Origin of the sequence: Ancylobacter defluvii (assembly GCF_018390605.1) — a bacterium.
GTDB classification, from domain to species: Bacteria; Pseudomonadota; Alphaproteobacteria; order Rhizobiales; family Xanthobacteraceae; genus Ancylobacter; species Ancylobacter defluvii.
Genome location: NZ_JAHBGD010000005.1, coordinates 446,497 through 501,401, shown reverse-complemented (window position 1 = coordinate 501,401; position 54,905 = coordinate 446,497). Strand labels below are relative to the sequence as shown.

The 54,905-nt window shown below is 68.8% G+C and carries 53 protein-coding genes, 1 tRNA gene and 1 pseudogene (2 of these 55 only partly in view); 30 read left to right on the top strand and 25 right to left on the bottom strand.

What is annotated here, in order from left to right; genetic code table 11:
* Window positions 1–160, bottom strand: partial view of a cysteine--tRNA ligase gene (gene cysS / locus KHC24_RS04980; RefSeq protein ID WP_213359923.1) — the beginning only. The gene continues 1,250 nt to the left of window position 1, outside the view; the window shows 160 of its 1,410 coding nt (coding positions 1–160); the start codon lies at window positions 158–160; its stop codon lies beyond the left edge, outside the window.
* A 253-nt stretch (window positions 161–413) separates the two neighbouring features.
* On the opposite strand from cysS, the gene KHC24_RS04975 reads away from it, so the two are divergent.
* Window positions 414–752 (top strand): hypothetical protein, encoded by a 339-nt coding sequence (locus KHC24_RS04975; RefSeq protein WP_213359920.1) that lies wholly within the window; start codon window positions 414–416, stop codon window positions 750–752.
* Between the two features lie 81 nt (window positions 753–833).
* Here KHC24_RS04975 and KHC24_RS04970 read toward each other — a convergent pair whose 3' ends face one another.
* Entirely contained in the window at window positions 834–1,364 is a 531-nt protein-coding gene (locus tag KHC24_RS04970) for a CreA family protein (protein WP_373878610.1), read from the bottom strand.
* A 293-nt stretch (window positions 1,365–1,657) separates the two neighbouring features.
* Between KHC24_RS04970 and KHC24_RS04965 the strand changes: the two genes are divergently transcribed.
* On the top strand, window positions 1,658–2,686 hold the full coding sequence (locus tag KHC24_RS04965) for a DUF2865 domain-containing protein (RefSeq protein WP_213359915.1): 1,029 nt from the start codon (window positions 1,658–1,660) through the stop codon (window positions 2,684–2,686).
* A 63-nt stretch (window positions 2,687–2,749) separates the two neighbouring features.
* Here KHC24_RS04965 and KHC24_RS04960 read toward each other — a convergent pair whose 3' ends face one another.
* The 7 genes from KHC24_RS04960 to gor all read right to left on the bottom strand — a co-directional run bounded on the left by KHC24_RS04960 (window position 2,750) and on the right by gor (window position 13,252).
* Window positions 2,750–4,111 (bottom strand): glutamate--tRNA ligase, encoded by a 1,362-nt coding sequence (locus KHC24_RS04960; RefSeq protein WP_213359907.1) that lies wholly within the window; start codon window positions 4,109–4,111, stop codon window positions 2,750–2,752.
* 50 nt (window positions 4,112–4,161) lie between these two features.
* A complete protein-coding gene (locus KHC24_RS04955) occupies window positions 4,162–4,887 on the bottom strand; it encodes a pentapeptide repeat-containing protein (RefSeq protein ID WP_213361173.1) in 726 nt (241 codons plus the stop codon).
* 218 nt (window positions 4,888–5,105) lie between these two features.
* Entirely contained in the window at window positions 5,106–6,794 is a 1,689-nt protein-coding gene (locus KHC24_RS04950; RefSeq protein WP_246546143.1) for an NAD+ synthase, read from the bottom strand.
* A gap of 62 nt (window positions 6,795–6,856) precedes the next feature.
* Window positions 6,857–8,188 (bottom strand): glycosyltransferase family 4 protein, encoded by a 1,332-nt coding sequence (locus KHC24_RS04945; RefSeq protein ID WP_213359904.1) that lies wholly within the window; start codon window positions 8,186–8,188, stop codon window positions 6,857–6,859.
* A gap of 227 nt (window positions 8,189–8,415) precedes the next feature.
* The gene (locus KHC24_RS04940) at window positions 8,416–10,029 is read right to left on the bottom strand and encodes an FAD-dependent monooxygenase (protein WP_213359902.1); all 1,614 of its coding nucleotides are present in this window, start codon (window positions 10,027–10,029) and stop codon (window positions 8,416–8,418) included.
* A 148-nt stretch (window positions 10,030–10,177) separates the two neighbouring features.
* The gene (locus tag KHC24_RS04935; protein WP_213359894.1) at window positions 10,178–11,563 is read right to left on the bottom strand and encodes a class II 3-deoxy-7-phosphoheptulonate synthase; all 1,386 of its coding nucleotides are present in this window, start codon (window positions 11,561–11,563) and stop codon (window positions 10,178–10,180) included.
* A gap of 273 nt (window positions 11,564–11,836) precedes the next feature.
* Window positions 11,837–13,252, bottom strand: coding sequence for a glutathione-disulfide reductase (gor, locus tag KHC24_RS04930; protein WP_213359891.1), 1,416 nt, complete (start codon window positions 13,250–13,252; stop codon window positions 11,837–11,839).
* 535 nt (window positions 13,253–13,787) lie between these two features.
* Here gor and KHC24_RS04925 point away from each other — a divergent pair.
* From KHC24_RS04925 to KHC24_RS04915, 3 genes are all read left to right on the top strand, one after another.
* Window positions 13,788–14,756, top strand: coding sequence for a Bug family tripartite tricarboxylate transporter substrate binding protein (locus KHC24_RS04925; protein ID WP_213359888.1), 969 nt, complete (start codon window positions 13,788–13,790; stop codon window positions 14,754–14,756).
* Window positions 14,757–14,932: 176 nt separating this feature from the next.
* On the top strand, window positions 14,933–15,418 hold the full coding sequence (locus KHC24_RS04920; RefSeq protein ID WP_213359885.1) for a tripartite tricarboxylate transporter TctB family protein: 486 nt from the start codon (window positions 14,933–14,935) through the stop codon (window positions 15,416–15,418).
* Window positions 15,419–15,430: 12 nt separating this feature from the next.
* The gene (locus KHC24_RS04915; RefSeq protein ID WP_213359883.1) at window positions 15,431–16,942 is read left to right on the top strand and encodes a tripartite tricarboxylate transporter permease; all 1,512 of its coding nucleotides are present in this window, start codon (window positions 15,431–15,433) and stop codon (window positions 16,940–16,942) included.
* Between the two features lie 73 nt (window positions 16,943–17,015).
* On the opposite strand, the gene KHC24_RS04910 is transcribed toward KHC24_RS04915, so the two are convergent.
* Together KHC24_RS04910 and KHC24_RS04905 are read right to left on the bottom strand one after the other, a co-directional pair.
* Window positions 17,016–17,738 carry an SOS response-associated peptidase gene (locus KHC24_RS04910; RefSeq protein WP_213359881.1) on the bottom strand — a complete coding sequence of 241 codons (723 nt, stop codon included), beginning with the start codon at window positions 17,736–17,738 and terminating at the stop codon, window positions 17,016–17,018.
* Window positions 17,739–17,870: 132 nt separating this feature from the next.
* Window positions 17,871–18,491 carry a LexA family transcriptional regulator gene (locus tag KHC24_RS04905; protein ID WP_213359879.1) on the bottom strand — a complete coding sequence of 207 codons (621 nt, stop codon included), beginning with the start codon at window positions 18,489–18,491 and terminating at the stop codon, window positions 17,871–17,873.
* A 106-nt stretch (window positions 18,492–18,597) separates the two neighbouring features.
* On the opposite strand from KHC24_RS04905, the gene KHC24_RS04900 reads away from it, so the two are divergent.
* The 5 genes from KHC24_RS04900 (at window position 18,598) to KHC24_RS04880 (ending at window position 24,690) form a co-directional block, all read left to right on the top strand.
* Window positions 18,598–19,062: a hypothetical protein gene (locus KHC24_RS04900; RefSeq protein ID WP_213359876.1), complete on the top strand. Its 465-nt coding sequence runs from the start codon at window positions 18,598–18,600 to the stop codon at window positions 19,060–19,062.
* A gap of 292 nt (window positions 19,063–19,354) precedes the next feature.
* Window positions 19,355–20,005, top strand: a complete 651-nt coding sequence (locus KHC24_RS04895; protein ID WP_213359873.1) for a hypothetical protein — start codon at window positions 19,355–19,357, stop codon at window positions 20,003–20,005.
* Window positions 20,006–20,688: 683 nt separating this feature from the next.
* Window positions 20,689–23,334 (top strand): right-handed parallel beta-helix repeat-containing protein, encoded by a 2,646-nt coding sequence (locus tag KHC24_RS04890; protein ID WP_213359867.1) that lies wholly within the window; start codon window positions 20,689–20,691, stop codon window positions 23,332–23,334.
* 267 nt (window positions 23,335–23,601) lie between these two features.
* On the top strand, window positions 23,602–24,297 hold the full coding sequence (locus KHC24_RS04885; RefSeq protein ID WP_213359863.1) for a lysozyme: 696 nt from the start codon (window positions 23,602–23,604) through the stop codon (window positions 24,295–24,297).
* Window positions 24,298–24,315: 18 nt separating this feature from the next.
* A complete protein-coding gene (locus KHC24_RS04880) occupies window positions 24,316–24,690 on the top strand; it encodes a hypothetical protein (RefSeq protein ID WP_213359860.1) in 375 nt (124 codons plus the stop codon).
* A 454-nt stretch (window positions 24,691–25,144) separates the two neighbouring features.
* Here KHC24_RS04880 and KHC24_RS04875 read toward each other — a convergent pair.
* Together KHC24_RS04875 and KHC24_RS04870 are read right to left on the bottom strand one after the other, a co-directional pair.
* A tRNA-Val gene (locus KHC24_RS04875) sits at window positions 25,145–25,219 on the bottom strand.
* A gap of 127 nt (window positions 25,220–25,346) precedes the next feature.
* A complete protein-coding gene (locus KHC24_RS04870; protein ID WP_213359857.1) occupies window positions 25,347–26,033 on the bottom strand; it encodes an HAD-IA family hydrolase in 687 nt (228 codons plus the stop codon).
* 140 nt (window positions 26,034–26,173) lie between these two features.
* Between KHC24_RS04870 and KHC24_RS04865 the strand changes: the two genes are divergently transcribed.
* The 4 genes from KHC24_RS04865 to KHC24_RS04850 all read left to right on the top strand — a co-directional run bounded on the left by KHC24_RS04865 (window position 26,174) and on the right by KHC24_RS04850 (window position 28,926).
* Entirely contained in the window at window positions 26,174–26,701 is a 528-nt protein-coding gene (locus KHC24_RS04865) for a hypothetical protein (protein WP_246546142.1), read from the top strand.
* A gap of 90 nt (window positions 26,702–26,791) precedes the next feature.
* Window positions 26,792–27,481 (top strand): ribose-5-phosphate isomerase RpiA, encoded by a 690-nt coding sequence (gene rpiA / locus KHC24_RS04860; protein WP_213361163.1) that lies wholly within the window; start codon window positions 26,792–26,794, stop codon window positions 27,479–27,481.
* A gap of 17 nt (window positions 27,482–27,498) precedes the next feature.
* Entirely contained in the window at window positions 27,499–28,107 is a 609-nt protein-coding gene (locus KHC24_RS04855; RefSeq protein ID WP_246546141.1) for a DUF2059 domain-containing protein, read from the top strand.
* 210 nt (window positions 28,108–28,317) lie between these two features.
* Window positions 28,318–28,926, top strand: coding sequence for a L,D-transpeptidase (locus KHC24_RS04850; protein WP_213359853.1), 609 nt, complete (start codon window positions 28,318–28,320; stop codon window positions 28,924–28,926).
* A 75-nt stretch (window positions 28,927–29,001) separates the two neighbouring features.
* Here KHC24_RS04850 and KHC24_RS04845 read toward each other — a convergent pair whose 3' ends face one another.
* The gene (locus tag KHC24_RS04845; protein ID WP_271180652.1) at window positions 29,002–29,412 is read right to left on the bottom strand and encodes a gamma-butyrobetaine hydroxylase family protein; all 411 of its coding nucleotides are present in this window, start codon (window positions 29,410–29,412) and stop codon (window positions 29,002–29,004) included.
* A 241-nt stretch (window positions 29,413–29,653) separates the two neighbouring features.
* Here KHC24_RS04845 and moaA point away from each other — a divergent pair, with 241 nt between their 5' ends.
* From moaA to KHC24_RS04830, 3 genes are all read left to right on the top strand, one after another.
* The gene (moaA, locus tag KHC24_RS04840; RefSeq protein ID WP_213361154.1) at window positions 29,654–30,679 is read left to right on the top strand and encodes a GTP 3',8-cyclase MoaA; all 1,026 of its coding nucleotides are present in this window, start codon (window positions 29,654–29,656) and stop codon (window positions 30,677–30,679) included.
* Between the two features lie 151 nt (window positions 30,680–30,830).
* The gene (locus KHC24_RS04835; protein ID WP_213359848.1) at window positions 30,831–32,063 is read left to right on the top strand and encodes an MFS transporter; all 1,233 of its coding nucleotides are present in this window, start codon (window positions 30,831–30,833) and stop codon (window positions 32,061–32,063) included.
* Window positions 32,064–32,146: 83 nt separating this feature from the next.
* Window positions 32,147–33,070 (top strand): DMT family transporter, encoded by a 924-nt coding sequence (locus KHC24_RS04830; RefSeq protein WP_213359844.1) that lies wholly within the window; start codon window positions 32,147–32,149, stop codon window positions 33,068–33,070.
* A gap of 40 nt (window positions 33,071–33,110) precedes the next feature.
* On the opposite strand, the gene KHC24_RS04825 is transcribed toward KHC24_RS04830, so the two are convergent.
* Together KHC24_RS04825 and KHC24_RS04820 are read right to left on the bottom strand one after the other, a co-directional pair.
* Window positions 33,111–34,220: a TRAP transporter substrate-binding protein gene (locus KHC24_RS04825; RefSeq protein WP_373878609.1), complete on the bottom strand. Its 1,110-nt coding sequence runs from the start codon at window positions 34,218–34,220 to the stop codon at window positions 33,111–33,113.
* Window positions 34,221–34,297: 77 nt separating this feature from the next.
* Complete coding sequence (locus KHC24_RS04820) at window positions 34,298–35,419, bottom strand: TRAP transporter substrate-binding protein (RefSeq protein WP_213359842.1); 1,122 nt, start codon at window positions 35,417–35,419, stop codon at window positions 34,298–34,300.
* A gap of 934 nt (window positions 35,420–36,353) precedes the next feature.
* On the opposite strand from KHC24_RS04820, the gene KHC24_RS04815 reads away from it, so the two are divergent.
* Window positions 36,354–36,590, top strand: coding sequence for a hypothetical protein (locus KHC24_RS04815; RefSeq protein WP_213359840.1), 237 nt, complete (start codon window positions 36,354–36,356; stop codon window positions 36,588–36,590).
* 186 nt (window positions 36,591–36,776) lie between these two features.
* On the opposite strand, the gene KHC24_RS04810 is transcribed toward KHC24_RS04815, so the two are convergent.
* Window positions 36,777–37,868, bottom strand: coding sequence for a TRAP transporter substrate-binding protein (locus tag KHC24_RS04810; protein ID WP_213359838.1), 1,092 nt, complete (start codon window positions 37,866–37,868; stop codon window positions 36,777–36,779).
* Window positions 37,869–38,118: 250 nt separating this feature from the next.
* Here KHC24_RS04810 and KHC24_RS04805 point away from each other — a divergent pair, with 250 nt between their 5' ends.
* The gene (locus KHC24_RS04805; RefSeq protein WP_213359836.1) at window positions 38,119–38,943 is read left to right on the top strand and encodes an isocitrate lyase/PEP mutase family protein; all 825 of its coding nucleotides are present in this window, start codon (window positions 38,119–38,121) and stop codon (window positions 38,941–38,943) included.
* A gap of 3 nt (window positions 38,944–38,946) precedes the next feature.
* Here the strand turns inward: KHC24_RS04805 and KHC24_RS04800 are convergent, their stop codons facing one another.
* The gene (locus KHC24_RS04800) at window positions 38,947–40,158 is read right to left on the bottom strand and encodes an Mrp/NBP35 family ATP-binding protein (RefSeq protein ID WP_213359834.1); all 1,212 of its coding nucleotides are present in this window, start codon (window positions 40,156–40,158) and stop codon (window positions 38,947–38,949) included.
* 373 nt (window positions 40,159–40,531) lie between these two features.
* Here KHC24_RS04800 and KHC24_RS04795 point away from each other — a divergent pair, with 373 nt between their 5' ends.
* The 4 genes from KHC24_RS04795 (at window position 40,532) to KHC24_RS04780 (ending at window position 44,135) form a co-directional block, all read left to right on the top strand.
* Complete coding sequence (locus KHC24_RS04795) at window positions 40,532–41,440, top strand: Hint domain-containing protein (RefSeq protein ID WP_213359832.1); 909 nt, start codon at window positions 40,532–40,534, stop codon at window positions 41,438–41,440.
* A gap of 189 nt (window positions 41,441–41,629) precedes the next feature.
* Entirely contained in the window at window positions 41,630–42,406 is a 777-nt protein-coding gene (locus KHC24_RS04790; protein ID WP_213359829.1) for an ABC transporter substrate-binding protein, read from the top strand.
* A gap of 257 nt (window positions 42,407–42,663) precedes the next feature.
* A complete protein-coding gene (locus KHC24_RS04785) occupies window positions 42,664–43,383 on the top strand; it encodes an ABC transporter permease (RefSeq protein WP_213359822.1) in 720 nt (239 codons plus the stop codon).
* Window positions 43,380–44,135, top strand: a complete 756-nt coding sequence (locus KHC24_RS04780; RefSeq protein WP_213359821.1) for an ABC transporter permease — start codon at window positions 43,380–43,382, stop codon at window positions 44,133–44,135. The genes KHC24_RS04785 and KHC24_RS04780 overlap by 4 nt, the downstream gene beginning before the upstream one ends.
* A 6-nt stretch (window positions 44,136–44,141) precedes the next feature.
* Here the strand turns inward: KHC24_RS04780 and KHC24_RS04775 are convergent, their stop codons facing one another.
* From KHC24_RS04775 to KHC24_RS04760, 4 genes are all read right to left on the bottom strand, one after another.
* Entirely contained in the window at window positions 44,142–44,783 is a 642-nt protein-coding gene (locus tag KHC24_RS04775; RefSeq protein WP_213359817.1) for a uracil-DNA glycosylase family protein, read from the bottom strand.
* A gap of 31 nt (window positions 44,784–44,814) precedes the next feature.
* Complete coding sequence (locus KHC24_RS04770; protein WP_246546139.1) at window positions 44,815–45,399, bottom strand: thermonuclease family protein; 585 nt, start codon at window positions 45,397–45,399, stop codon at window positions 44,815–44,817.
* 5 nt (window positions 45,400–45,404) lie between these two features.
* Window positions 45,405–46,427, bottom strand: a complete 1,023-nt coding sequence (cobT, locus tag KHC24_RS04765; RefSeq protein WP_213359813.1) for a nicotinate-nucleotide--dimethylbenzimidazole phosphoribosyltransferase — start codon at window positions 46,425–46,427, stop codon at window positions 45,405–45,407.
* A gap of 477 nt (window positions 46,428–46,904) precedes the next feature.
* A complete protein-coding gene (locus KHC24_RS04760) occupies window positions 46,905–48,155 on the bottom strand; it encodes a 3-phosphoshikimate 1-carboxyvinyltransferase (RefSeq protein WP_213359809.1) in 1,251 nt (416 codons plus the stop codon).
* Window positions 48,156–48,637: 482 nt separating this feature from the next.
* Between KHC24_RS04760 and bluB the strand changes: the two genes are divergently transcribed.
* The 4 genes from bluB to KHC24_RS04740 are packed head-to-tail and all read left to right on the top strand — an operon-like array spanning window position 48,638 to window position 51,014.
* The gene (gene bluB / locus KHC24_RS04755; RefSeq protein ID WP_246546138.1) at window positions 48,638–49,270 is read left to right on the top strand and encodes a 5,6-dimethylbenzimidazole synthase; all 633 of its coding nucleotides are present in this window, start codon (window positions 48,638–48,640) and stop codon (window positions 49,268–49,270) included.
* Window positions 49,271–49,285: 15 nt separating this feature from the next.
* Window positions 49,286–50,080, top strand: coding sequence for an adenosylcobinamide-GDP ribazoletransferase (gene cobS, locus KHC24_RS04750; protein ID WP_213359800.1), 795 nt, complete (start codon window positions 49,286–49,288; stop codon window positions 50,078–50,080).
* On the top strand, window positions 50,077–50,289 hold the full coding sequence (locus tag KHC24_RS04745) for a DUF1289 domain-containing protein (RefSeq protein WP_309299367.1): 213 nt from the start codon (window positions 50,077–50,079) through the stop codon (window positions 50,287–50,289). The genes cobS and KHC24_RS04745 overlap by 4 nt, the downstream gene beginning before the upstream one ends.
* Window positions 50,286–51,014 carry a retropepsin-like aspartic protease family protein gene (locus KHC24_RS04740; protein WP_213359796.1) on the top strand — a complete coding sequence of 243 codons (729 nt, stop codon included), beginning with the start codon at window positions 50,286–50,288 and terminating at the stop codon, window positions 51,012–51,014. The genes KHC24_RS04745 and KHC24_RS04740 overlap by 4 nt, the downstream gene beginning before the upstream one ends.
* 14 nt (window positions 51,015–51,028) lie before the next feature.
* On the opposite strand, the gene KHC24_RS04735 is transcribed toward KHC24_RS04740, so the two are convergent.
* A complete protein-coding gene (locus KHC24_RS04735) occupies window positions 51,029–51,868 on the bottom strand; it encodes a sulfite exporter TauE/SafE family protein (protein WP_246546137.1) in 840 nt (279 codons plus the stop codon).
* Window positions 51,865–52,866 (bottom strand): tRNA dihydrouridine(20/20a) synthase DusA, encoded by a 1,002-nt coding sequence (gene dusA / locus KHC24_RS04730; RefSeq protein ID WP_213359789.1) that lies wholly within the window; start codon window positions 52,864–52,866, stop codon window positions 51,865–51,867. The genes KHC24_RS04735 and dusA overlap by 4 nt, the downstream gene beginning before the upstream one ends.
* Window positions 52,867–52,978: 112 nt before the next feature.
* On the opposite strand from dusA, the gene KHC24_RS24965 reads away from it, so the two are divergent.
* A complete protein-coding gene (locus KHC24_RS24965; RefSeq protein WP_246546133.1) occupies window positions 52,979–53,500 on the top strand; it encodes a hypothetical protein in 522 nt (173 codons plus the stop codon).
* On the top strand, window positions 53,490–54,059 hold the full coding sequence (locus KHC24_RS24960) for a site-specific integrase (RefSeq protein WP_309299369.1): 570 nt from the start codon (window positions 53,490–53,492) through the stop codon (window positions 54,057–54,059). Before KHC24_RS24965 ends, KHC24_RS24960 begins: the two co-directional genes overlap by 11 nt.
* 238 nt (window positions 54,060–54,297) lie before the next feature.
* Here the strand turns inward: KHC24_RS24960 and KHC24_RS04720 are convergent, their stop codons facing one another.
* Window positions 54,298–54,684 carry a hypothetical protein gene (locus KHC24_RS04720; protein ID WP_213361400.1) on the bottom strand — a complete coding sequence of 129 codons (387 nt, stop codon included), beginning with the start codon at window positions 54,682–54,684 and terminating at the stop codon, window positions 54,298–54,300.
* A 145-nt stretch (window positions 54,685–54,829) separates the two neighbouring features.
* Between KHC24_RS04720 and KHC24_RS04715 the strand changes: the two are divergent.
* Window positions 54,830–54,905 (top strand): annotated as a pseudogene (locus KHC24_RS04715) (type IV secretory system conjugative DNA transfer family protein); its annotated part runs 1,039 nt beyond the window's last position; the annotation flags it as partial.

Here is a 54,905-nt window from a genome sequence, read left to right as displayed (position 1 = left end):
CGATATGGGCGAGGTCATAGACGGTCGGGCCGCACACATACATCCGCACCAGCTTCGAATCGAGCGGCGCGAAGTTCTCCCGCTGACGCGTGAGCGTGTTGTAGAGCTTGAGCTCGGGCAGCACCGTGCCCGAATTGTCCGCTCCCGAAACTGCCGACATATGTTCGCCTTCCTTCAGCGCCGCCGTCCACTGTTGCACGGAGGCCGCGCCTCTTGTTCCGTTTGCACGGCCACGTCAAGGCCGTACCGTTGATCGGGCGAACCCGGTTGACGCGCCCGAGACCGGGGGGCTATCCACCGCCGCCGAGGCCGGCGTGCGGTTCGCTCCCGAACTTTAGCGTGGGCTTAAACTTTTTGTCGTCAGCTGCGTTGTCTGCTCGCTGCCGACGAGCTCCCCGCAAAAGTATCCCGCCATGTCCCCCGCATCGATGTTCCGTCCCGCCCTTTTCGCCGCCGCGCTTTTCGCCACCGGCCCGGCCCTCGTGCCCGCTGCCGCCCTGGCCGAGAGCGTGGACAATATCTTTGTCGTCGACATGTCCGATGGTTATGGCGTCGACACCTGCGTCGCCACCGGCGGCGCCTGCGGCCAGGCCATTGCCGATGCTTGGTGCCGGGTGCACGATTTCGAGCGCGCGGTGAGCTTCGGCAAGGTGACCAGCGATGCGCTGCGCATCTCGGTCGCCGCCAAGACGGCGCAGACCACCTGCACCGGCGGCTCCTGCCGCGACACCGTCGCCATCACCTGCCGCTGACCGCTCGCGCGGCGTTCTGTGGGAAAGGGCCGGCTCGACCGGCCCTTTTGCGTTTTCCGCGCCACTATTGCTTTTGCGCCACTATCGCACGAAGTCGCCGCAGCGCGGCGCCTCGGCCTGCGTACCCCAGGGCATGACGGGGACGCTGGTGGTGGAGTTCTTCGGGCTGCCGTCGATCAGCTTGTCGGAATAGACCAGATAGACCAGCACGTTGCGCTTGGCGTCGCAGCCGCGCACGATCTGCATCTTCTTGAAGATCAGCGAGCGGCTCTCGCGATACACCACGTCGCCCTGCTCGAACTTGCCCTTGAAGGCGATCGGCCCGACCTGGCGGCAGGCGATGGAGATGTCCGACACCTCCTCCGCCACGCCGAGCATGCCGGAAACCCCGCCCTTCTCCGGCACCGTGTAATAGCAGGCGACGCCCTCGACCATCGGATCGTCGATGGCGTAGGTGGCGAGCTTGTCGTCCGGGGTGAGGAATTTCCACACCGTCGATTTCCTGAAGATCAGATCCGGCCCATCGGCCCGTGCCGTGCCGTCGAGGCCCGGCGCCACGACGGCCACGAGGCCAAGCGCAACGGCGAGGATGAGGGCAGGAAGGCGGCGCATGTTCATGGACTTGTGTCTCCAAAGCCGGGGCCAGCGTGATATGGGGTGTAGGGCGGCGCACGCAACGCGCCGTCCGCCCCAGCGGCGAAGCGACGCCGGCGCAGGCCGGTTCGACAGGCCCGATCCAATGGGCCCGATTTGACGGGTCTGATTTTCGGTCTTGCCTTGCCTCTTGCCTTGCCGGCCGGATGCGGGTTCAAACTTTGGCCAATCTCGCCGTGCTTCTTGCGCGGAACCATGGATTGGCGCGCCTGAATCGCGCGCCGCCCGAAAGCGCAGGACAGTACCCACCGATGACGACCGCCAGTGCCCGCCGCTCACGCGCTTCCGCCCTGCGTTCATCCTTCGCCGCGCTCGCCGTGCTCGCGCTCGGCGCGGACATCGCCGCGGCGCAATCCGATCCCGGCGCCTGCGTCCGGCTGGAAGGACAGCTCGCCCAGCTCGACCGCGGCGGCGGAGGCCAGCGCGATCTCGGCCCGGTCATCGCCCAGCAGCAGCAGGACATCGCCAACCTGTCCGGCCAGGTCCGCCAGCTCGGCTGCGACAAGCGCGGCTTCCTCATCTTCCAGCCGCAGCTGCCGCCGCAATGCGAGGGGCTGAACCGCCGGCTCTCCCAGGCCCGCTCGGCGCTCGACCGCACCATGATCGAAGCCCGCGGCCAGCGCAGCGGCAATGACGAGCAGCGCCGCCAGCTGATCTACGCCCTGGCGCAGAACAATTGCGGCCCGCAATATCAGGCCGCGCTCGGTCAGTCGCGCGGCGGCGCCGCCACGGAACGCCGGCCCCGCAACTTCTTCGAGCAGCTGTTCGGCGTGCCGCGGCAGTCGGAGGAAGACGAGGCCCCGTCGATGGACGCCCAGCCGCTGGAGATGGAGCTGCCGAAGTCCTCCAACTACCGCACCGTCTGCGTGCGCACCTGCGACGGCTTCTTCTTCCCGATTTCCTATGCCGCCTCCGCCGCGAAATTCGCCTCCGACGAGGCGATGTGCCAGCGCCAGTGCCCCGGCACCGAGGCGCGGCTGTTCGTCTATCGCAACCCCGGCGAGGATATCGAGAACGCGGTCAGCGTCAGCGGCCAGACCTACATGTCGCTGCCCAACGCCCTGCTCTACAAGAAGCAGTATACCGCCGCCTGCTCCTGCCGGCCGGCCGGCAAGAGCTGGGCGCAGGCGCTGACCAGCGACACCGATCCGACGCTGCGCAAGGGCGATATCGTGGTGACCGAGGACACCTCGCGCGAGATGTCGCAGCCGCGCCCGGCCACCCAGCCCGGCGCCGCGCCGGCGACGCCGCGCCCCGCCGTCCAGCCGCCGGCGCAGTAGCGCCGGTCCGGCGCCCCCAGCTTGCTGCCGGCGCGCAGGCGCTCGCGCCGGCGGGAGGCCTGTTCAGGCCGCCGCGCCGTTGAGGCGGGCATGCGCCCGCTCCCGCCCGATCAGCGGCAGCAGCGCCTTGAGCTCCGGCCCGCTTTCGGCGCCGGTCAACGCCGCGCGCAGCGGGTGGAACAGCGCCCGGCCCTTGCGGCCGGACACCGGCTTCAGCGCCGCCAGCCAATCGGCATAGACCTCGCCGGTCCAGGGTAGCGGCGGCAGCAGCGCAGCCGCCTGGGCGAGGAAGTCCGCATCTTCGGGCGCGATCACCGGCGCCACCGGCCCCTCGACCACGCGCCACCACAACGCCGCGTCCTTCAGCGTCGCCAGATTGCCGCGCACCGCCAGCCAGAACGCCTCGCCGCCGCCGATGCCGAGTGCGGCGAGCCGCGCCTCCACGGCCGGGTAAGGCAGCAGATGCAGCGTGCCGGCGGTGAGGGCGGCAAGATCGGCCGGATCGAAGCGCGCCGGCGCACGGGAAATCGCCGCGAGATCGATGCGCGCGGCCAGCGCGTCGAGGTCGGCCGCCGGCTCCACCGCCAGCGAGGTGCCGGTGAACAGGGCGAGCGCCGCCACGGCGAGCGCCTCCTGCCCTTCCTCGCGCAGCGCCCGCAGCGACAAATGGCCGAGCCGCTTCGACAGCCCCTCGCCGCTCGGCAGGGTCAGCAGATTGTGGTGGCCGAAAACCGGCACCGCGCCGCCAAGGGCCTCGATGATCTCGATCTGCACCGCGGTGTTGGTGACATGGTCCTCGCCGCGGATGACATGGCTGACGCCCATGTCGATATCGTCGACCACCGAGGTAAAGGTGTAGAGATAGGAGCCGTCGGCGCGCACCAGCACCGGATCCGACAGGCCGGCGGTATCGATGCTCTGGCGCCCGCGCACCAGATCGTCCCACGCCACCGGGCGCCCCTCCAGCCGGAAGCGCCAGTGCGGCCGCCGGCCCTCGGCCTCCAGGCGCGCACGGTCCTCGGCGGTCAGCTTCAGCGCCGCGCGATCATAGACCGGCGGCAGGCCGCGCCGGCGCCGCGACAGGCGGCGGGTCTCCAGCTCCTCCTCGGTCTCATAGGCGGGATAGAGGCGGCCGAGCGCCTTCAGCCGCGCGGCGGCAGCATCGTAGAGCGCCAGGCGCTCCGACTGCCGCTCGACACGGTCCGGCGTGATGCCCAGCCACGCCAGGTCCTGCGCGATCGCCTCGGCGAATGCGCGCGTCGAGCGGGCGGTGTCGGTGTCGTCGTAGCGCAGGATGAAGGTGCCGCCCTCGCGCCGGGCGAGCAGCGCGTTGTAGAGCGCGGTGCGGGCGTTGCCGACATGCAGCAGGCCGGTCGGCGACGGGGCGAAGCGGAGAACGGGGCGGTGGACGGGCGCGGTGCTCATGGTGCCGCCTTATCGCCGAGGCGCGGCCGGCTTACAACCACGCCGGTGCATCACTGCCGTATCGAAAGGCCGAGATTCTTGGCCGCGTCCAGGTTCTTCGCCGCCGCGACACCGACAAGGCCGATCAGCCGTGCCGAATCGACATCGGCGCCCTTGAAGTCGGCACCCGCCACATTGGCGCCGGTAAGATCGGCACCGGCGGCCTCCATGCCGACGAGCGAAGCGCCGGCCAGATTGGCTCCCCGCAGATTGGCATAGCGAAGCTGGGCGCGGGATAGATTGGCACCGGCGAGATCGGCGCCCGCGAGATTGGCCGAGTTCAGCACGCCGCGCATCAGGCCCATCGACTGGTTGCGCATGTCGGCGCTGAAATCGGCGCCTGCGAGATTGGCCTTGCCCAGATCGGCGCGGGAGAAATCGCCGGCGATGCGGGCGCCGGAGAGATCGGCGCCGACCAGCCGGCCGTCCTGCATCTGCGTGCCGAACAGGCTGGCCTTCTTGAGGCTGGCGCCGGAAAGCTCGGCCTTCAGCATCCAGGCCTGATCGAGCACCGCTCCGTCGAGCCGGGCGCCGGAGAGATTGACGCGGTTGAGCAGCGCGGTACGGAAGTTCGCCCCGGTCAGATCGAGACCGGACAGATCGAGGCCGTTGAGCCGACGCCCCGCCAGATCGACCGGCTGGCCCGGCTTTGCCGTGGCGATCAGCGCCTCGACATCGGCGCGGCTCAGCTCCGCCATCGTCATCTGCGGCGAGGTCAAATCGAGATGGCGCAGCATGTCCTGCGCGGCGACCGGCGCAATGGCGAGGCACCCGGCCAGCAACGTCGCAAACCCGGTCGTCGTCGCGATCCTCACGGCACGCCTCGCTCAACCCCAAGGTCAGGTCCCTGACGAACCACAGGGCAGGACGGTGATATCACCGGGATGCCGCCCCCGCGCATCACGACTGCGGGACTGAAGGCGGGGCCGCGCAGCCCTTCGAGAAGGCCGCGCGTCTACGCCGTCTCGCGGAACCGGTTGGTGATCGGGTAGCGACGGTCGCGGCCGAAATTGCGGGTGGTGATCTTCACCCCCGGCGCCGCCTGCCGGCGCTTGTACTCGGCGATATTCAGCATCCGCTCCACCCGCGCCACCAGTGCCGGCTCGAAGCCGAGCGCGGCGATGTCGGCGACCGGCATCTCCTTCTCGACCAGACATTCGAGAATGGCGTCCAGCACCTCGTAGGGCGGCAGGCTGTCCTGGTCCTTCTGGTTCTCGCGCAGCTCAGCGGTCGGCGGCTTGACGATGACGTTGTCCGGCATCACCCGGCCGGAGGGTCCCAGCGCTTCCGCCGGCTTCCAGCGGTTGCGCAGGTGGCACAGGCGGAACACCTCGGTCTTGTAGAGGTCCTTCAGCGGGTTGTAGCCGCCATTCATGTCGCCATAGAGCGTGGCGTAGCCGGTCGACATTTCCGATTTGTTGCCGGTGGTCACCACCATCGAGCCGAACTTGTTGGAGATCGACATCAGGATGGTGCCGCGCGCCCGCGACTGCAGGTTCTCCTCGGTCACGCCGCGCTCGGTACCGGCGAACAGCGGCGCCAGGCTGGCTTCCAGCCCCTCCACCGCCTCGGAGATCGGCACGATGTCATAGCGGCAGCCCAGCGCCTCGGCGACGCCTGCGGCATCCGACAGCGATTCGTTCGAGGTGTAGCGATAGGGCAGCATCACGCAATGCACCCGGTCCGGTCCCAGCGCATCCACCGCCATCGCCGCCACCAGCGCCGAATCGACGCCGCCGGACAGGCCGAGCACCACGCCGGGGAAACGGTTCTTCTCGACATAGTCGCGCAAGCCGGTGACGCAGGCGGCGTAATTCGCCTCCTCGCCGGTGAGCAGCGGCGCGCGCGCCCCCTCCTCGCAGCGCCAGCCATCGGCCCAGCGCTCCCAGCGGGTGAGGCGCACCCGTTCCTGAAAGTTCGGGAACTGCACGGCGAGCGAGCGGTCGGCATTGAGCACGAAGGAGCCGCCGTCGAACACCAGCTCGTCCTGCCCGCCCACCTGGTTGATATAGGCGAGCGGCAGGCCGCTCTCGACCACGCGGGCCACCGCGACATTGGTGCGCTCGTCATAGACGGTGCGGCGATAGGGCGAGCCGTTCGGCACCAGCAGGATCTCCGAGCCGGTCTCCGACAGGCATTCGACCACGTCCGGCGTCCAGATATCCTCGCAGATCGGCACGCCGAGCCGCACGCCCTTGAACGGGATCGGCCCCGGCATCGGGCCGGGCGCGAAGACGCGCCGCTCGTCGAAAGTGCCGTAATTGGGCAGGTCGACCTTGAAGCGCAGGGTGGAGACCCGCCCGTCTTCCAGCAGCGCCACCGCGTTGTGCAGCCTGCCGCCCTCGAGCCAGGGCGTGCCGATCAGCACCGCCGGGCCGCCATCGGCGGTCTCGGCCGCCAGCGTCTGCACCGCGGTGCGGCAGGCGGCCTGGAAGGCGGGCTTCAGCACCAGATCCTCCGGCGGGTAGCCGGAGATGAACAGTTCGCTGAACAGGATCAGGTCGGCGCCCTGCTCGGCGGCAAGGGCGCGGGCGACGCGCGCCTTCTCCAGATTGCCGGCGACGTCGCCGACGATCGGATTGAGCTGGGCGAAGGCGATGAGAAGCTGGTCGCGGGGTTCGTTGGGCATCTGGGCGCTGGACATGAAACTGATTTAATGGCTCGCCGGGGGCTCGGCAATCGGTGTTGCGCAATGCGGCATGCGGTTCATTGCGCCAGCCGGGCGACGAGGGTGCGGGCGACGTCGGCCCAGCTGCGCAGCTGCATCGCCGCGATCTCCGCCTCGCGCGCCTTGAGGTAGGCGCGGTCGCGGATCGGCTGCTCCAGCGCGTTCGCCATCGCCTCCGCGTCGGCGGGATCGAAGTAGTCCGCCACCGGCCCCATCACCTCCGGGATCGAGGTGACGTTCGAGCACACGGAGAGCTTGCCGAACCACGCCGCCTCGCCCACCGGCAGGCCCCAGCCCTCGTAGCGGCTGGGATAGACGGTGAAGAGGCAGGCCGCATAGAGCGCCGCCAGCTTGGCATCGTTCGGCCTGTCGACCAGCACCACCTTGTCCCTTAGTCCGGGGTGGCGGGCGATCGCCGCCTCGCGCCGCGCCGCCTGCCGGCCATGGGCGCCGGCGATCACCAGGGCCGGCAGCGCCTGCGGGCCGAGCCGCTCCGCCAGCCGGCCCCACACCTCCAGCAGCAGGTCGAGATTCTTGCGCTTGTGGCCGAGCGAGCCGACGGTGACGACGAACTCGCCGGCCGGCACCACCGAGCGGTCCGGCGTGCCGTCGAAGGCGAATTCATGCGCGAGCGGCACCACGTCGATGCGCGCGACATGCCCGCCCATCGCCGCCACCTCCCGCGTGACCTCATCCGCGGTGTAGCGGGAGACGGCGAGGAAACGCGTGGTCTGCCGCACCAGATGGCGGAACCAGTGTACGAAGGCCGGGTTCGGCAGTTCCTCGTTGCCGGCGGTGAGCGGGATGAGATCGTGGATCAGCGTGACGATCTCGACATCAGCGCCCAGCGCCCGCAGGCGCTCGATGTGCTTCGGCACCATCCAGGCCATGCCGAGCACCGCCGCGCGCAGCTTTTCGCCCGGTGCCAGATCGAGCGGCCGCAGCGCCCAGCCGGAGGCAGGCCCGCCGGCTGGGGCGCGCTCGGCGCGGGCGGCCCGCCAGTTCTTCAGCCGGCGGCGGGCGATGTGCCAGAAGCGGCGAACCGGCTCGCCGAAATGCCGGGTGCCGATGAAAGGCACCGGCACCCCGATCAGCCCCAGCGCCACCCGCAGATCGGCCGGCCGTGTCCAGCTGTCGTCGGCGAACAGCTTCGGATCGATGGCGACATAGGTTTTGCGGACCGGGTGATAGAAGGCGAGCGTCACCGGGATTTGCGCATCCGGCGCCGTCGCGTGGCGGGCGAGGCGAACCACCACCCGGATGATGCCGCCGATCCCGCCGCCGGCGGAAATCAGGATCACCACATCGGTGAGGTCAAGGAGGATCCGGGCAGGCGCGGCGGCCGCACCCTGAGAGCTGTCGTGAGGCATCGCATGTCCGCGTCCCACCCCGCGCGGAACGATTCAACTGTAGTTCTAGAATCTTTTGCGGCGGAAGGGAAACAGACGGCACAACAGATGAATATTATTTAACATCAATATGATAAGAAGATTTTCTTACAGGAAGAATCAATCGCTTCTCCCCGGACGCTTCATTCCGCCGCCATAGCGGGCGCCGGCAGCCCGCACCGCCACCATTCGCGTAAAGGGGCACCAGCTTACCTCGCCGGCAGCCCGACCACCCGCGTCAAGTAGTCCAGCATGCCCTCGGCGTCGCCCGCCGCGCCCATCCAGCCGACATATTTGTCCGGCCGCACGAGCAGCGCGCCCGGCGCGTCGCCGAAGGCAGCGGCGAACCGGCCGGCGGCATCGTGCACCAAGGTCACGCCCGCCGGCGGCTCCAGCGGAGCGTCGGCAGGCGCCACCGCCACCACCCGTAGCGGTAACCGCACGCCGGCGCGCAGCCGCTCCGCCAGCGTCTCCAGCGCCGAGACCTCGCCGCGCCGCACCGGGGCGAGCAGCACGAAATCCGGCCCGCGCACCACCTCGGCCAGCCGCAGCGGAAAGCCGAGCCCGTGCCGGCGCAGCCCCTGCACGTCCGGCAGCCGGTCGCCGGGCCTCACCAGGTCCGGCGAGGAGCCGGGGGCCGCACCGGCGCTGAGCGGTCCGCCGCGATAATTCACCAGCATCTGGGTATCGGCCAGCCGGTCTTCCGGCGCCCTCGGCTTGCCGAAGCTCATCGACTGTTCGACGGTGCGGGCGATCACCGCTTCCGCCACCGGCCGGCGCTCGGCTTCGTAGCTGGCGAGCAGGCCGGGCGCCGCCTCGCCGCGCAGCACCGCCGCCAGCTTCCAGCCGAGATTATAGGCGTCCTGGATGCCGGTATTCATGCCCTGCCCGCCGGTCGGCGGATGGATGTGGCAGGCGTCGCCGGCGATGAACACCCGCCCCTCGCCATAGCGCTCGGCGAGCCGCATGGAGATGCGGAACAGCGACGACCAGCGCAGGTCCGACAGCCGCGTCGGATCCGGCAGCAGCCGGTTGGCCACCTCCTGCAAATCGGCGAGCGTCGCTCCCGGCCGGTCCGCGAGAATCCCGTGCTCGATGCCGCCACCGGCGCCCTGCCCCGGCGACCACAGCCGCTCCGGCGCGATCATCGACACGCGGTAGCGCCCGCGCTCGGGCAGCGGGATGGCGACGAAAAGGTCAGGCGGCGCCTCGGGGATCGGCCTGACGGCGAACAGCGCCCGTCCGCGCGGCAGGTCCCAGTCGATCCGCACGTCGCCGAGCATGAACTCCATCGGCCATGCCTCGCCCTCGAAGGCGATGCCGAGCCCCCGGCGCACCGCGCTATGGGCACCGTCGCAGCCGACGACATAAGCGAAGCGCGCCGACGAGCCGTCGGCAAACGCCACCTCGACGCCCTCGGCGTCCTGCGCCAGGCCGGCGAGTTCCACCCCGCGCTCGACGACGACGCCACCCGCGGCGAGATGGTCGGCGAGGAGGCGCTCGGTGGTATATTGCGGCACGCCCAGCTGGGCATAGGGCAGATCGGACAGATCGTTCTCGGTGTCGCGCACCGGATAGCCGTGCACGAGGGTGCGCAGCCCGTCGAGCCACACCCCGGCATCGATCAGATCGGCTGCGAGGCCGAGATCGTCCATCACCTCCAGCGTGCGCGGGGTGACGCCGATGGCGCGGCAATAGGGCGAAGGCTCGGCGCGCTTGTCGATCAGCCGCACCCGCACGCCCCGGCGCATCAGCACGATCGCGAGCGTCAGCCCGACCGGGCCGGCACCGGCGATGAGCACGTCCTGGCGCATGTGCGGCATCGGGCTTCCTCCGCGCTTTTACTCTGGTTACGGCAGAGCGCGGCGGAAGGCGAGAGGCGACGGCGCCGAACGGGGCGCCGTCGCGAAGTTGTCAGGATTTCGGCTCGTCAGTCCGGGCAGCCGAAAACCGTCCGGCGACGACCGCGCGTCATTCCGCCGCGACGAAGGCCGGGCGCTCGCGACCGGAGCGTTCCTGCTTCAGCAACTCGGCGACGAGGAAGGCCATCTCGATGGCCTGCTCGGCGTTGAGCCGCGGGTCGCAATAGGTATGGTAGCGGTCCTTCAGGTCGGCGTCCGAGATCGCCCGCGCGCCACCGGTGCATTCGGTGACGTTCTTGCCGGTCATCTCCAGATGCACGCCGCCGGCATAGGTGCCCTCGGCCGCATGGACGGCGAAGAAGTCCTTCACCTCAGAGAGGATCTGGTCGAACGGCCGGGTCTTGTAGCCGGACGCCGCCTTGATGGTGTTGCCGTGCATCGGATCGCACGACCACACCACGGTGCGGCCCTCGCGCTGCACCGCGCGCACCAGTGCCGGCAGGTGGTCGCCCACCTTGTCGGCGCCGAAGCGGGCGATCAGCGTCAGCCGGCCGGCCTCGTTGTCGGGGTTCAGCTGGTCGATGAGGCGGATCAGCTCATCCGGCTTCAGCGACGGGCCGCATTTCAGGCCGAGCGGGTTCTTCACGCCGCGGGCATATTCCAGATGCGCGTGGTCCGGCTGGCGGGTGCGGTCGCCGACCCAGATCATGTGGCCGGACGTCGCGTACCAGTCGCCGGAGGTTGAATCCACCCGCGTCATCGCCTGCTCGTAGCCGAGCAGCAAAGCTTCGTGGCTGGTGAAGAAATCGGTCGAACGCATGTCCGGGTTGGTTTCCGGATCGATGCCGATGGCGCGCATGAAGTCGAGCGCCTCGGTGATGCGGTCGGCCAGCGCCTGGTAGCGGCCCGACTGCGGCGAATCCTTGATGAAGCCGAGCATCCACTGATGCGCATTGGCGAGGTTGGCGTAGCCGCCGGTCGCGAAGGCGCGCAACAGGTTCAGCGTCGCCGCCGACTGGCGATAGGCCTCGAGCTGCCGGCGCGGATCGGGGATGCGCGCTTCCGGCGTGAACTCGATGTCGTTGACGATGTCGCCGCGATAGGACGGCAGCTCCACGCCGCCGATGATCTCGGTCGGCGCCGAGCGCGGCTTGGCGAACTGGCCGGCGATGCGCCCCACCTTCACCACCGGCGAGGCGCCGGCATAGGTCAGCACCACCGCCATCTGCAGGAAGACGCGGAAGAAATCGCGGATATTGTCGGCCGAATGCTCGGCGAAGCTCTCGGCGCAGTCGCCGCCCTGAAGCAGGAACGCCTCGCCCTTGGCAACCTTGGCAAGTTCGCGCTTTAGCCTGCGGGCCTCACCTGCAAAAACCAGCGGAGGAAACGAGGCAAGCTGACGCTCCACCGAGGCCAGGGCCTCGGCGTTCGGATAGTCCGGCACCTGCTGAATGGGCTTGGCCCTCCAGCTTTCCGGCGTCCAGCGTTCAGACATGTCTGCCTCCTCATCGGCAACGTCGCGCGGCTTGTTGTCTCCTTCCCGCGCGGAAAAGGCCGGCCTTATACACCCAAGGCCGAGTAAAGCGCCAGAGCGGGCGTGCCGGGGCGGGATTGCGGGGATGCCCGCCGGGCACCTTGCTCCCTCTCCCCGACGGGGAGAGGGTTGGGGTGGGGGGTCTTCGACGCTTCCCAATGGCGTACACCCCTCACCGACCCGCTTCGCGGACAACCTCTCCCCAATGGGGAGTAGGGAGGGACAGCAGCGCCTTCAGATCGCCGGCGTCGATTCCGCCGACTGCTCGGGCAAGCTCTCCGGCCCGTCACTCGACGGGTCCTTGCTGCGCATCGTCACCAGTTCCTCGGCCGCGCTGGGATGCAGGGCGATGGTGCGGTCGAAATCCGCCTTGGTGCCGCCCATGGCCAGCACGATGCCGACAATCTGGATCATCTCCGCCGACGCCTCGCCGATCAGGTGCACGCCGAGCACCCGGTCGGTCTGCTGATCGACCACCAGCTTCATGAAGGTGCGGGTGGCGCGGCCGGACAGCGTCGCCTTCATCGGCCGGAAATCGGCCTTGTAGATATCCAGCCGGTAGCCCTGCGCCCGCGCCTGCGCCTCGGTGAGGCCCACCGTGCCGATCTCCGGCTCGGTGAACACCGCGGTGGCCACCAGCGAATGATCGACCGTCCACGGCTTGGCGCCGAACACGGTATCGGCGAAGGCATGGCCCTCGCGAATGGCGACCGGGGTCAATTGCAGCCGGTCGGTGACGTCGCCCACCGCATAGATCGACGGCACATTGGTGCGCGAGCCGGCATCGACCTTGATCGCGCCATTGGCGGCAAGCGCGACGCCGGCCGTCTCCAGCCCCAGCCCGGCGATATTGGGCAGGCGGCCGATGGCGAGCATCACCTCGTCGGCGACGATCTCGCGTCCGTCAGAGAGACGCACCCGCCGGCCTTCCGCATCGGGCTCGATGGCGGCGATGGTGACGCCGAGCTCGATGGCGATGCCGCTGGCCCGCATCTCCGCCGCGAGGTGCTCGGAAACCTCGTCGTCGAAATCGCGCAGCAGTTGGGCGCCGCGATGCACCACCGTCACCTTCGCGCCGAGGCCGGCGAACAGGCAGGCGAATTCCAGCGCGATGTAGCCGGCGCCCTGGATGACGATGCTCCGCGGCAGGCGCGGCAGATGGAACGCCTCGTTGGAGGTGATGGCGAGTTCGCGGCCGGGGATCTCCGGGCCGAGATTGGGATGGCCGCCGGTGGCGATGAGAATGTACTTCGCGCTCACGCGGGTGCCGTCGGCGAGACGCACCGCGTTCGGCCCTTCGACGGTGGCGCGCTGCGGCAGGATCTCGACGTCGGCGCGCCCGAGATTGGCGCGATAGGCGCCCTCCAGCCGCGCGATCTCCTTGTCCTTGTTGGCGACCAGCGTCGGCCAGTCGAAGCTGGCGCCTTGCAGGCTCCAGCCGAAACCGGCCGAATCCTCGAACTCATGCGCGAAGCGGGCGGCATAGACGAAGAGCTTCTTCGGCACGCAGCCGCGGATGACGCAGGTGCCACCGACGCGGTATTCCTCGGCGACCTTCACCCGGGCGCCGAAGCCGGCAGCGATGCGCGCGGCCCGCGTGCCCCCGGAACCCGCCCCGATCACGAACAGATCGACATCGTAGCTGGTCATGGCGGGGCTCCCGACGAATGGCGCTGGCGCCGCACCGTGCCGCACCATGGCTGCCATGTCGCCCCGCGCCCGCGCCGCGTCAAGTCGTCCGGCGACGGACGCAGCGCAGCCATTCGCATACGGCCGGGCGGCGCGGGCGGATTGGACGCGCCGCGCTCCCGCCCTACACCGCCCGCACGACGCGACGTCGCCATCCCATCCGCCGGCTCGGGCCTCGCCGAGGCGCGTCGGATCGCGGCGGCCCGTGATGTTGCCGTGCAGGCCGACCACGCCGCGCCCCAGACCATCGCGCTTCACGGCAGCCCGGTGTCCGCGAGGACGTCCAGCATTTCGATATCCAGCCGCAGCGGATCGCCGAGGCAGCAGCGGCGCCGGGGTTGCCTGCCGCAACGCAGTTGCCGATTTTGCAATGCAACATCAAAAGCTTGTTCGTCCTTTCGTGGAACTCGACAGCTTTCAAGCCGCGCTCTAGCTTGCACGCGATACGCAACGGCGCCATCCCGTCCAACAAAGCCGTCGTCCACTGGAGGAAACCATGACCAAGATGCTCCGCGGGGCCGTCGTCGCCGCCGCGCTCGCCAGCTGTATCCCGTTCGTCAGCGCGCATGCCGAGGTGACGGAACTCAAGATCATGGCGCCGGCGGCGCCGGGCGGCGGCTGGGACCAGACCGCGCGCTCGATGCAGCACGTGCTGCAGACCGACAAGCTGGTCTCCAATGTGCAGGTGCTGAACGTGCCCGGCGCCGGCGGCACCATCGGCCTGGCGCAGTTCGTCAATGCCAGCAAGGCCGATCCCCATGCGCTGATCGTCGGCGGCTATGTGATGGTCGGCGCCATCATCACCAACAAGTCGCCGGTGACGCTGTCGCAGGTCACACCGATCGCCCGGCTCACCGGCGAATTCGAGGCGATCGCGGTGCCGGCGAATTCGCCGCTGAAGTCGATGGCCGATCTGGTCGCGGCGCTGAAGGCCGATCCGGCCAAGGTGTCGTGGGCGGGCGGCTCGGCGGGCGGCACCGACCACATCGCCGCCGGCCTGATCCTCAAGGCGATCGGCGGCGACCCGAAGAAGCTCAACTACATCGCCTTCTCCGGCGGCGGCGAATCGCTCGCCTCCATCCTCGGCGGCAAGGTGACGGTCGGCATCTCCAGCCTGTCCGAGTTCGATGCCCAGGCCAAGGCCGGCAAGCTGCGCATCCTCGGCGTGTCGGGTGCCCAGCGCCTGCCGGAGGCGCCGGATGTGCCGACCTTCAAGGAATCCGGCGTCGACGTCGAGATCCAGAACTGGCGCATGGTCGCCGCTGCCCCCGGCATCACGCCGGAGCAGAAAAAGGAGCTGTCCGGCCTCGTCGAGAAGATGGCGAAGTCCAAGGCCTGGACCGACATGCTGAAGCAGAAGGGCTGGGCCGACACCTATCTCGCCGGCGAGGCGTTCGACAAGCAGCTGGCCATCGACATCGCCAACACCACCACGGTGCTGAAGGAGATCGGCCTCGCGCAGTGAGGCCGGCGGCCCGCGCCGCGCTTCTCCTCAGATGTTCCCGCCCGGGCGCTCCAGCGTCCGGGCGTTTCCTTAAAGGGCGACGCCACCGTCCGTAACGTCAAGGGCTCCCGGCCGGCCGTGCCGGCCCCACGCCCGATCCGGCCGCGTTCCATCCGAGGCATCCTCAGAGGCACCCCATGTCCGACCCGAACCCGCTTACTACCGGCTCGAAGCCGGACAAGGCCCGCTTCGTCATCGCGCTGGCACTCGCCGTGCTCGCCGCCGTCATCGGCTGGGAGGCCTGGCGGCTGGCGCAGATCCCCTCCTATTCGTCGGTCGGGCCGGCCGCCTTCCCCACCCTGATCGCCATCGGCCTCGGCCTGCTCGCCATCGCCAATGCGGTCGAGGCGATGAAGGGCATGGACGAAGAGCGCCCGCGCGACGAGCCGAAGCCGATTTTCTGGGTGCTGGCCGGGCTGGTCGGGCAAATCGTGCTGCTGCCCTTCCTAGGCTTCTCCATCGCCACCGGTTGGTTGTTCGCCGCCACCGCCAAGGGCTTCGGCCGCGGCCCAATCTGGGCGCATTTCCTCGCCGGCACCGCGATCTGCTTCATCATCTATCTCGTCTTCGCCAAGGGCCTGCAGCTGTCGCTGCCCGCCGGCCCGCTCGAGCGGCTGATCTGAGGATCGCATCCCATGGATACATTCGCCGCTCTCAGCCAGGGGCTCATGGTTGCGCTGCAACCGATGAACCTCGTCTTCGCCTTCTTCGGCGTCATGCTCGGCACCGCGGTCGGGGTGCTGCCGGGCATCGGGCCGGCGCTCACCGTGGCGCTGTTGCTGCCGATCACCTTCAAGCTCGACCCGGCCGGCTCGCTGATCATGTTCGCCGGCATCTATTATGGCGGCATGTATGGCGGCTCCACCGCCTCGATCCTGCTCAACACGCCGGGCGAGAGCTCGTCCATCGTCACGGCGCTGGAGGGCAACAAGATGGCCCGCGCCGGGCGCGGCGGGCCGGCGCTCGCCACCGCCGCCATCGGCTCCTTCGTCGCCGGCACCATCGCCACCGTGGGGCTGGCGCTGATCGCCCCGACCATCGTCGACATCGCCATCTCCTTCGGTCCGGAGGACTATTTCGCGCTGATGATCCTCGCCTTCACCACGGTGTCGGCGGCGTTCGGCTCCTCGGTGACGCGCGGGCTCACCAGCCTGTTCATCGGCCTGTCGCTCGGCCTCGTCGGCATCGATCTGCAGAGCGGGCAGGCGCGCATCTCCTTCGGCGTGCCGGATCTGCTCGACGGCGTCGAGGTGACGACGCTGGCGGTGGCGCTGTTCGCCATCGGCGAGACGCTGTCGGTGGCGGCGGCGGGATCGCGGGCGGAAGAGGTGATCGAGCCGGTGAAGGGCTCGGTGTTCATGAACAAGGAGGACTGGAAGCGCTCCTGGTGGCCATGGATCCGCGGCACCTTCCTCGGCTTCCCGATCGGCGCCATGCCGGCCGGCGGCGCCGAGATTCCGACCTTCCTGTCCTATGCGCTGGAGAAGCGGCTCTGCAAGAAGCCGGACGAGTTCGGCAACGGCGCCATCGAGGGCGTCGCCGGGCCGGAGGCGGCCAATAACGCGGCGGCGGCCGGCGTGCTGGTGCCGCTGCTCACCCTCGGCCTGCCGACCTCGGCGACGGCGGCGATCATGCTGGCCGGCTTCCAGCAATATGGGCTGAACCCCGGCCCGCTGCTGTTCGCCACCAATCCGGACCTGGTCTGGGGCCTGATCGCCTCGCTGTTCATCGCCAACATCATGCTGCTGATCCTCAACCTGCCGCTGGTCGGCATGTGGGTGCGGCTGCTGGCGATCCCGCGGCCCTGGCTCTATGGCGGCATCCTGGTCTTCGCGACGCTGGGCACGCTGGGCGCCAACCCGTCGCTGGTCGAACTCGGCATGCTCGTGATCTTCGGCCTGCTCGGCTATGTGCTGCGCCGCTATGACTACCCGATCGCCCCGGTGGTGGTCGGCCTCATCCTCGGCCCGCTGGCCGAGCAGCAGCTGCGCCGAGCGCTGGCCATCAGCGTCGGCGACCCGATGGTGCTGTTCCAGACCCCGATCGCGCTGACGCTCTATGCGCTTGCCGCCCTCGCCTTGTTCGGGCCGCTGCTGTTCTACCTGATCACCGGCCGCAAGGCGCCGGTCGGCGGCGACGAGGACTGACGACACAATCCAACGAAAGCAAATGCCCGGCCGCCGCGCCGGGCATTTTTGTCTCGGCGCACCGGCCGGCCGTTCAGAACAGCGACATCTGCTGCGCCACCGGCCGCGGCGGCGGTTCGGTCTCCGGCGGGTCTTGCTCCGGCGGGTCTTGCTTCGCCGCGCCGCGCGCGACGATCAGCAGCCGGTCGTCCGCCAAGGGCCGTTGCAGCGCCCTCGCTTCCTCCCACGGCGCCCGCAGCCAGACGTCGCGCTCCTCGGCGGTGGCGAGGATCACCGGCATCGCCTTGGGATGGATCGGCGCCACCACCGCATTGGGGGCGCAGGTGAGGAAGCCGAACAGTTCGTGCGGCCCCGCCACCTGCTCGGCCCGAGTGCCGCGCATGCCGTGCCACGGCGTCCACAGCCCGGCGAAGAAGCCAAGCGGCCGCTGCTCGCCGAGGGCGAACCACACGATGTCGCGCCGCCGGGTCGCCGGATTCGGCTCCGGCGCATATTCCGAGAACGAGGTAAACGGCACCAGGCAGCGATGCGCCGGGGCAAGCCAGCCGCGCCAGTGCGGCGACGACAGGTTGCGGATATTGGTCACCGGCGGCCCGCCATAGTGCGGCGGCGGCGGCATGCCCCAGCGGGCGCGGACCAATTCGCGTGCCCCGCCCGCCGCCTGGCGGACCACCGGCGCCGGCTGGTCCGGGAAGATCGCCGGCTGCGGCGGCATGTTGCCGGCGCGCTCATCCAGCGTGCCGACGAGGTCGGCAATCGCCTGGGCGTTGGTCTTCAGGCTGTAGAGATTGCACATGGCCCCAGACTAGCGCAGCGCCGGCGCCGATCAATCCGACCGGCCACCGCACCGGCCCCGGCGATCCGACCGGAGCCACCGGCCCAGCGGCAATTCATTTTGTACAAATCAACCAACTCGACACTAATCGTATCAGCGTGCCTTCCGCCAGGCATAGGACGGGATATGGAAGGTGTAGCGCGCCGCCCATTCCACCGGCACATCCTCGATATCCGGGGCATTGGCGCTCGTCAGCGTGAACAGGCCGGGGTCGGCGCCCTTGCGCAGGCGCTTCAGGAAGGTCCGGCCGTCGAGCAGGCGAACGATGCACATGCGGCCGACGAGGAAGGTCGGGTCCTCGCTGCGCTCATGGTAGCCGATCAGGTCGCCATCCTCGAAAATCGGGTATTGGCTGTCGCCGCGCACCACCAGCGCGATGCTGCCATAGGGCACCGGGAAATCGAGCTCGACCTCCTCCAAACCATCGCCCTTGCTGTGATCGTCGATGGTGAACACCTCGGCGCCGGCGCCGACATAGCCGAGCACCAGTACGGTGTTGCGCTTGTCCGGCGCCCCCTCGCCCGACCATAGCCACACCGGCGAGACGTGCAACGCGCGGGCATATTTGTCGACCGCCTCGCGCTTCAGCCCGCGCAGGCCGTTCTCATGCGCGCGATAGGTGACCTCGTTCCAGCCGAAGGCCCGCGCCGCCTCCGCCGCGCTCTTGTAGCCCGCCGCCTCGCGCGCCAGGCGCAGCCTCTCCGCCATGTCCATCACCGGCCTCCCGACTCTCGATGCAAATCGTATCACATAGGTTGATACAAATCGCATCACCTGTTACGATACGTTTTGCATTGTTCCCAGCGAAATGGCAAGCGACATGGCGCGTTTCACCCCCTTCATCGACACATGGCTGGCCGGACACGACTTCTGGCTCGACTCCGAGGCGCAACTCCTCGAGGCGCCGCTCCCCGAGGATGCCGACTGGGCGCAGCCCCCGGAGGACAGCGATTCCGTCCGCCGGCGCTGCGAGCCCGGCCATCGCAAGCCCCGGCCGGCGCGAGCCGCTGCGCCCGCACCGCACACGACGGCACCGCTGGTGCCGGTCAGGCCGGGCGAGACCGGCAGCCCGCCAGCCCATACGCCGGTATCCCTGCTCGCCCGCACCGATTTCCAGTGCGCCTGGATCGAGGGCGAGGCGGAGGATGGCTTTGCCCTGTGCTGCGGCGCCCCGGTGATGCGCCACGGGCTGTCCTGGTGCGAGCCGCATGCCCGCCGGGTGATCCGGCCCGCCGCATGGGACGCCTATGCCCGCACCGGATCGCCGGCGGATAGCGACATCTGACGCCCCTTGCCGTCCTGCGCCGGAGGCGCGCCGCGCCGCCATGCCGGCGTCGGACCGGAACCCAGCGCTGTGCGGGATTGATCCGCGCCGCCGACAGGCAGCCGGCCGCCCGCGACGTCGCGCTTTGCATGCCGGGCCACCCCCACCTGCGCCCCCGCAACTCGCCCGCCACGTCCACGCGCAACGCGCAACGCGCAGGACCGTGCCCGGCAACAGCCCGCAACACCGAAGTCCTTGATCACGCTCCCGCATCGCCGCTCCGGCGCGCCGGGACATTATCGGAGAACGCCCGATGGCACGCCGCAAGCAGAGCAATCGCCCGCGCACGGCCTCCGGCCGGCTGTCGCGCTCCAAGGCCGCCCAGAACGCCGCCGAGCAGGAAGCCATGGCGGTGGCGATCGCCCAGCCGCACCGCGCCTGCCTGCCCAAGGGCCTGCGCCGCAGCCAACTCGCCGAGAGCGAGCTCGGCCGCCTACGGCTTTCCCATGCCATTACCCCGTCCGAATTCGCCGCCGGGCAGAACTATCGACAGTTGGTCGCCGCCTATCGCCGGGCGATCTCCGCCCCACGCGGGGTGGAATCGGCCCTTGGCCGGCTCGGCAGCGACAGCTTCGCGGATTGCCGGGTCGCCACGGAGAGCGAGGAAGCCCGCCGGAGCCGTCTGGACCGCCAATATGCCGCGACAAGAGCGGCGCTGCACGCGCTGCCGGACGGGCAACGGATCGCCTCGGTCCTTGGCCGTGTCGTGGTTCACGACGTCGAGGCCGGCGCCGAGATCGCGGCGCTGCGGGCCGGCCTGTCGGCGCTGGCGACGCTGTGGAAGCTGGCGGGGCCGGAAAACGTCGCGAGCCGGGCGGGAACGCGCCCTGCCCAGCTGCGCGGCTGGCGGGCGGCCACCGACGCGGATTCAGATAGCCGGCTTTTCGACGACGATGGCAGTTGACATCACAGGCCCGCCGACATATCCTAAGGATGAAATGAGAGAGTGAGAATTCCTGTCCCGGCGCGCTTTTGGCTTGCCGGGTTTTTTGTTTTGGGACCCTCGCTTGACACGGCGGTGATGCCTCGGAAACCGCGCCGCCTCCGGCGACATCGCGCTTTGTCAGGGGCAATCGTGAACAGGGGCGACCGCGGGAGAGCCCATCCGCTTCCTGCCCATTCATCTTCGACACCCCGCCCGGCTCACCCCTCAGCAACCGGCGCGCAGATCCGCTCCTCGACCGGATGTCCTCGGCGGGCATGATCGACCACACCAGCCTTGTGGCGCATCGCAGGCTGTCCACGACCCGATGCCCGCGCAGCAACACCGCCGCCACCTTGCGACGCAATCCGTAAGGCGTACCCCATGATATTTGCCGGCGAATAAATCCGGTAACCCGCAACCGAAAGCATTCCCTCCGAGCGGGCACGCCGCCCGATCGGGTGGACGCTGCCCGTCGCTCGCGACCGGAGCGGCGTCCCGCCTGGTCAAGCACCCGAGGCCCCGCCTCCCTGCCGGCCGAACGCCCCCATCCCATCCCTGAAGGCGGTTCAGCCGCGATGCCGACCGGCCCGCCGCCAGTTTCCTCCCCAACCGATCAACGCAACAGGCCGCCGCAGGGCGGCCTTTTTGTTTGGAGACCTGAAATGGACGTCTCTTTCCCCACGCTTGCCGATGCCCGCGCCGCCGCGCCCACCAGCCCGCTGCCCAACCGGGTGCGCATCGGCGGACGCTTCGCATTCGGCGATGGCGGCGAAACGCTGTTCGAGCTTCAGGGCACGTCGATGCCGATCGACGGCCCCGAAATCCTCGTCAATGGCTATTTCACCACCGATCCCTCGGTCGACTGGTATCTCTCCGTCTGGACCTGGCAGGCCACCCCGCCCAGCGTCACGCCCGATCACCTCGGCCCGAATTCCGGTGTGAAGACGCTGTCCTCCAAGGCGCTGGTGCTCGACGCCTTCACACCCTATCGCCTGCGCTTCGACACTTCCGGGCGCACCAGCGGCGGCTGGACCGCCTATGTGGTGAGCAATGGCAACATCGCCGGCTCGCCGCATGGCGGCGAAGCCCGCATCATCGGTGGCAGCGGCAGCGGCGACGGCAACATCGTCTTCACCGCCCAGCCGGGCGAAAACCAGATCCGCATCGTCGGCTCCTCCAATTTCGACGGCCGTCTCGACGATGTCTCGCTCAAGGAGTTCCTGGAGCAGGGTCAGCAGCCGATCATGGGCGCGACCTATCTTCCCGTCCCGCTGGACGGCGTGCTGCGCCCCGACATGTTCCGCGGCCGTTACGACACCGGCGGCACCGAGGCGAACGACGACAACGCCATGGCGCGGCTGGTGGCGCGCATCAACGCGCTGATGGATCCCGTCACCCCGCTGGTCACCAAGCTGCGGGTGGAGATGCCCGGCCGCTACACCTGCGTGCTGCCCGGCCACAGGATCAGCGTGCTGCAAAATGCCGATCTCACCATCGACGGACTGGGGATCGGTGTCGTCGACCTCTCCGGCTCCAGCTACGAGACCACGCTTCCATGGCTGGTGGTGAGCGGGCCCGGCTATGACGGCGTCACCAAGACCACCCTCAAGGCCGACGCCCCCCAGAACGGCTCGTCGCTCAGCGTCGTCAACAATGACGGCTTCAGCGTCGGCGACTGGGTCGCGGTGACCTCGACCTGGGACTATTTCAACGGCATCACCGGCGCGTCGGGTTTCGGCGTGCAGTACAAGGGCGAGCTGGTGCAGATCCGCAACCCCAACAGCTCGGCCGACGTGATGGCGACCGGCACGCCGCTGTCGCATGGCTATCCGATTTCCGGCGGCACGGTGAATATCCGCAAGATCGCCATGGCCGGGCACTTCGTGCTCGCCGGCCTGCGCGGCGTCGGTCCGGGGCATGGCGAGCTCGACGCCAGCCAGGGCACCAGCTTCTTCGCCATTCGCTTCTTTGCCCATGTCCGGGATGAGCATACCGGCGTCGAGAATTTCCCCGGCGCCTCGATCGGCTATACGCTCTGCGCCTCGCTCTCCCTCGACACGCCGAAGACCGTCGGCCGCAAGCTCAGCGACCCGACCAACACCAACCCGACGAGCAAGTGGTTCTACGGCCGCAGCATCGGCGGCTGCAGCCGCGCCTCGATCGTCTCGCCGATCGGCGAATATTGCCGGCGGGCGATCGATCTCGGCGCTTCATCGGTGGCCGGCTGGGCGAATGATGCCTCCTCGCTCAGCGAGGGCGTCATCTCCCAGAACGTGGTGATCACCGGCGGCTATTCGATCGACTGCAGCACCCAGCCCGGCGGGCACCAGTCCTACAATGTCGAGCTGATCGGCCATATCGGCCGGGCGATCTCCGGTGGCCAGATCCGCGGCAAGAATGTCCGCTGGGTGGCGGTCGATCTCGACAGCGGCGTCGGCACCGGCATCGCCGACTATGACGATCCCTCGGTCTATAGCGAGGATCCTTCGGCCGGCACCGTCGAGCTGGTCAATTGCAGCTTCCGCGCGAAGAGCGATACGGCCCCCGGCCTCATCGCCCACCAGTCCTTCGACAAGCTGATCGTGCGCGGCTGCACCATCGTCGGCGGCCAGCCGGTGACGTTCTTCGGCCGGCACCAGAGCAATGTCGAAATCTCCGGCTGCGACATCACCGGCCTGACCACCACCAATCCGATCATCGCGGGCAACATCCCGGCGAAGACCGACGGCTCCAATTGGGTGATCCGCGGCAACCGGCTCAAGAACGGCACCGTCGCCGTGCTGCACACCGGCGCGGCCGGCGAGCAGGTCAAGAACATCCGCGTGCTCGACAATGAGTTCGAGAACATCGGCACGGCCCATCTGAGCCTGAACGCCACCGCCACCGGCGGCTGGTCGACGGCCGGCGACCTCGAGCTGGTCGACAACCGCGAGCGCGGCACGGTGCCGACCGCCAAGACCGATGCCGGCACCCTCAAGCTGGTGGTGTTCGGCAATAATTTCGGCGACCAGTCCTTCCCGGTCACCGTGTCCGGCAGCAGCGTCGCGGTGTCCACCAGCCGGGCCGCCGTGGCGCGCGCCGCGGTCACCCTCGCCGCCAACGCCAACGTCACCACCGTCAGCGGCCTGCGCGACGGGCAGCTGCTGGTGCTTTCCAAGGACACCAGCGCGTTCACGCTGACGCTGACCGAGAACACCGGCAATCTGCGCATGACCGGCAACCTGACCCTCGACAGCGCCGAGGACCGGGCGACCTTCATCATGAGCGGAGGCCTGCTGTACCTGATCTCCTTCACCAGCAACGCCTGACCGACGCCCCTCTGCCCGCCCCGTCCGCCGCCCGCTGGGCGGCTTTGTTGTTTCTGCGGCCCCGACATGACCCATCGCGGCCGCAGGCACCGCCCAGGGGTCCCGGCGATGTGCCGGGATCGGCCGAAGGCGGACGGGGCCACCGCCCGCGCCAGCCGCTCTCCGCGCCGCCACCGGCGCGGAGAGCGCCGCGCATGAACTGGCGGATGACGCCTGACCTCCGGGCCATCTGCGGGCGGCCCTCCTTCCGACATATGGAGCACCGACATGAACCGCATCGACACCGATGTCGCGCTTGAGCTCGCCTCGCATGAGGGGCTGGTGCGCCAAGCCTACAGGGACAGCCAGGGCGTCTGGACATGGTCGATCGGCGTCACCAGCGTCTCCGGCCACGATGTCACCCGCTATATCGGCAGGCCGCAGCCGCTGGAGCACTGCCTGGCGGTCTATGCCTGGCTGCTGGAACGCCGATACGCCCCCGCCCTGCGCGACGCCTTTCGCGGCCGGGTGCTGACCCAGGCGCAGTTCGCGGCCGCGCTGTCCTTCCACTACAATACCGGCGCCATCGCGCGCGCCGCGTGGGTGCGCCTGTGGCGGGCCGGCGATACCGCCGGCGCCCGCCGGGCGTTCATGGAGTGGAACCGGCCGGCGGCGCTCCTCCCTCGCCGCCGACAGGAATGCGCGCTGTTCTTCGACGCCGCATGGTCGCATGACGGCGGCGTGACCGAGTTCACCCGCCTGACCGCCGGCGCCATGCCGGAGCCGTCGAGCGCCCGGCGCCTCGACATCCGCGCCGAGATGGCGGAGGCACTGCGCGCGGGGATGGGCGCACCCGTCACCCCGCCTTCGGCAACGCATGCTCGGCCCGATCCGCCGGCCGGCACCACCCTTGCCGCCACCCCGCCACGCCCGGCGACCATGCCGGCCGCAGCCTTGGCCGGCGGCCTGTTCCCGATCCGTTGATTCCGTAGGGAGTTCCTCATGATCACTCCGGAAGACACCCTTACCCATGCCGTGCGCGACGCCGTCCTCACCGTCATCCGCTCGCCGCACAATTCGGCGCCGCCCGATGCGGCGGAGGAGATCGCGACACAGGTATTGGCCGAACTGCGCCGGCAGCCGGTGATGCGGGACGCCGTCGCCCGGCTGGATCACGCCGGCAACGCCCGGCCCTGGTACCAGTCGCGCGTGACGCTCGGCGCTCTCGTCGCGCTGATCGGCGGCATCTACTCGCTGGGGCTCGACATCGCCGACGGCACCCCGCCGAGCGTCGATTCGCTGTCCTCCCAGCTCACCGCCATTCTCGGCGCCGCCGCCGTGCTCACCGGTGGTGGCCGGACGAAAAGGCGTCCTTGAACGTAAGGCGTCCTTGAACGTGATGAATGCCGCCGCCACTCCCGGCCCCCCAATCGGCCAGCCCCGCCAGCCATGGCGAGGCGGCAGCGCAGAGCCGGAACATGGCCGCCGGCCTGTTCCGCCGCCGTTCCCTTCTTGCTTGCCGAAATCGGGGCTCAAGCACCCGAAGCGACCGGCGCCGCCGGATAGGGGGCACAGGGTGCGAAGCCCTGGAGTAAAGCAGGCTGGAGAGACAGAAGCCGCCGCCGTCCTGTGGCGGGATCGTGCTGTTCCGGTCTGCCTGCAAGCCGATCAGCTCTTCCGATCGATCGCGTGCCGCAAACCCACGGCACAGAGGCGAACGTTTCAGCCCCCGCGCCGAACGACAGCGCTGCCCCGATCGCTTCGCGACCGCGCGTCATGCTTCGGCGTGCATGCGCCGCCGGCGGCTTCGAAACATAAAGGCGAGGCTCGATGGTGGGCGATACAGGGATTGAACCTGTGACCCCTCCCGTGTGAAGGGAGTGCTCTCCCGCTGAGCTAATCGCCCGCCGCCATCGAGGTGGCGGGATTTACTGGGTCCACCCGATGGGTGTCAAGCGGGCATGCGCGTCATCCACGCCTCATCTGCCCGCGACGGTGCGCCTCCCGGTGGCTCGGGGACGCCGGGCACCGCCTCAGACGCGGACGAGGAGCCGCGCCACCGTGGCCGGCAGCAGGTCGAAATGCTCGATCAGCACGTCGCCGCCAAGCTCGGCGGCCGGGGTCTCGGTATAGCCGAACGGCACCACGATCGAGGGCACGCGGGCATTCTTGGCGGTTGTGACGTCGGTGAGGCTGTCGCCGACCATCACCGCCCATCCCCGATCGCCGCCCGCCGCCTCGATGGTGCCGATGAGGTGCCCGGCATCCGGCTTGTGGACGCCGAACGTGTCGGAGCCGGCGATCACCGCGAAGCGGTCGGCCATCTCCAGCCGCTCCAGCAGCCGGCGCGACAGCCATTCCAGCTTGTTGGTGCACACCGCCAGCACATGCCCCTCCTCCGCCAGCCGGTCGAGCGCCGCGAGAAGGCCGGGAAACGGGCGCGATTCGTCGGCGATGTGGTCGGCATAGTGGTCGAGGAAGCGCAGATAGAGCTGCTCGACACGCTCCTCCGGCAGCACCAGCCCGGCGGCGTCGAGCCCGCGCAGCACCAGCGCCTTCGCCCCGGCGCCGATCATCTTGCGCGTCTCCTCATGCGGCAGCACCGGCGCGCCGGCCTCGCGCAGGATGACGTCGAGCGTGTTCAGCAGGTCCGGCGCGGTGTCGACGAGCGTGCCGTCGAGATCGAAGGCGATGACGGGCGGGCGGGCAGCGGTCGACATGGCAGCGTCCTGAATGTTGCGGAGAAGCGCGGGGCAGGATGCCATCTGCCTACAATCCCGCCGCTTTCCCTGTCCAGCTTGCACCCGGTGCGCGCCGCATGGCGGAGTGCTAATGAGGCGATGCATTCGGGAGAACACATATGACGTGCTTGCGCTTTTCCGTCCTGTCGCGCCGGGCCACCGACGTGCGGCATATCGCGCTCGCGGCCTTGCTCGGCCTGCCGCTGGCGGCGCTGACGGGCGGGCTCGCCCTGGCTCAGACCTCCGCCAATCCGCCGGCCGCCGCCGCGCCGGCCGGCACCTCCTCGACCCCGGCGCCGAGCCAGCCCGCCGCCGGCGGCGATGGCTATGTGTTCGGCTCTCCGCCCTCGGTGCAGGCCAACCGGCTGTATTCGATCAATGCCCGCACCGGCGAGGTTTCCGCCTGCCAGTTCGAGCGGCCGGAGGGCAGCGTCGTCGGCGTCACCCGCTGCTTCCCGCGCGATGCCAGCGCCGGCCCCGGCGAGCCCGGCACCTATGACATCATCGCCACCCGCTATTCCGGCGAAACCGGCGTGTTCCGCGTCAATGTGAAGACCGGCGACATGAGCGTCTGCTATGTGCGCGACATGCCCAAGGACGGCGGCGGAGTGGAAGCCTCGGTGGTGTGCACCGCCCCGGCACGCTAAACGCCCGGCGCGGGCTTGTCCGGGCTGCGTTTCGGGGGTAGGCAGCGTCTCCAGTCTTCCGGGAGCGTCCTCGTGTCCGATGTCGAAACCATGAAGCGTCAGGCTGCCGCGCTGGCGCTGGATTCCGTGCGCGGCGGCATGAAGCTCGGCCTCGGCACCGGCTCGACCGCCAAGCATTTCGTCGAGCTGCTCGCCGAGCGGGTGGCGGAGGGCCTCGAGGTGGTCGGCGTGCCGACCTCCGAGCAGACCCGCGCCCTCGCCGAGAAGCTGGGCGTTCCGCTCGGCACGCTGGACGAATATCCCGCCCTCGACATCACCGTCGACGGCGCCGACGAGATCGGCCCCGGCCTCGCGCTCGTCAAGGGCGGCGGCGGGGCGCTGCTGCGCGAGAAGATCGTCGCCAGCGCTTCGCGGGAGATGATCGTCATCGCCGACGCCTCCAAGAAGGTGGAGACGCTCGGCGCCTTCCCGCTACCGATCGAGGTGGTGGATTTCGGCCTTGCCGCCATCCGCCGCGGCATCGCCGCCGCCGCCAAGGCGGCCGGCTGCCACGGGGTGCTGACGCTGCGCCGCAAGGCCGATGGTCATGTTTTCGTCACCGATCAGGGCAATCTCATCCTCGATGCCGCCTTCGGCGCGATCCCGGATCCGGCGGCGCTGGCGGCATTGCTGTCGAACGTGCCGGGCGTCGTCGAGCACGGCCTCTTCATAAATCTGGCGAGCCGCGTCATCCTCGCGGGGCCCGCCGGCGCGACCACGATAAGCCGCGCCGAAGCATGAACGTCAGGGAGTTTCGAATGAACGTTCCGTTTTCCGGGCGTGAGGCGGCCGGCAGCAAGACAGGCCTTGCAGGGCGGACCGGCGCGTTCGCCGCGCCGCGCGCCATGATCGCCGCCGCGACGCTGGCGCTCGGCGTCCCGGCCCTCGGCGTGCTGACCGCCGCTCCGGCGCACACCCAGACCGCCGCCCCTGCCGCCGCAGCGCAGCCGAGCCCCGAGCGGATGAAGCTCGCCAACGAACTCTTGGTCGCCAATGGCGAGGCGTCGAGCTTCGATTCCATCATCCCGACCATCATCGAGCAGGCGGCCGGCAGCTTCGTGCAGGCCAATCCCGACCTGATCCGCGACCTGCGCGACGTGGCGAAGACGCTGGTACCGGAATTCGAGACCCGCAAGAGCGAGATCACCGCCATCCTCGCCCGCACCTATGCGGCGCAGTTCAGCGAGGCCGAGCTCGGCGAGTTGCTGGCCTTCTACCGCTCGCCCACCGGCCGCAAGCTGGTGGAGCAGCGCCAGGAGCTGCTGGACGAGGGGCTGAAGGGCATCCAGGCCTGGAGCGCCAAGTTCGCGCAGGAGGTCGAGGGCCGGGTCCGCGCCGAGATGAAGAAGCGCGGCTTCACCATCTGAAGCCTGCCGGGCGGATATTGGCCGGCCGGTCGCCAACCATCTCGAAGATATTGCCGTGGCGCCGTCCGGGTCGGCGCCACGTCACATGAACGTCAACCTCGTGTTTGCGATTTGCCCGGCATAATCCGGTCGATATTCCGGCAATGCGCGTCGCACACGCGGTGAAGCCGGGAGAACGGACGCTCGGCACCCGTTTGGGTGGAGCATTGCATGGGGCAGACGATGGGACTGAAGAAACTTGCCGTCGCGGCGATACTGGCCGGCTCGGCCCTGCTGGCGGCGGCGCCGGCCATGGCCTTGGACAATCCGTTCCTCCGCGCGTTCCCGCGGCCTTTCGATTTCGGTGTCGGTCCCAAGAGCGGCTATCGCGGCGCCTCGTCGATTCCCCGCCAGACCGTCGCCTATGCCGGCTCCTATGCGCCGGGCACCATCGTCATCAACACCGCCGAGCGCCGGCTCTATCTGGTGCAACCGAACGGCACGGCGCTGAAATATGGCATCGGCGTCGGCCGTGACGGCTTCCGCTGGTCGGGCAACAAGACCATCACCCGCAAGGCCGAATGGCCGGGGTGGACGCCGCCGCCGCAGATGCGCAAGCGCGTTCCCGGCCTGCCGAGCTACATGCCGGGCGGCATCGACAACCCGCTCGGCGCCCGTGCCATGTATCTCGGCTCCAGCCTGTACCGCATCCATGGCTCCAACGAGCCGGAGACCATCGGCCATGCGGTGTCGTCGGGCTGCTTCCGCATGACCAATGACGACGTGACCGATCTCTATGAGCGGGTCAATGTCGGCACCCGGGTCGTGGTGCAGAACTGATCGCGGCGGGAGCCGCCACCTGCAAGAGCAGCTCCCTAAAGGACTGCTCTACCGGCGGCGTTGGCGGCGCCCGCCTCAATGCCGGCGTAGCGAACCCGGCGCGTCGCGCGACAGATTCTTCGCCGCCAGCTGCTGTAGATAGCTCTTCCAGCGCTCCGCCTGCTCGCGGCCGAGCGTGTGCAGCGTCTCCCAGCTGTAGATGCCGGTCGAATGGCCGTCGTCGAACAGGATGCGCACGGCATAGTGACCGACGGGGAGCACTTCCTGGATGCGCACCTCGCGCTTGCCGTCGACCAGCCTGCGGTCGGCCGGCGAATGGCCCTGCACCTCGGCCGAGGGGCTCTCGACGCGCAGATATTCCGCCGGCAACGCGAAGCTGGCGCCGTCCTCGAAGCTCACGGTCAGGGTGCCGTGATCCTTATGGACCCTCAGCTCGGTGGGCCAGGGGACGTTTATCGGGGGGTTCGGCGCGGTGGCATCGGTCACGGGCATGTCCTCTTCGCGGTAGCTCTCACATAAGCGAAGCCGTGGGCGCCGCCAACCCCGGCCGCCGCCGGCGTCGAAACCGTGCGACGCAGCAAAATCGAGTGATATCAGCGATCAAGCGATAGAGCCGAACGTCTTGGCATGGCAGGATGCAGACCCTAGATAGGGTGGCGAGCCGTTCCGCTGGAATGGTCTCGGCAGCATGGGAGTAGACGCCTTGGCCCTAGAGAGCGAAAAGCGCATCGACCTCGCCTTGCGGGAGCCCACGCGGGCACCGCTGGTCGACACGTTCGGCCGCGCCGTCTCCTATCTGCGCGTCTCGGTCACGGACCGCTGCGATTTTCGCTGCGTCTACTGCATGGCCGAGCATATGACCTTCCTGCCCAAGCCGGAGCTGCTGACGCTGGAAGAGCTCGACAGGCTGTGCTCCGCCTTCGTGGTGCGCGGGGTGAAGAAGCTGCGTCTCACCGGCGGCGAGCCTTTGGTGCGCCGGGACGTGATGACGCTGTTCCGCTCGCTCTCCCGACATCTCGACTCCGGCGCGCTGGAGGAACTCACCCTCACCACCAATGGCTCGCAGCTCGCCCGCTTCGCTTCCGAGCTCGCCGAGTGCGGCGTCAAGCGCATCAACGTCTCGCTCGACACGCTCGATCCGGCGAAGTTCCGCGCCCTGACCCGCTGGGGCGACCTCGGCAAGGTGCTGGCCGGCATCGATGCGGCGCAGGCCGCCGGCATCAAGGTGAAGCTCAACGCCGTCGCCCTGCGCGGCGACAATGAGGACGAGATTCCCGGCCTGATCGAATGGGCGCATGGCCGCGGCATGGACGTCTCGCTGATCGAGGTGATGCCGCTGGGCGAGACCGGCGCCGAGCGCCTCGACCAGTATCTGCCGCTCTCCACCGTGCGGGCGCGGCTGGAGCAGCGCTGGTCGCTGTCCGACATCGACTATCGCACCGGCGGCCCGGCCCGCTATGTCTCCATCGCCGAGACCGGCGGCCGCCTCGGCTTCATCACGCCGCTGACGCATAATTTCTGCGAGGGCTGCAACCGGGTGCGCGTCACCTGCACCGGCACACTGTATATGTGCCTCGGCCAGGAGGACGCCGCCGATCTGCGCGCGCCGCTGCGGGCCTCGGAAAGCGACGAGGCGTTGCACGCGGTGCTCGACGACGCCATCTTCCGCAAGCCCAAGGGACACGATTTCGTCATCGACCGTCCCGGCCGCCCGCCGGCGCTGCGTCGTCACATGAGCGTGACCGGCGGCTGATTCACCCTCGATTAACCGCCCGCGCGCATGCCGCATGGCAGCCGCGCGTGAGCGTACCTTGCTGCGTTGCAACAGCATGTGCATTTCTGGGAGCGATCCGGGCTGTTAGTAAGCAGCCGGGAATCACCTCATTGCATCGCGCGAGTCACCCATGCAGCTGCCGCTGTTGGCCTTGGCCATGGCCTCCTTCGGGATCGGCACCACCGAGTTCGTCATCATGGGGCTGCTGCCCGAGGTGGCGGCCGATCTCGGCGTGACCATCCCGGCCGCCGGCCTCCTCGTCACCGGCTATGCGCTGGGCGTCGTCATCGGCGCGCCGATCGTCGCCATCATCACCAATTCGCTGCCGCGCAAGGCGACGCTGATCGGCCTCGCCAGCATGTTCGTGGTCGGCAATTTCCTCTGCGCCGTCGCGCCGGATTACTGGATGCTGATGGCGGCGCGCGTGGTCACCGCCTTCTGCCACGGCGCCTTTTTCGGCATCGGCGCGGTGGTCGCCGCCAGCCTGGTGCCGCCGAACCAGCGCGCCAGCGCCATCGCGCTGATGTTCGCCGGGCTGACGCTGGCCAATGTGCTCGGCGTGCCGCTCGGTACCGCGCTCGGCCAGTTCGCCGGCTGGCGCTCCACCTTCTGGGCGGTGGTGATCATCGGCCTGCTGGCGGTCGCGGCGATTGCCGTCTGGGTGCCCTCCGCCATCCCGCACACCAGCGGCAACATCCTCCGCGAATTCCGGGTGTTGAAGCGCCCGCAGGTGCTGCTCGCCATGAGCATGAGCGTGCTGGCCTCGGCGAGCCTGTTCACCGTCTTCACCTATATCGCGCCGCTGCTGCGCGAGGTCACCGGCCTCACCCCGCACGCCGTCACCATCGTGCTGCTGCTGTTCGGCGTCGGCATCACCATCGGCAACATCCTCGGCGGCAAGCTCGCCGACTGGAAGCTGATGCCCTCGCTGATGGGCATCTTCGTCGGCCTCGCCGTGGTGCTGGTGGCGATGGTGTTCACCAGCGCCCATGAGCTGCCGGCGGTGGTCAACGTGTTCATCTGGGGCGTGCTGGTGTTCGCCGTGGTGGCGCCGATCCAGGTGCGGGTGGTGGATGCCGCCATCGGCGCGCCCAACCTCGCCTCGACGCTGAACCAGGGCGCCTTCAACCTCGGCAATGCCGCCGGCGCCTGGATCGGCGGCGCGGCGCTGACGCTCGGCATCGACTACGCGTCGCTGCCCTGGGTCGGGGCGGCGCTGGCGCTCGGCGCGCTCGGCCTGTGCGTGTATTCGCGCGATCTCGAACGGCGCGGCGAGCCGGTTTCCCATATGGGTGCCGTTCCGGCGAGCGCCGGCCACGGCGCGGCCGCCATGCCCGAATCCGTCGCTTGCGAGGAGCGCTGAGCAACCGATTGTTGCGAAGTTCCCGCTAGGTTGCCCTCTTCTCCGCCCGCCTTTCCGCCGCTCTCGCTCCCCCGCCCGTTCCCATGCACGATCACAAACCCAACCGCCGCGGCATCCTGCTGATGATCGGCGGCTCCGCCTTCTTCGCCGGCAACGACGCCTTCTCCAAGCTGGTGCTGACCGGCCACGGCCTGCCGCCGTCGCAGATGATGGCGGTGCGCGGGCTCATCGCCGCGCTGATCCTGATCACGCTGATGGCGTGGCGTGGCGAGCTGCGCCAGCTGCGCCACGTGGTGGACGGGCGCACCATGCTGCGCTCCTGGTCGGAAGCCACCGGCACCTACATCTTCATGACCGCCCTCGCGGTGATGTCGATCGCCGATGCCGCGGCCGTGGTGCAGATCACGCCGCTGCTCACCGTGGCGGCGGCGGTGATGCTACTCGGCTCGCCCTTCGGCTGGCAGCGCTGGCTGGCGCTGGCGATCGGCATGCTCGGCGTCGGGCTGATCATCAAGCCGGGTGCGTCGAGCTTCGATCCCGTCGCCATCCTGCCGGTGATCACCGCGCTCCTGATGACCCTGCGCGACTTCATCACCGGGCGGATCGGCCGGCATGTGCCCAGCCTCGTCATCACCTTCGGCACCGCGCTGTGCGGCATGGCGCTCGGCTTTGCCGGCGCCTTCTTCGAGGAGTGGAAGCCGCTCGACCTTCCGACGCTGCTGCTGATCCTCGGCGGCAGCTTCACGCTGATCCTCGGCAACGCGCTGACCATCGCCGCTTTCCGCGGCACCGATCCGGCGGTGATCGCGCCGTTCCGCTACACGGCGGTGGTCTGCGCGGTGTTCCTCAGCGCCATCCTGTTCGGCATGGTGCCGGACCTGGTCTCGGTGGCCGGCATGGCGCTGATCGTCGCCGCCGGCATCTACACGGTGCGCGACAATGATCGCCCGCGCCTCGATCCGCCGCGTCGGGCCGGCGCCGCCGAAGTGGAAAGCGGCGCCGCCTGACCAGGGGACGCCGCTCGCCGCTTCCGATGATGGACCATGCTCACCCGCGCTGGCGGGCGCGGATCATGTAGCCGTCATAGGGATATTCGCCGACCTGCCACCACAGGTAGCCTTCATTGCGGAAGGCGAGCATCGAGCCGTAGATCTCCTTGAACGCCTCGTTCTTGGCGGAGATCTCGGCCATCAGCTCGGTGTTGATCTTGTAGGCGGCGTCCATCACCTCGATGGGGAAGGCGCGCAGCTGCGCGCCCTGCGCCACCAGCCGGCGCAGCGCCGCCGGGTTGCCGGCGTCGTATTTCGCCAGCATGTCGGCATTGGCATAGGCGCTGGCCGCCTTGAACACCGCCTGGTAGCTCGCGGGCAGCTTCTGCCACGCCTTGTCGTTGGCGATGAAATGGATGGTCGGGCCGCCTTCCCACCAGCCGGGATAATAGTAATAGGGCGCCACCCGCACGAAGCCGAGCTTCTCGTCGTCATAGGGGCCGACGAACTCGGCGGCGTCGATGGTGCCCTTCTCCAGCGCCGGGTAGATGTCGCCGGAGGCGATGTTCTGCGGCACCAGACCGAGCTTGGCCATCACCTGGCCGGCAAGACCCGGCAGCCGCATCTTCAGGCCGCGAATATCGTCGAGCGACTTGATCTCCTTACGGAACCAGCCGCCCATCTGCGCGCCGGTATTGCCGCCGACGAAGCCGACCACGCCATATTTGGCGAGGAACTTGTCCTGCAGCTCGAGCCCGCCGCCATGATACATCCAGGCGGTCTGCATGCGGGCGTTCAGCCCGAACGGCATGGTGGTGAACGGCGCGAAGGACGGGTCCTTGCCGATGTAATAATACAGCGCCGTCTGGGCCAGCTCGACGGTGCCGTTCTGCACCGCGTCGAAGGCCTGCAGGCCGGGCACGATCTCGCCGGGGGCGAAGACGTCGATCTGGAAGGCGCCGTCGGTGGCCTCCTTCACATATTTCGCCAGCAGTTCGCTGGCGCCGAACAGCGTCGGCAGCGCCTTGGAATAGCTGGTGGTCAGGCGCCAGCGCACGCGCGGCGCGGTCTGGGCGAGAGCGGGGGCGGCGAGCACCGGAGCCCCCAGCGTGGCGGCAGCGGTCGCGGTGGCGATGCCGGCCCCCTTCAGCAGGGCGCGGCGCTCGATCGGGCGGGTCATGGCAGTTTCCTCGGTTCTTGGCCGTGCCGTCCCGAAAGCCCTCGGGGCCGCGGGACGGCGCCGCATCAGCCGCGCGAGCGGGCGCGGATCATGTAGCTGTCATAGGGATATTCGCCGACCTGCCACCACAGATATTCGTCGTTGCGGAAGGCGATCAGCGACTCCAGCACCTTCTTGAAGCTGGCATTCTTCGCCGATATCTCGGCATAGAGTTCGTTGGTCGCCTTGTAGGAGGCGTCGAGGAACTCGGGCGGGAACGGGCGCAGCTGCGCGCCCTGCGCCACCAGCCGGCGCAGCGCCGCCGGATTGAAGGCGTCGTATTTCGCCAGCATGTCGGCATTGGCGTAGGCGGTCGCCGCCTCGAAGATCGCCTGGTAGGCCTTGGGCAGCTCGTCCCACTTCGCCTTGTTGACCACGACATTCATGGTCGGCCCGCCATCCCACCAGCCGGGATAGTAATAGAACGGCGCCACCTTCACGAAGCCGAGCTTCTCGTCGTCATAAGGGCCGACCCATTCGCAGGCGTCGATGGTGCCCTTCTCCAGCGAGGGATAGATATCGGCCGGGGCGATCTGCTGCGGCACCACACCGAGCTTGGCCACCACCTGCCCGGCAATGCCGCCGATGCGAAACTTCAGCCCCTTGAAGTCCTCCAGCGTCTTCACTTCCTTGCGGAACCAGCCCCCCATCTGGGTGCCGGTATTGCCGCCGAGGAAGCCGACGAGGTTGTATTTCGCCAGGAACTCGTTCTGCAGCTGGCGCCCGCCGCCATGGTAGAACCAGGCGTTCTGCTGGCGGGCATTGAGCCCGAACGGCATGGTGGTGAAGCAGGCGAAGGTGGCGTCCTTGCCGGTGTAGTAATAGAGCGGCGTCTGCGCCGCCTCGACGGTGCCGTTCTGCACCGCGTCCAGCGCCTGCAGCCCGGGCACGATCTCGCCGGCGGCGAAGGGCTGGATGGTGAAGCGGCCGTCGGTGGCCTCGCTGACATATTTCGCCACCAGCTCATTGGCACCGAAGATGGCGTCGAGCACCTTCGGCACGCTGGCGGTCAGCCGCCAGCGCACGGTCGGGGTGGTCTGGGCGATGGCGGGAGTGGCAAGCGTGGGAGTGGCAAGCGTGGCGGCGGCGAGGCCGGCAGGCGCCAGCGCGCCAAGGCCGGCAGCGGTGAGCAGATCGCGGCGTTTCATCGAGAGGCCTTTCCTTCATCCCGCCTTGCCCGTCGTGACCGGCGCGGGACATTGAGCGGAATGTCTTTGCTACAGCCATCCGCCGAGAGCAATCGCCGATGTGACGCTTCGACGAATTGCACCGCGCCATCCGGGAGGCGGCCGCCGCGCTCCCGGTCGAACGAAGTGCGAACTCCCTTTTGAAAACAGAGCGGCCTTTTTCTCTGAAAATGGCGCTCCCGCGCGGCATCGAACCCGGCCGGCGACCGCGGCGGCGCGGCGATGCGCGGAGGCGGCGCGGCCGGAATTTCGCGACCGGTCCGGTCATCCGGGCGGCACCGGCCGGAAGCCCCCGCCGCTGGCCTCGCGCGCCACCGGCGGTTCCTGCCAAAGGCGGGCCGGACGGTGCTGAAGCACCGGCCACCGGCAGCGCGGGCGGCACGTCCGCCGATGCAGGCCCGGTCCCGCCGCGACCAGCCACGCTGTGCGGTTCCCCCGGCAGAGCCTCGCCGGATGCTGGTCGACGGCAGACCGTGGGTGTCGCCATTCGGAACTGACCGCGTGCCACGATGTTACCGCCCGATACCGCCGCCGAGATACCGGCCGCGATGCTGACGCCTCCCCTCGCCGCGCCGCTGGCTCCGGCTCCGGCAAGGATGCTCCCCTCATCAATTCGCCGGCGCACCGTTCCGGCGCCTTGTCCCCCACGAGGATGTGACGGCGTTGAAAGGAAACGGATGTCCATTGGTGCCCCTAGCGACACGATGACGGTGCCATGCCCGGCCTCACCGACCCTCGAGCCCGACGAGCTTCCGCCCGTTGCGGACATCGCCGCTCTCCTCGATCGGCAGCATGCCCATGCGCCCGCCAGATCCGCCCATCTCGTCGATCGCGGCAAATTGCGGCGATGCGGCAATCCGGGGACGATGAAGCGGTGTATAGGATGACGACGTCGATGGCCGCCGGACAGGAGAACGCCGTGGCCCGCATTCTCGCCACGCTGCTCGCCACCCTCGCGCTCGGCTTAGGCGCGCATGCCCTGCGCGCCGCGATGCACGGCCGGCACGCGTCAACCGGAACCCCGTTCCAGCAATGCATGGCGCGGGCGAAGAAGACCTATGGACCCCGCACGCTGCCGGAGGTGATCAAGAACCAGTTCACCGTGGAGTGCGAGGCGACCGTCGGGCGGTAAGGTCCGGCCCTTCTTCGCGGAGCCCGACAAACCCGGCAGGTCACGCTCCAACAAGAAAATGCCCGGACAATGCCCGGGCATTTCGCTTGCTGGATGAGCCGGCGTGGGACCAGGCCCGGCGTCACTCGCGGAACGACACGTCCGGGACCGGGCCCGGACCTGTCGCGACGGGCGCGCCGCGGTCGATCAGCCGCGCGGGCGGGTGCGGATCTGGAAGCTGTCGAAGGTGTATTCAGCTACCTGCCACCACAGATATTCCTCGTTGCGGAACGCCTGCATGGCATCGATCGCCTTCTTGAAGTCGGCGTTCTTGGCGGAGATTTCGCCCCACAATTCGTTGGTGGCCTTGAGCGAGGCTTCCATCACTTCCATCGGATAGGGCCGCAGCTGGGTGCCGTTCGCCACCAGCCGCTTGATCGCCGGCGGGTTCTGCACGTCATAGCGGGCGTTCATGATGGTGTTGGCATAGGTGCAGGCCGCGGTCAGCGCCGCCTGGTAGGTCTTGGGCAGTTCGTTGTACTTGGCGAGATTGGCGAAGGCGTGGATGGTCGGGCCACCTTCCCACCAGCCGGGATAATAGTAGAACTTGGCCACCTTGTAGAAGCCGAGCTTCTCGTCGTCATAGGGGCCGATCCACTCGGCGCCGTCGATGGTGCCCTTCTCCAGCGCCGGATAGATATCGCCGCCGGCGATCTGCTGCGGCACCACGCCGAGCTTGGCCATCACCTGCCCGGCAATGCCGCCGATGCGCATCTTGAGGCCGTTCATGTCGGCAACCGACTTGATCTCCTTGGCGAACCAGCCGCCCATCTGGGCGCCGGTATTGCCGCAAGGAAGACCGTAGACGTTGTACTTCTTGTAGAATTCGTTGAAGAGCTCGTTGCCGCCGTTCTGGAACAGCCAGGCGTTCTGCATGCGGGCGTTAAGCCCGAACGGCACCGAGGCGGCAACGGCGAAGGTCGGATCTTTGCCGACGAAATAATACGAGACGGTGTGGCACATCTCGACGGTGTTGTTCTGTACCGCGTCAAGCACCTGCAGGCCGGGCACCAGCTCGCCGGCGGCGAATACCTGGATCTGGAACTTGCCGTCGGTCAGCTCGGAAACCATCTTCGACATCACTTCCGCGCCGCCATAGATGGTGTCGAGCGACTTCGGGAAGCTGGATGCCAGGCGCCACTTCACTTCGGGCGCCGACTGGGCGATGGCGGGGGCGGCAAGGGCAGCGGTTGCCGCGACGCCGGAACCGGCGGCGGCCAAAAACTGACGGCGCTTCATACAGTGTCTCCTACTGGGGCTTCCTCACGGCGCGGTAGGCGCATTTGCGCGGCTCCGCACTCGAATTGCTTATTTTCACTACTGGTACGCCACGGCTTGCCCCAGCGCAACGGCGTCGCGCTTTCGCCTTTTGTCGAGGGTGAGCCCGCGCATCGCCTGCTTTCATGGGAAAAGACCGGCAACCATATGTTCTTGATATGTTCCTTTGCAGGGGCTAGGGTGCCTTTCGTCCTTGCTCCGGAGAACCCCGATGCCCGGCAAAGCCGCGCGATTCCGTGCCCTGCATGAAGGTGCGGGTGCGTTCATCCTGCCCAATCCGTGGGATGCCGGCACGGCGCGCATCCTCGCGGCGCTGGGCTTTCCGGCGCTCGCCACCACCAGCGCCGGCATGGATTTCTCGCACGGCGTGATGGAAGGCCGGACCTCGCGGGAGGGCCTTCTGGCCCATTGTGCCGGCATCGTCGCGGCAACCGAGCTTCCGGTGTCCGCCGATCTCGAGAACGGTCTGGGCGACAGCCCGGAGAGCGCGGCGGAAACGATCCGCGCCGCCGCCGCCATCGGCCTGGCTGGCGGGTCGCTCGAGGATCACACCGGCCGGCGCGACGCCCCGATCTATGAGTTCACGCTGGCCGTGGAGCGCATCGCCGCCGCCGTCGAGGCCAGGCGCGCGCTGGCGGAGGATTTCGTGCTGACCGCGCGAGCCGAGAACTTCCTCTGGGCGCGACCGGATCTCGACGACACCATCGCCCGCCTGCAGGCCTTCGAGGCCGCCGGCGCCGACGTGCTCTACGCGCCCGGCCTGCCGGACATCGCGGCGGTGCGGACGGTCTGCGCGGCGGTGTCCAAGCCGGTCAATGTCGTCATCGGCATCGGTGCGACCCGCTTCACCTTGGCCGAGCTGGCGGAAGCCGGCGTGAAGCGGGTCAGCATCGGCTCCACCCTCGCCCGGCTCGCCTATGGCAGCTTCGCGCGGGCGGCCCGTGAGATGCAGGCCACCGGCCGCTTCGATTTCGCGGCCGATGCCATGGGCTTTGCCGAACTGGAGAGCTTCTTCACCCCGCCGCCGGCCGACTGAGCCTCAGCTCTCGATCACGATGCGCGGCGCCGGGCGGGCAGTGGCGCGGCCGCCGGCCAGCGTCGCCCGCACCGCGGCGGCGATGTCGCGATAGATCTGCGCTTCCGGGCTCTCCGGCTGGGTCGCCACGATCGGGCGGCCGGCGTCGGAGGTCTCGCGAATCGCCATCTGCAGCGGCACCTCGCCGAGGAACGGCACGCCGAGCCGCTGCGCCTCGTGCCGCGCCCCGCCATGGCCGAAAATATCCGAGCGGGTGCCGCAATGCGGGCACAGGAAGTAGCTCATGTTCTCGACCACGCCGAGCACCGGCACGTTCACCTTCTGGAACATGGCGATGCCGCGCCGCGCGTCGATCAGGGCGAGGTCCTGCGGGGTGGAGACGATCACCGCGCCGGCCAGCGGCACCTGCTGCGCCATGGTCAGCTGCGCGTCGCCGGTGCCGGGCGGCATGTCGACGACGAGAATGTCGAGCGGCGCCCAGGCCACTTCCTTCAGCATCTGGCTGATGGCGGACATCACCATCGGCCCGCGCCAGATCATCGGCGTCTCTTCCTCGACCAGGAAGCCGATCGACATCACCTTCAGGCCCCAGGACGACATCGGCTGCAACATGCGGCCCTCGACATCCGGCTTGCCCTTCAGCCCCATCAGCCGCGGCACCGAGGGGCCGTAAATGTCGGCGTCGAGCAGGCCGACCTTCAGCCCCAGCGCCGACAGCCCCAGCGCCAGATTGGCGGCGAGCGTCGATTTGCCCACCCCGCCCTTGCCGGAGGCCACCGCGATGATGGCGCCCACGCCCGGCAGGCCGCGACCTTCCTTCTGCGGATCGGCCGGCGGCTGCGGCGCATGGGTATGGCCGGCATGCGCGTGCCCGGCATGCGAATGGTCGGCATGCGAATGCCCCGCCTGCCCCGAGACGCGCACCGGCGTCGTCGACGAACCGCCGGTCGGCGCGGGGGCCGCGCCGGCCTTGCGTTCGGCGGTCAGCGCCACCAGCGCCGAGGTCACGCCGGGCGTCGCCCGCACGGTGCGCTCCACCGCCGCGCGCACCGGCTCCCAGGCCTGCGCCTCGCGCGCGTCCACGGTGATCGAGAGATACACCTTGCCGTCGGAGACGAGGATGTCCGAAAGCACCCCCGACTCGGTTATCGGGCGCCCGTCCGGCGCGGAAACCTGCGCCAGCCGTGCCTTGACCTCGTCCGCGCTCACCGCCATGTCGCAACTCCCGACCAGATGCTGGAACAACTCGAAACGGTGAGACACCACGGCGCCGCCAGCGTCAACCCGTCGGGAATTATAGGGTGATCGCGAGGGCTTATGGCCCGCTTCATCGGCGACAGCCGCGACGCATGGCGGCGGGCGAGCCTCGGCCGGCGCGCCGGTCGAAACCGGGGCATGCGACGCAACGGTCCCGGCGGAGCCGCTCAAGTCCCGCGGATCAATTCCTCTTCGCTATCGACAACAACACCATACAGTGAACCTTATCGGTCATTTCAAATTGCCATTTGTTCCGAACTTGGCAATATTGATCACATCCATCCCAATCAATCGTATGAATTTCGAAGTAAACCGGCTATGGGGGCAGAAAATGGTCGATTTCACAACCGCTTATCTTTACTTGGTCACGCCCGGTGGGACCAATCAGTATACTATTACCTCGCAGGTTGCGGACGCCGCCGCCACGGGCGACGCCACTGACGATACGATCTCCGTGGGGGAGGATGTACCCTTCACCTTCAGCGACCCCGCGACCGCCGCAGAATATGACGGGGCCTACGAATATGTAGGCGAGGAACAGAGCCTTGGAGGCTATGTCGCGCTGGGGCCGGACGGGAATTATTACGTCTTCTCGAATCAGGAATATCTTCCCAACCAGAACTTCAACGTTCAACCGGTGTCGGTCGTTGTGTGCTTCCTGGCCGGCACGATGATCGCCACCCCCTCGGGCGAGGCGGCCATCGAGACGCTGAAGTCCGGCGACCTCGTGCTCACCGCCGACGGCTCCGCCCGGCCGGTGCGGTGGCTGGCACGGCAGATGATCTCCACCGTCTTCGCCGATCCGCTGAAGGTGATGCCGATCCTGGTCCGCGCCGGCGCGCTCGGCGACAACCTGCCGGTGCGCGACCTCTTCGTCTCGTCCGATCATGCACTGGAGATCGACGGCATGCTGGTCCAGGCCGGGGCATTGGTGAATGGCACGACCATCATCCGCCACAGCGACATGCCGAAGACCTTCGCCTATTTCCACATCGAGCTGGAAGACCACGCGCTGATCCTTGCCGAAGGCGTGCCGGCGGAGACCTATGTCGATAATGTCGCGCGTCGCCGCTTCGACAACTATGCCGAATATGTCGCGCTTTATGGCGACGCCGGGCCGGCGATCCCCGAGATTGACCTGCCGCGCGTGAAGTCCGCACGCCAATTGGCACCCGCCACCCGCGCCCGCCTCGCCGCCCGCGCGGAGTCCCTCGGCCTCGCCGCTTCCGTCGCAGCCTGAGCCACCTACAGCCGCCAAGGGGGATGGCGCCACCCGCCATCCCCTTTTTTATGCCCGCTTTACGGTCAATCTCGACTATTGACCAACAATGCATCAGCCCCGTTGCGCAAGCCCCCGGAAAAATGCCAGCATCGGCCGGGCCGGAACAAAAAAATACCGGCCCAGGGCAATCTTCCAAAGGGGAACAGAATGAGCCTCGTCACCCGTTTCGCGGCGGCCGCCATCATGGTCGTGGCCGCCGTCGGCGGCGCCTCCGCCAAGGAATGGAAAACCGTCCGCATCGGCACCGAGGGTGCCTATCCGCCCTTCAACTATGTCGAGAACAACGAGCTAAAGGGCTTCGATATCGACATCGCCAAGGCGCTGTGCGCGAAGATGAAGGTGGAATGCACCTTCGTCGCCCAGGACTGGGACGGCATCATCCCGGCGCTGCTCGCCGGCAAATACGACGCCATCGCCGCCTCGATGTCGATCACCGAAGAGCGCCAGAAGCAGATCGACTTCTCGAAGAAGTACTACAAGACCCCCGCCACCTTCGCGGTGCGCAAGGATTCCAAGATCACCGAGACCTCGCCGGCGGCGCTCAAGGGCAAGGTGCTCGGCGCCCAGGGATCGACCATCCACTCCAACTATCTCGAGGACGTCTACGCCAAGGCCGGCGCCGAGGTGAAGCTGTACGGCAAGCAGGACGAGGCCAATCTCGACCTCGCCAATGGCCGCCTCGACGCCATCCTCGCCGATAAGGTGGTGCTGCTGGAATGGCTGAATTCCAAGGATGGCGCCTGCTGCAAGTTCACCGGCGCCGAATACACCGATGCGAAGTATTTCGGCGAGGGCGTCGGCGTCGGCATCCGCAAGGATGACGCGGATCTGGTGGCGATGTTCAACAAGGCGATCGACGAGATCCTCGCCGACGGCACCTATAAGGCCATCAACGACAAGTATTTCCCCTTCAGCGTCTACTGACCGCACCGCCTACTGACCACAACGTCTACTGACCACCGGCGGGCGCCGTTCCGGGCCGAGGCTCCCCGGCATGGCGCCCGCCATTCGCCGCCCGTCCGGGCATGGTCGGCCGAGGTTGAACCACCTGCGCGGCCGTACCATGTTCCCGTCTGCCGAATCTGGCGCGCGTCCCGGACAGGTGCCGTCGCCTGGCGAGGCAGCGGCCGGGCAGCGGCCAGGCGACCCCACCGGCCCGCTAGCGGAGCGCTGATCCCGGGATGGAATTCCTGACCCTGCTTTCCTTCGGTCCCGGCGGCTGGGGCGACGAGATCGCCCGCGGCGCGCTGCTCACCGTCGAGCTGGCGCTGTCCACCCTGCCCTTCGGCCTCGCGCTCGGGCTGCTCGTCGCCCTCGGCAAGGATGCGCCCTCGCCGATCGCGCGGGCGGCGGCCAACCTGTTCACCACCGTGTTCCGCGGCCTGCCGGAGCTGCTGACGCTGTTCATCGTCTATTATGGCGGGCAGATGCTGCTCACCCGCCTCGCCGGCTATGTCTCGCCCGGCGCCACGGTGGAGGTGAACCAGTTCCTCGCCGGGGTGCTGGCGCTCGGCCTGGTGCTCGCCGCCTTCTCCTCGGAGGTGTTCTATGCGGCGCTGAAGGCGGTGCCGCGCGGGCAGAAGGAAGCCGCCTTCGCCCTCGGCCTGCCGAAATGGCAGGCGTTCCGTTTCGTGGTGTTCCCGCAGCTGTGGCGCGTCGCGCTGCCCGGCCTGTCCAACAACTGGATGGTGCTGATGAAGGATACCTCGCTGGTCTCGGTGATCGCCATCAACGACCTGATGCGGCAGACCGCGATCGCGGTCGGCGTCACCAAGCAGCCGTTCTTCTTCTATCTGGTGGCCTGCCTCATCTATCTCGCCTTCTCCATCCTCTCCAGTCTGGTGCTGACCCGCGCCGAAGCCCGCGCCAGCCGCGGCCTCAAGCGGGCGGGAGCGAAATGATGCTGGATGCGCTGCTCACGCCGATCGGCCAGGGTTTTCTGGCGCTGATGGGCTTCGTCGGCCTCAATGCCGATCTGATGGACCGCTACGGCCTGCGCTTCCTGCAGGGCGTGGGGGTGACGCTCGAACTGGTCGGGCTGTCGATGCTGTTCGGCGCGCTGCTGGCGCTGCCGCTCGCCATCGCCCGCGTCAGCGGCGGCAAGATCACCTCCCGCCTCGCCTTCGGCTATTCGTATTTCTTCCGCGGCACGCCGCTGCTGGCCCAGACCTTCCTGGTCTATTACGGCGCCGGCCAGTTTCGCGAGTTCTTCACCGATATCGGCCTGTGGTGGTTCTTCCGCGACGCCTTCAATTGCGCGGTGTTCACCTTCACCCTCAACACCGCCGCCTATCAGGCCGAGATCCTGCGCGGCGGCATTGAAAGCCTGCCGGTCGGCCAGAGCGAGGGCGGCAAGTCGCTCGGCCTGTCGCCCTACCAGGTCTACCGCACCGTCATCCTGCCACAGGCCTACGCCATCGGGCTACGGCCGCTCGGCAACGAGGTGGTGCTGATGATCAAGTCGAGCGCCATCGCCTCGGTGGTGACGGTCTACGACCTGATGGGCGTCACCCGCCTCGCCTTCTCGCGCTCCTACGACATGGAGGTCTATCTGTGGGCGGCGGTGCTGTACCTGCTGATGGTCGAGATCGTGCGCCGGGTGTGGGACGTGCTGGAGCGCCGGCTCAACCGCCACGTCGCCCTGTCGCACTGAGGCGCCTCACCGCACCAGAAGCGCCACCTCGGCGCGCAGCACCGGAACCAGCTCGGCCTCGAACCACGGGTGGCGCTTCAACCAGCCGGTGTTGCGCCAGGAGGGGTGCGGCAGCGGCAGCAGGCGCGGCCCCTCCCGCGCCTCCCAGATCTCCCGCCAGCGCGACACCCGCTCGGTGAGGCTCAGCGCCGCGAAGGACGCCAGCCCCAGCCGCTTCAGGTGATAGGCCTGCGAAGCGCTGCCCACCGCCACCACGAGATCGAAGGGCGGCCGCGCCGCAAACAGCTTGTCGTGCCAAAGCGCCGCGCATTCCCGGCGCGGCGGCAGGTCGCCACCCTTGGCGTCCTGGCCGGGGAAGCAGAAGCCCATGGCGGCGATGGCGATGCGGGCTTCGTCATAAAAGGTGGCGCGGTCGATGCCGAGCCACTGGCGCAGCCGGTCGCCGGAGGCGTCGTCGAAGGAGCGGCCAGAGGCATGCACCTTGGTGCCCGGCGCCTGCCCGGCCACCAGCAGCCGCGCGGTGGCGCTCACATGCAGCACCGGGCGCGGCGCGTGCGGCAGCGGCTTTCCCAGCGGGTGCTCAACGCACACCCGGCAGGCGCGGATCTCGGCAAGCAGCGTGTCGAGGGAGGAAGGCGAGGCGTCCATGCGCCTTACATGGCCCCTGCCCGGCATGGTGTCACCGCTGCCGGGCGCGAAAATCCGCCGGCATCTCGAACGGGCCGGACCAGATGCCGCGTCCGGCGGCCCGCGCCGCCGCCTCCTCGCTGCGATAGGCGGAGGAGGTCGCCACCGCCCAGCCCTCGCCGACCATCCGCGCCCCGAGATCGCGCCCGCCCGCCTCGCAGATCGAGACCGCGCGGCCATAGCGGTCATCGTCGACCGGCCGGCAGGTCACGCCACCCTTGCCGGCGGCCGCCACCGCCTGCTGCATCGCCGCCCTCGCCCGCTCGCCGCAGGGCCAGGGCGCAGCCGGCGCGCCGCAGCTCTGGTGCAGCTCCGGCGCGTCGATGCCCTCCAGCCGCACCCGGGTGCCGCCGAGTTCGAAGCTGTCGCCGTCCGCCACCCGCACCGCGCCGTCGAGCGGCGGCACGAAGCGCTCGGCGATCAGAGCGAGCGCGATCATCGCCAGCGCGATGAGCACCGCCACCCAGGTCGAGCGGCGCCAGCGCCGGGGCGGCACCCGTCCGCCGCCGGGCAGGCGCCGTGAAAATCCGCCGGTCGGGCGAAGCGGGGCGCGCCAGCGGCCGCCGGGGGAACGCATCCGGCTCAGGCGTCCGCGACGCCGGCTTCCGCGAAGGTCGCCATGCCGGCATGGCAGGCGATGGCCGCCTTGATCACGCCGATGGACAACGCCGCGCCGGAGCCCTCGCCGAGCCGCATGCCGAGATCGAGCAGCGGCTTCAGGCCGAGCCGCTCCAGCACCCGTCCATGCGCGGGCTCGGCCGAGACGTGGCCGGCGAAGCAATGGTCGAGCGCCCTGGGGTCGAGCGCGTGCAGCACCGCGGCGGCGGCGGTCACCACATAGCCGTCGAGCACCACCGGCACACGCTGCATGCGCGCGGCGAGGATGGCGCCGGCCATGGCGGCGAGCTCGCGCCCGCCGAGTCGGCGCAGCACTTCCAAGGGGTCGTCGAGATGGCCGGCGCAGCGCGCCACCGCCTGCTCCACCGCGGCGATCTTGGCGGCCAGCACCGTGCCGGTGGCGCCGGTGCCGGGGCCGACCCACTCGGCGGCGGTGCCGCCATAGAGGCCGTGATAGATCGCGGCCGCCACCGTGGTGTTGCCGATGCCCATCTCGCCGAGGCACAGCAGGTCCGGCTCGCCGGCGAGTGCCTCCATGCCGAACGCCATGGTGGCGGCGCATTCGGCCTCGGTCAGCGCGTCCTCCTCGACGATGTCGCGGGTCGGGATGTCGAGGGCGAGATCGAACACCCGCAGCCCGGCGCCGAACACGCCGCAGATCTGGTTCACCGCCGCCTTGCCGTCGGTGAAGGTGGCGACCATCTGCTTGGTCACCTCGGCGGGATAGGGCGAGACGCCGCGCTTGGCGACGCCATGGGTGCCGGCGAACACCGCCACGGTCGGGCGGTCGATGCGCGGAATCTCGCGGCCCTGCCAGCCGGCGATCTGAACCGCGATCTCCTCCAGCCGTCCAAGCGCGCCGGGCGGCTTGACGAGTTGCCCCTGCCGCGCCCGCGCCGCCGCTTCCGCCTCGGCATTCGCCGCCGGCAGGTCGAGGAACAGGTTGCGGATGTCGTCGAAGGGAAGCCCGGTGGCGGTGCGCTGCATGGAGGTCTCGCTGGCGGTCGTGGGGCTGGCGGGCGGGGCTGGCGGTGGTGGCAGACGAACGTGAAGCGGGTCGAGCCGCGACGGCTCATGCGAGGCGCGGGGTAGCCCCTCGCCGGGCGGGTGGCAACCGATAAATCCGGCGAGGCCGGGCCCGAACCGGCACGAACCTCGCCGGCGCCCCCGAAAAGCCGCCCCCTCGCGTCCTCGCCCGACGGAGGAGAAGCCGCCTGTCTCCCACATCCCCGTCCAGCAAATTCGCAACCGCCCCTCTCGCGTCCCGGACCAGCGGAGGCGAAGCCGAAGGCGCCTCCATCCTTCGAGGCCCGGCCGTCGGCCGGGCTTCTCGGAACGACGCCGCTCCGAGAGGCGCGGGATGCACGGCGACGATCCCGATCGCCCATCCCCTCGAAGGGCCGTTTCCCGCTTCCATTCGGCCTCCGACGACGCCCGACGCCCCGGCCCGGCCGGCCGGCGTTCTCACCCGCCCGCCTGCACCCCCACGCCCAGGCCGGCGATGTCGCGCCAGTAATCGGGATAGGTCTTGGCGACGCAGCCGGGATCGAGAATGGTCACGCCGGGCACGCGCAGGCCCGCCAGCGCCATGCTCATGGCGATGCGGTGATCGGAATAGGTCTCGATGCGGGCCGGGCCGAACCGCTCCGGCGCGGCGGGCGTCACCACCAGGTCGTCGCCCTCCTCCACCGCCAGCCCCGGCGACAGGCGCGAGAGCTCCGTAGCCATGGCGGCGACGCGGTCGCATTCCTTCACCCGGAGATTGGCGATGCCGGTGAAGCGCACCGGCGTCGCGTTGAAGGCGGCCAGCACGGCGAGCGTCGGCACGGCGTCCTGCATCTGCGAGCCGTCGATCACCGGCGGCAGGTGGGGAAACCGGCGGATCACCGCATAGGCGGCGGCGTCGGGCTGGGTGAAGGCCTCCGGCGCGGTGCCGATGTCGATGGCGCCGCCGGTCAGCACCTCGGCCGCCCACAGATAGGTCGCCGCCGAGGCGTCCGGCTCGACATGCAGGTCGGTGGCCCGATAGGCGCCGGGCTGCACCACCCAGGTCGCGAGGTCCCGCTGCTCCACCTGCGCGCCGAAGCGGCGCATGGCGGCGCAGGTGAGGTCGATATAGCCGCGCGCGCCGATGGCATCGCCCTTGAGCGCCACCTCCACCGGCCGGCGCCCGCCCGGCGCCAGCATCAGCAGCGCCGAGACATATTGGCTGGAAAGGCCGGCATCGATGGTCACCCGCTCGCCGTCGAAGCCGTCGGTGCCGTGGATGGTGACGGGCGGGCAGCCGGTCGGCGCCTCCGCCGCCACCCCGAGGCTGCGCAGCGCGGCGACCAGCGGCCCTATCGGCCGCTTCTGCATATGGGCGTCGCCGGTCACCACCACGGTGCCCTCCACCAGTGCGGCGGCGGCGGTGAGGAACCGCGTCGCGGTGCCGGCATTGCCGAGGAACAGCGGCGCGGCGGGAGCCTGGAGCCGGCCGGTGCCGGTGACGACGAAGGAGGTGGCGTCGGGCTCCTCGACGACGACGCCCATCGCCCGGAGCGCCTCGACCATGCGCCGTGTGTCGTCGCTCTTCAGCGCCCCGGTCAGCCGGCTCGTCCCCCGCGCCAGCGCGGCGAGCAGCAGCGCCCGGTTGGTGATGGATTTGGAACCCGGCGGAGCCACGCGCCCCTCGATCGGGCGGGCGGGGGGAACGATGGTGACGAAGTCCGTCATCTCGGAACGATCCACTGAAGTGTGAGGCGGAGGCCGGTTGCTGGCGGTCATAAGAAGCTCGGGCGGTCTTGGCAATCCAGCGCCGGTCCTGCGGCCGAGCGGAATGCGGCATATGGAGAGCGAGGCCGCTCGGCGCCACGGCCCGCTCCGTCCGTTTGGTATCGTTGGGAAAGCGAATCCGCGCAGAACTCCCGCCCTTGATGGTTCTGAAGCTCATACGCGGGAGCCGGTGCGAGAGCATCGCCCCTCCTCGTCCTCTCCACTCGCCCAACAGCTCCCTTTCGACGGCGCCGGCCCGTAGCCTCCCTGCTCACGCGGTCCGGGGGACGAACGCCGATCCTCACCCCGGCCGCCAAGCCGCGTCGGCATCGCGCGATCCGCGGACAGGCGCCGGAGGAAAACGGTACGGGGCTTTTCTTCCGCCGCCGGCTCGCGCACATCTTGATCGGCCGGCGATCCGGCATGCCACCGCCGGGAGTCCGATGCCGAGTTTTTCCCCCGCCTTCGTCGATGAGCTCGACCGCCTGTTCCTCTGGCGGCGGGACGTCCGGCATTTCGAGGCGCGGCCGTTGCCGGAGGGCGTGCTCGACCTCCTGCTCCGCCAGGCCTGCCAGGCGCCGAGCGTCGGCCTCAGCCAGCCCTGGCGCTTCGTGCGCGTCGCCTCGCCGGGACGGCGGGCGGATATCCGCGCCATCTTCACGGGCTGCAATGCCGCGGCGCTGGCGGCCCAGCCGGAGGCACGCGCCGGCCTCTATGCCCGGCTGAAGCTCGCCGGGCTCGACGACGCGCCCGAGCAGGTCGCCGTCTTCGTCGATACCCAAACCCAGACCGGCCACGGCCTCGGCCGCGCCACCATGCCGGAGACGCTCGGCTATTCCGCCGTGCTGGCGGTGCACACGCTGTGGCTGGCGGCGGCGGCGCGGGGCCTCGGCCTCGGCTGGGTGTCGATCCTTGATGCCCCGGCGGTGGCGGCGGCGCTCGACGTGCCGCAGCACTGGCGGCTCACCGCCTATCTGTGCATAGGCTATCCGCGCGCGCCCTCCGATATCCCGGAGCTGGAGCGCGCCGGCTGGGAGCACCGCCTGCCGCCCGGCGACGTCCTGCTGGAGCGCTGAGCGAACCCCGATCCCATGGCCTTCCGACCGACCATATTCCTATACCTTCCGGCAGCGCTGCGCTTCCTCACCCGGCTGCCGGTGCCGCGCTTCGCCTGGGAGCCGGAGGACGGCCCGCCCGATCTCGACCGGCTCGGCCCGGCCTTCCCGCTCGCCGGCGCCATGGTCGGCGTGATCGGCGTCATCGTACACCTCACTGCCCTCACCCTCCTGCCCTCCTTCCTCGCCGCGACGCTGGCGGTCGGCGCGCTCGTGCTCGCCACCGGGGCGCTGCACGAGGACGGATTCGCCGACACCGCCGACGGCCTCGGCGGCATGGATCGCGCCCGCCGGCTCGCCATCATGCGCGACAGCCGGCTCGGCACTTTCGGCGCGGTGGCGCTGCTGCTGGCGACGCTGCTGCGCATCGGCGCGCTGGAAGGTCTGGCCGGCCTTTCCTGGGCCGGCGCCGGCGGTGCCCTGGTGGCCGCCTCGGCCCTCGCCCGGCTGGCGGCTCTGGGGCTGATCGGCGCTCTGCCCTCCGCGCGGCCGGACGGCCTCGCCGGTCGCGCCGGCCGCCCCGCGGTCGCCACACTGTGGAAGGCGGGGATCGCCACGCTGGCGATCTGCGTCGTTTCCGTTATGATGACAATGGGTTGGATGGGGTTTCTCGCGGGTCTTCTCATCGCTGCATTGGCGTGGATTGGCGTTGTCCGCCTTGCGTCGGCCAAATTTGGCGGGCAAACGGGGGACGTCGCCGGTGCGGCGGCATTGACTGTCGAGATTGCGTTCCTTCTGGGGGCGCTTATCTTCGCGCGGTCGATCGGATGAACCGCCCGATTCCTATGTCCAACCTTGTTTCTACCCCCTGTGTCGGAGTGTGCGCACTCGATGCCGCTGGTCGCCATTGCGTCGGCTGCGGGCGCACGCTCGAGGAGATCGGCGCCTGGCCCAGCCTCGACGAAACCGCGCGTCGCGCGATCATGAACCGCCTCGCCCGCCAGAGCCGACGCGAGACCCGCCGCGAGTCCGGGCGATGAATGCCGACCGCTTCATGTGGGTGGTGGTGTTCGGCCTTGCCGCCGGCATCGGCCTGATCGTGTGGAACGCCGAAGCCGGCGGCATCGCCGGCCTCACCACCAACCAGCTCACCCGCCTCGTCGCCCTGTCCGCGGTGGCGCTGATGGTCGGCGCCGGCGCGGTGGCGGCCTTTGCCGGCCGCCTCGGCGACGCGCTGCGCGCCGCCGCCCTGTGGCTGGCCATCTTCGCCGTGCTGGGGGTCGGCTACACCTATCGCTTTGAAATCCATGGCGTCGCCTATCGCGTGCTCGCCGAACTCGCTCCTGGCTATGCGGTGCCGATCGGCCACGATACCGGCCCGGCGATCGAGGTTGCCCGCGCCCGCGACGGTGATTTCAACATCCGCGTCGAGATCAACGGCAACCGCATCCCGATGCTGGTGGACACCGGCGCTTCCAGCGTGGTGCTGACTCCGGAAGACGCGGTGGCCGCCGGCCTGCCGATGGAACTGCTGCGCTACGACATTCCCATAGATACCGCCAATGGCCGCGGCCGCGCCGCCGCGGTTGTGCTGGACCGGGTGTCGATCGCCGGCAGCATCGAGGAGCGGCAGGTGCCGGCACTGATCGCCAGCCCCGGTACGCTCAAGCACAGCCTGCTCGGCATGACCTTCCTCTCGCGTCTCGACAGCTTCGAGATCCGCGGCGAGAAACTGGTGATGCGCGCCAAGGCCCTGGATCGCTGAGGGGGGCGAACCCCTCAGCCGGTGATCAGCGCCACCAGGAAGCGCAGCCCCATCAGGGCGAGATAGACACCGAAGCCGACTTCCAGCTGGCGCTTGGTGAAGCGATGCGCCAGCTTCGCCCCGAGCGGCGCCGCCAGCACGGCGATCGACCCGACCAGCACGGCGCCGGGGATCGATATGAACCCCAGCGAGAGCGGCGGCAGTTCGGCGAGATGTGGCCATCCACCCAGCACATAGCCGATCACGCCCGGCACCGCGATCAGCGCCCCGAGACCGGAGGAGGTCGCGATGGCGGTATGGATCGGCACCCGGTAGAGCGACAGGATCGCCACCGCGATGCCGCCGCCGCTGATGCCAACCAGCGAGGCAATGACGCCGATGAAGACGCCATAGGCCCGCATCGGCCAGGGGCCGGGCAACTGGTCGGCCAGAATCCAGCTTTCGCGGGCGAACAGCAGGCGTATCGACATCAACGTCGCGAACACCACGAAGGCCAGTTGCAGCACCCGGTCCGGCGAAACCGCCGCCAGCGCCGTGCCGGCGAGCACGCCGACGACCAGCGGCACCACCCATTGCCGCAGCACCTCGGTATTGATTTTGGTGCGCGAGCGATGGGCGAAGAAGGATCGCAAGGCCGTCGGCATGATGATGGCGAGCGCCGAGCCGACGGCGAGATGCATGCGCAGGGCATCCGGCACGCCGATGGCGCCGAACACCTCGTAGAGCACCGGCACCACGATGGCGCCGCCGCCGATGCCGAACAGGCCGGCGAGAATGCCGGTGGCGAAGCCGGCGACAACCAGGATGCCGACCAGCCAGAGGATCTGGTCGAGCGGGAGCGAAGCGATCATCATGCCACCAGTGCCCGCCGTTCCTCGGCGCGGCGCACCTCATCCACCGCCGCGCGCAGCACGTCGAGGCCCGCCTCCGGCTTCACCCCCTCGATGGCGAGACGCCGGCGATAGGCCCGTGCGCCCGGACGGCCGGTGAACAGGCCGAGCATGTGGCGGGTGATGTCGTGCAGCCGCCCGCCGCCATCGAGATGCGCCGCGATATAGGGCTCGAATGCCTCCACCGCGGCGAACGCGTCGGGATGCTTGTCCGATCCGCCGAACAGCCGCGAATCGACGTTGAGCAACAATTCCGGCTGCTGATAGGCGGCACGCCCCAGCATGACTCCGTCGACATGGGCGAGGTGCTGCTCCACCTCCTCCAGCAAGCCTATGCCGCCATTGATGATGATCGGCACCTGCGGCAGCCGCTGCTTCAGCCGGTACACCCGGTCATAGTCGAGCGGCGGGATGTCGCGGTTCTCCTTCGGCGACAGTCCCTGCAGCCACGCCTTGCGCGCATGCACGGTGAGGGTGTCGGCTCCCGCGGCCAGCACCGCGTCGGCGAGCGCGTCGAGCGCGACTTCCGGGTCCTGCTCGTCGACGCCGATGCGGCACTTTACGGTGACGGGAATGCCGACCTCCGCCTTCATCGCCGCGACGCAGGCGGCGACCAGCTCTGGCTCGCGCATCAGGCAGGCGCCGAAATTGCCGCCCTGCACCCGGTCGGACGGGCAGCCGACATTGAGGTTGATCTCGTCATACCCCCAGGAGGCGCAGATGGCGGCCGCCCGCGTGAGCGTGTCGGGATCCGAGCCGCCAAGTTGCAGCGCCACCGGATGCTCAAAGGAGGAAAAGCCGATCAGCCGCTCGCGGTCGCCGTGGATCACTGCGTTGGCGGTGACCATCTCGGTGTAGAGCAGCGTCTGGGCTGACAGCGTGCGGTGGAACGCCCGGCAGTGCCGATCGGTCCAATCCATCATAGGCGCCACGGAAAATCTAAATGATTGATTTTTCGACATTATTTTTGCAACTTCAAGGAGTTGGGTCTCGTCGTGTACACTCGATTTTTCGCCACGATACGCCCCAGTTTCCGATTTTTCGACGCGTGAGTGCACACGGAGCGCACACGGCTTGGCTACCCTCACTAAACTAAAATCCGGCTTCTGGAGAGCCCAGATCCGTCGGAAGGGGCAGTACGTCAATGAGACGTTCCTGCGCCGCAAGGATGCCGAGGAATGGGCGCTCGACATGGAGCGTCGCATCGATCGCCAGGAACCCGCCGTCACGCGCAGGTCGCGCGACGCGAAACGCTTCCACGATCTCGTCGAGCTCCACCGCCAGGACATGGCTGAAGTGGGTATCAGGATCGTCCGTTCCAAGGACTTCTGCCTCACCGCCCTCGACGAGGCGCTCGGCGCTTTGAAGATCGCCGATCTCGATCGCGAGCGCCTCATCAAGTACGGCAAGGACCGCGCGAAGGAAGGGGCTGGCCCGGTCACGGTCAGCATGGACTTCGGTTACATCAAGACCGTGCTCTCCCACGCTGCGGCGGTCCACGGCGTGACACTCTCGACCGAGCCCCTCGATCTCGCGCGCATCGCCCTGAAGCGGCTCGGCCTGATCGGGAAAGGCAAGGAGCGGGATCGAAGGTAAGGAGCGGGATCGCCGGCCGACGCAGGATGAGCTTGATCGCATCATCGCCGCGCTGGACGAGAACCCTCGGCAGAGCATCCCCGTCGGACGGATCGTGCGCTTTGCCGTGGCGACGGTAATGCGCCAGGAAGAAATCTGCCGCGTCGAGTGGCGCGACTTCGATCCGAGGACGCGGATGCTGCTCATTCGGGACCGCAAGGACCCGCGCAGGAAGGACGGCAACCATCAGCGCATCCCACTGCTCGACGTGTCGGGTTATGACACGTGCGAGATCATCAAGGAGCAAGGATTCTCCTCGAGCCGTCGAGAAGGCCGGATCTTCCCCTACAACGGCCGCTCGGTCGGCACTGCGTTTCGACGGCAATGCCGATACCTCAAGATCGAAGACCTGCATTTCCACGATCTGCGCCACGAAGGCACTAGCCGGCTGTTCGAGGCGGGCTTCGCCATCGAACAGGTGGCGCTCGTGACCGGCCAAAAGGACTGGAAGATGCTGCGGCGCTACACCCACCTCAAGCCGGAGGCGCTGCACACCATCCGGGCTGCGAGAGCGGCTTAGGGCCGATCGACATTCAGGATTCCCAAGGCATCAGAATGCTGATTCACAGGGGACCGTGTTTTGCAGCACTGGAGCCCTTCGACGGCCGCGTACCCGTAGGGCTGCAGGTGATCTGCTCCGATACGAAGGCCAGCGACCAGCGTTCATATGGCCCCATGGGGATCTTCATGGGTCCCCGCGTCCCGATTGCAGTGATCCTCTGCGGCCGTGTTATGGAAGGCAATGCAAATGTGAGGACTCAGCCCTGCACCCGCACGAAAGTGCGCGGCTGGACTTGAATGTTCGCGCGAACCTGCTGGTAGATCTGCGCCGCTCCGGGCATTTCGATCGTGACCGCAAGACCGAACGGAATCGCCTCGTCGATTGGAGTTCCTTGATCTTTTTCTCGCTGAACTTGAAGCGGGATCGAAGCGCCATTGGCGATCACGCCGATGCGTGCATCACGCCATCTACGATGGACGATCGTTCCGCTCTCAGATTGGCTGTTGGACGGTTGGCTCGTGGAGGTCCCAACGCCTGCGATCTCCAAACTGTCGGGCTGAAGCGAGGCGATCTTCAGTTTGACGGCACGGTAGGCAAGGTGCCCAGGCCGGATTGGTGTGAACCATGCGAGGGTTGCCCGCACCCTCCCGAATGCTTGCGCTGGCGCCGAGGGCCGGGGGGATCGGAATGTCGAAAGCCAGCGATCCTTCTATCGGCAGCGTGCCGGTCGCCCACCTGGTGGCTCTATCCGCAGCACAAGCAATCGCATCTTCCGGATCGACAAAGCCGTATCCCAGATGACGGCAAACCTCTCGTCGCCAATGTTCATGGTGCAAAGTAGCCGTCGGATCGATGATGGGGCGG

Excerpts from the sequence above, each read along its gene's own strand:
- KHC24_RS04945 (WP_213359904.1), bottom strand. The coding sequence starts at position 8,188 with ATGCCTCACGACAGCTCTCAGGGTGCGGCCGCCGCGCCTGCCCGGATC.
- KHC24_RS04890 (WP_213359867.1), top strand. The coding sequence starts at position 20,689 with ATGGACGTCTCTTTCCCCACGCTTGCCGATGCCCGCGCCGCCGCGCCC.
- KHC24_RS04790 (WP_213359829.1), top strand. The coding sequence starts at position 41,630 with ATGAGCCTCGTCACCCGTTTCGCGGCGGCCGCCATCATGGTCGTGGCC.
- KHC24_RS04800 (WP_213359834.1), bottom strand. The coding sequence starts at position 40,158 with ATGGCGGTGAGCGCGGACGAGGTCAAGGCACGGCTGGCGCAGGTTTCC.
- KHC24_RS04910 (WP_213359881.1), bottom strand. The coding sequence starts at position 17,738 with ATGTGCAATCTCTACAGCCTGAAGACCAACGCCCAGGCGATTGCCGAC.
- cobT (WP_213359813.1), bottom strand. The coding sequence starts at position 46,427 with ATGCAGCGCACCGCCACCGGGCTTCCCTTCGACGACATCCGCAACCTG.
- KHC24_RS04965 (WP_213359915.1), top strand. The coding sequence starts at position 1,658 with ATGACGACCGCCAGTGCCCGCCGCTCACGCGCTTCCGCCCTGCGTTCA.
- KHC24_RS04835 (WP_213359848.1), top strand. The coding sequence starts at position 30,831 with ATGCAGCTGCCGCTGTTGGCCTTGGCCATGGCCTCCTTCGGGATCGGC.
- gor (WP_213359891.1), bottom strand. The coding sequence starts at position 13,252 with ATGACCAGCTACGATGTCGATCTGTTCGTGATCGGGGCGGGTTCCGGG.
- KHC24_RS04870 (WP_213359857.1), bottom strand. The coding sequence starts at position 26,033 with ATGTCGACCGCTGCCCGCCCGCCCGTCATCGCCTTCGATCTCGACGGC.
- KHC24_RS04855 (WP_246546141.1), top strand. The coding sequence starts at position 27,499 with ATGAACGTTCCGTTTTCCGGGCGTGAGGCGGCCGGCAGCAAGACAGGC.
- bluB (WP_246546138.1), top strand. The coding sequence starts at position 48,638 with ATGCCGAGTTTTTCCCCCGCCTTCGTCGATGAGCTCGACCGCCTGTTC.
- KHC24_RS04925 (WP_213359888.1), top strand. The coding sequence starts at position 13,788 with ATGACCAAGATGCTCCGCGGGGCCGTCGTCGCCGCCGCGCTCGCCAGC.
- KHC24_RS04935 (WP_213359894.1), bottom strand. The coding sequence starts at position 11,563 with ATGTCTGAACGCTGGACGCCGGAAAGCTGGAGGGCCAAGCCCATTCAG.
- KHC24_RS04920 (WP_213359885.1), top strand. The coding sequence starts at position 14,933 with ATGTCCGACCCGAACCCGCTTACTACCGGCTCGAAGCCGGACAAGGCC.
- KHC24_RS04780 (WP_213359821.1), top strand. The coding sequence starts at position 43,380 with ATGATGCTGGATGCGCTGCTCACGCCGATCGGCCAGGGTTTTCTGGCG.
- KHC24_RS04810 (WP_213359838.1), bottom strand. The coding sequence starts at position 37,868 with ATGAAGCGCCGTCAGTTTTTGGCCGCCGCCGGTTCCGGCGTCGCGGCA.
- KHC24_RS04850 (WP_213359853.1), top strand. The coding sequence starts at position 28,318 with ATGGGGCAGACGATGGGACTGAAGAAACTTGCCGTCGCGGCGATACTG.
- KHC24_RS04795 (WP_213359832.1), top strand. The coding sequence starts at position 40,532 with ATGGTCGATTTCACAACCGCTTATCTTTACTTGGTCACGCCCGGTGGG.
- KHC24_RS04820 (WP_213359842.1), bottom strand. The coding sequence starts at position 35,419 with ATGAAACGCCGCGATCTGCTCACCGCTGCCGGCCTTGGCGCGCTGGCG.
- KHC24_RS04735 (WP_246546137.1), bottom strand. The coding sequence starts at position 51,868 with ATGATGATCGCTTCGCTCCCGCTCGACCAGATCCTCTGGCTGGTCGGC.
- KHC24_RS04865 (WP_246546142.1), top strand. The coding sequence starts at position 26,174 with ATGACGTGCTTGCGCTTTTCCGTCCTGTCGCGCCGGGCCACCGACGTG.
- KHC24_RS04900 (WP_213359876.1), top strand. The coding sequence starts at position 18,598 with ATGGCGCGTTTCACCCCCTTCATCGACACATGGCTGGCCGGACACGAC.
- KHC24_RS04880 (WP_213359860.1), top strand. The coding sequence starts at position 24,316 with ATGATCACTCCGGAAGACACCCTTACCCATGCCGTGCGCGACGCCGTC.
- KHC24_RS04745 (WP_309299367.1), top strand. The coding sequence starts at position 50,077 with ATGAACCGCCCGATTCCTATGTCCAACCTTGTTTCTACCCCCTGTGTC.
- KHC24_RS04895 (WP_213359873.1), top strand. The coding sequence starts at position 19,355 with ATGGCACGCCGCAAGCAGAGCAATCGCCCGCGCACGGCCTCCGGCCGG.
- KHC24_RS04830 (WP_213359844.1), top strand. The coding sequence starts at position 32,147 with ATGCACGATCACAAACCCAACCGCCGCGGCATCCTGCTGATGATCGGC.
- KHC24_RS04760 (WP_213359809.1), bottom strand. The coding sequence starts at position 48,155 with ATGACGGACTTCGTCACCATCGTTCCCCCCGCCCGCCCGATCGAGGGG.
- KHC24_RS04950 (WP_246546143.1), bottom strand. The coding sequence starts at position 6,794 with ATGTCCAGCGCCCAGATGCCCAACGAACCCCGCGACCAGCTTCTCATC.
- KHC24_RS04775 (WP_213359817.1), bottom strand. The coding sequence starts at position 44,783 with ATGGACGCCTCGCCTTCCTCCCTCGACACGCTGCTTGCCGAGATCCGC.
- cobS (WP_213359800.1), top strand. The coding sequence starts at position 49,286 with ATGGCCTTCCGACCGACCATATTCCTATACCTTCCGGCAGCGCTGCGC.
- KHC24_RS04975 (WP_213359920.1), top strand. The coding sequence starts at position 414 with ATGTCCCCCGCATCGATGTTCCGTCCCGCCCTTTTCGCCGCCGCGCTT.
- KHC24_RS04905 (WP_213359879.1), bottom strand. The coding sequence starts at position 18,491 with ATGGACATGGCGGAGAGGCTGCGCCTGGCGCGCGAGGCGGCGGGCTAC.
- rpiA (WP_213361163.1), top strand. The coding sequence starts at position 26,792 with ATGAAGCGTCAGGCTGCCGCGCTGGCGCTGGATTCCGTGCGCGGCGGC.
- KHC24_RS04815 (WP_213359840.1), top strand. The coding sequence starts at position 36,354 with ATGGCCGCCGGACAGGAGAACGCCGTGGCCCGCATTCTCGCCACGCTG.
- KHC24_RS04740 (WP_213359796.1), top strand. The coding sequence starts at position 50,286 with ATGAATGCCGACCGCTTCATGTGGGTGGTGGTGTTCGGCCTTGCCGCC.
- KHC24_RS04770 (WP_246546139.1), bottom strand. The coding sequence starts at position 45,399 with ATGCGTTCCCCCGGCGGCCGCTGGCGCGCCCCGCTTCGCCCGACCGGC.
- KHC24_RS04970 (WP_373878610.1), bottom strand. The coding sequence starts at position 1,364 with ATGCGCCGCCTTCCTGCCCTCATCCTCGCCGTTGCGCTTGGCCTCGTG.
- KHC24_RS04955 (WP_213361173.1), bottom strand. The coding sequence starts at position 4,887 with ATGCTGCGCCATCTCGATTTGACCTCGCCGCAGATGACGATGGCGGAG.
- KHC24_RS04805 (WP_213359836.1), top strand. The coding sequence starts at position 38,119 with ATGCCCGGCAAAGCCGCGCGATTCCGTGCCCTGCATGAAGGTGCGGGT.
- dusA (WP_213359789.1), bottom strand. The coding sequence starts at position 52,866 with ATGTCGAAAAATCAATCATTTAGATTTTCCGTGGCGCCTATGATGGAT.
- KHC24_RS04940 (WP_213359902.1), bottom strand. The coding sequence starts at position 10,029 with ATGCCGCACATGCGCCAGGACGTGCTCATCGCCGGTGCCGGCCCGGTC.
- KHC24_RS04885 (WP_213359863.1), top strand. The coding sequence starts at position 23,602 with ATGAACCGCATCGACACCGATGTCGCGCTTGAGCTCGCCTCGCATGAG.
- KHC24_RS04960 (WP_213359907.1), bottom strand. The coding sequence starts at position 4,111 with ATGAGCACCGCGCCCGTCCACCGCCCCGTTCTCCGCTTCGCCCCGTCG.
- KHC24_RS04915 (WP_213359883.1), top strand. The coding sequence starts at position 15,431 with ATGGATACATTCGCCGCTCTCAGCCAGGGGCTCATGGTTGCGCTGCAA.
- KHC24_RS04785 (WP_213359822.1), top strand. The coding sequence starts at position 42,664 with ATGGAATTCCTGACCCTGCTTTCCTTCGGTCCCGGCGGCTGGGGCGAC.